46 protein-coding genes and 4 pseudogenes (2 of these 50 running past the window's edge) are annotated in these 57671 nt (G+C 66.3%); 29 read left to right on the top strand and 21 right to left on the bottom strand.

Annotated features, from left to right (window positions below; all coding sequences use genetic code 11):
* From ACH4TL_RS23875 to ACH4TL_RS23840, 8 genes are all read right to left on the bottom strand, one after another.
* Positions 1-742, bottom strand: the 5' portion of a protein-coding gene (locus ACH4TL_RS23875; RefSeq protein ID WP_398317536.1) for a type II secretion system F family protein. Its footprint begins 158 nt before the window's first position; 742 of the gene's 900 nt are visible here — the first part of the coding sequence; its start codon is at positions 740-742; its stop codon lies off the left edge, out of view.
* A complete protein-coding gene (locus ACH4TL_RS23870) occupies positions 739-1644 on the bottom strand; it encodes a type II secretion system F family protein (protein WP_398317533.1) in 906 nt (301 codons plus the stop codon). The genes ACH4TL_RS23875 and ACH4TL_RS23870 overlap by 4 nt, the downstream gene beginning before the upstream one ends.
* Before the next feature lie 5 nt (positions 1645-1649).
* Positions 1650-2996 carry a CpaF family protein gene (locus ACH4TL_RS23865; RefSeq protein ID WP_398317530.1) on the bottom strand — a complete coding sequence of 449 codons (1347 nt, stop codon included), beginning with the start codon at positions 2994-2996 and terminating at the stop codon, positions 1650-1652.
* Positions 2993-3835, bottom strand: coding sequence for a MinD/ParA family protein (locus ACH4TL_RS23860; protein ID WP_398317527.1), 843 nt, complete (start codon positions 3833-3835; stop codon positions 2993-2995). The genes ACH4TL_RS23865 and ACH4TL_RS23860 overlap by 4 nt, the downstream gene beginning before the upstream one ends.
* Positions 3832-4374: an SAF domain-containing protein gene (locus ACH4TL_RS23855; RefSeq protein ID WP_398317524.1), complete on the bottom strand. Its 543-nt coding sequence runs from the start codon at positions 4372-4374 to the stop codon at positions 3832-3834. The genes ACH4TL_RS23860 and ACH4TL_RS23855 overlap by 4 nt, the downstream gene beginning before the upstream one ends.
* Positions 4375-4616: 242 nt before the next feature.
* Positions 4617-5252 carry a hypothetical protein gene (locus ACH4TL_RS23850; protein ID WP_398317521.1) on the bottom strand — a complete coding sequence of 212 codons (636 nt, stop codon included), beginning with the start codon at positions 5250-5252 and terminating at the stop codon, positions 4617-4619.
* Positions 5253-5455: 203 nt separating this feature from the next.
* Positions 5456-6010 carry a hypothetical protein gene (locus ACH4TL_RS23845; protein ID WP_398317518.1) on the bottom strand — a complete coding sequence of 185 codons (555 nt, stop codon included), beginning with the start codon at positions 6008-6010 and terminating at the stop codon, positions 5456-5458.
* A gap of 345 nt (positions 6011-6355) precedes the next feature.
* On the bottom strand, positions 6356-6793 hold the full coding sequence (locus ACH4TL_RS23840) for an ATP-binding protein (protein ID WP_398317515.1): 438 nt from the start codon (positions 6791-6793) through the stop codon (positions 6356-6358).
* Between the two features lie 704 nt (positions 6794-7497).
* Here ACH4TL_RS23840 and ACH4TL_RS23835 point away from each other — a divergent pair.
* The 10 genes from ACH4TL_RS23835 to ACH4TL_RS23790 all read left to right on the top strand — a co-directional run bounded on the left by ACH4TL_RS23835 (position 7498) and on the right by ACH4TL_RS23790 (position 19370).
* The gene (locus tag ACH4TL_RS23835; RefSeq protein WP_398317512.1) at positions 7498-8631 is read left to right on the top strand and encodes a helix-turn-helix domain-containing protein; all 1134 of its coding nucleotides are present in this window, start codon (positions 7498-7500) and stop codon (positions 8629-8631) included.
* 81 nt (positions 8632-8712) lie between these two features.
* Positions 8713-9954: a helix-turn-helix domain-containing protein gene (locus ACH4TL_RS23830; RefSeq protein WP_398317509.1), complete on the top strand. Its 1242-nt coding sequence runs from the start codon at positions 8713-8715 to the stop codon at positions 9952-9954.
* Between the two features lie 946 nt (positions 9955-10900).
* The gene (locus tag ACH4TL_RS23825; protein WP_398317506.1) at positions 10901-11323 is read left to right on the top strand and encodes an ATP-binding protein; all 423 of its coding nucleotides are present in this window, start codon (positions 10901-10903) and stop codon (positions 11321-11323) included.
* Between the two features lie 81 nt (positions 11324-11404).
* Complete coding sequence (locus ACH4TL_RS23820) at positions 11405-12469, top strand: radical SAM protein (RefSeq protein ID WP_398317503.1); 1065 nt, start codon at positions 11405-11407, stop codon at positions 12467-12469.
* Positions 12469-13647: a mandelate racemase/muconate lactonizing enzyme family protein gene (locus tag ACH4TL_RS23815; RefSeq protein WP_398317501.1), complete on the top strand. Its 1179-nt coding sequence runs from the start codon at positions 12469-12471 to the stop codon at positions 13645-13647. The genes ACH4TL_RS23820 and ACH4TL_RS23815 overlap by 1 nt, the downstream gene beginning before the upstream one ends.
* Positions 13644-14366 (top strand): HAD family hydrolase, encoded by a 723-nt coding sequence (locus ACH4TL_RS23810; RefSeq protein WP_398317498.1) that lies wholly within the window; start codon positions 13644-13646, stop codon positions 14364-14366. The genes ACH4TL_RS23815 and ACH4TL_RS23810 overlap by 4 nt, the downstream gene beginning before the upstream one ends.
* Positions 14366-15520: a GGDEF domain-containing protein gene (locus ACH4TL_RS23805; protein WP_398317495.1), complete on the top strand. Its 1155-nt coding sequence runs from the start codon at positions 14366-14368 to the stop codon at positions 15518-15520. The genes ACH4TL_RS23810 and ACH4TL_RS23805 overlap by 1 nt, the downstream gene beginning before the upstream one ends.
* 3 nt (positions 15521-15523) lie before the next feature.
* Entirely contained in the window at positions 15524-17665 is a 2142-nt protein-coding gene (locus ACH4TL_RS23800) for a phosphoketolase (RefSeq protein ID WP_398317492.1), read from the top strand.
* A complete protein-coding gene (locus ACH4TL_RS23795; RefSeq protein ID WP_398317489.1) occupies positions 17662-18531 on the top strand; it encodes a phytanoyl-CoA dioxygenase family protein in 870 nt (289 codons plus the stop codon). The genes ACH4TL_RS23800 and ACH4TL_RS23795 overlap by 4 nt, the downstream gene beginning before the upstream one ends.
* Positions 18532-18569: 38 nt before the next feature.
* Positions 18570-19370 carry a class I SAM-dependent methyltransferase gene (locus ACH4TL_RS23790; protein WP_398317486.1) on the top strand — a complete coding sequence of 267 codons (801 nt, stop codon included), beginning with the start codon at positions 18570-18572 and terminating at the stop codon, positions 19368-19370.
* A 246-nt stretch (positions 19371-19616) separates the two neighbouring features.
* Here ACH4TL_RS23790 and ACH4TL_RS23785 read toward each other — a convergent pair whose 3' ends face one another.
* A complete protein-coding gene (locus ACH4TL_RS23785) occupies positions 19617-20138 on the bottom strand; it encodes a GNAT family N-acetyltransferase (RefSeq protein ID WP_398317768.1) in 522 nt (173 codons plus the stop codon).
* 263 nt (positions 20139-20401) lie between these two features.
* On the opposite strand from ACH4TL_RS23785, the gene ACH4TL_RS23780 reads away from it, so the two are divergent.
* The 6 genes from ACH4TL_RS23780 (at position 20402) to ACH4TL_RS23755 (ending at position 30348) form a co-directional block, all read left to right on the top strand.
* A complete protein-coding gene (locus ACH4TL_RS23780; protein ID WP_398317482.1) occupies positions 20402-21196 on the top strand; it encodes a class I SAM-dependent methyltransferase in 795 nt (264 codons plus the stop codon).
* The gene (locus ACH4TL_RS23775; RefSeq protein ID WP_398317479.1) at positions 21193-23910 is read left to right on the top strand and encodes an SUMF1/EgtB/PvdO family nonheme iron enzyme; all 2718 of its coding nucleotides are present in this window, start codon (positions 21193-21195) and stop codon (positions 23908-23910) included. The genes ACH4TL_RS23780 and ACH4TL_RS23775 overlap by 4 nt, the downstream gene beginning before the upstream one ends.
* A complete protein-coding gene (locus tag ACH4TL_RS23770) occupies positions 23907-24200 on the top strand; it encodes a hypothetical protein (RefSeq protein WP_398317476.1) in 294 nt (97 codons plus the stop codon). Before ACH4TL_RS23775 ends, ACH4TL_RS23770 begins: the two co-directional genes overlap by 4 nt.
* Complete coding sequence (locus ACH4TL_RS23765; RefSeq protein ID WP_398317473.1) at positions 24197-25495, top strand: hypothetical protein; 1299 nt, start codon at positions 24197-24199, stop codon at positions 25493-25495. Before ACH4TL_RS23770 ends, ACH4TL_RS23765 begins: the two co-directional genes overlap by 4 nt.
* A 1285-nt stretch (positions 25496-26780) precedes the next feature.
* Entirely contained in the window at positions 26781-27758 is a 978-nt protein-coding gene (locus tag ACH4TL_RS23760; RefSeq protein WP_398317470.1) for an AAA family ATPase, read from the top strand.
* Positions 27759-27912: 154 nt separating this feature from the next.
* The gene (locus ACH4TL_RS23755) at positions 27913-30348 is read left to right on the top strand and encodes a S8 family peptidase (protein WP_398317467.1); all 2436 of its coding nucleotides are present in this window, start codon (positions 27913-27915) and stop codon (positions 30346-30348) included.
* 11 nt (positions 30349-30359) lie between these two features.
* On the opposite strand, the gene ACH4TL_RS23750 is transcribed toward ACH4TL_RS23755, so the two are convergent.
* From ACH4TL_RS23750 to ACH4TL_RS23735, 4 genes and pseudogenes are all read right to left on the bottom strand, one after another.
* Positions 30360-33377: a type I restriction endonuclease subunit R gene (locus tag ACH4TL_RS23750; RefSeq protein WP_398317464.1), complete on the bottom strand. Its 3018-nt coding sequence runs from the start codon at positions 33375-33377 to the stop codon at positions 30360-30362.
* Positions 33374-34531 carry a restriction endonuclease subunit S gene (locus tag ACH4TL_RS23745; protein ID WP_398317461.1) on the bottom strand — a complete coding sequence of 386 codons (1158 nt, stop codon included), beginning with the start codon at positions 34529-34531 and terminating at the stop codon, positions 33374-33376. The genes ACH4TL_RS23750 and ACH4TL_RS23745 overlap by 4 nt, the downstream gene beginning before the upstream one ends.
* Before the next feature lie 263 nt (positions 34532-34794).
* Positions 34795-37149 carry an N-6 DNA methylase gene (locus ACH4TL_RS23740; protein WP_398317458.1) on the bottom strand — a complete coding sequence of 785 codons (2355 nt, stop codon included), beginning with the start codon at positions 37147-37149 and terminating at the stop codon, positions 34795-34797.
* 747 nt (positions 37150-37896) lie between these two features.
* A pseudogene (locus tag ACH4TL_RS23735) lies at positions 37897-38961 on the bottom strand (integrase core domain-containing protein).
* Positions 38962-39679: 718 nt separating this feature from the next.
* Between ACH4TL_RS23735 and ACH4TL_RS23730 the strand changes: the two are divergent.
* Together ACH4TL_RS23730 and ACH4TL_RS23725 are read left to right on the top strand one after the other, a co-directional pair.
* On the top strand, positions 39680-39916 hold the full coding sequence (locus ACH4TL_RS23730) for a DUF397 domain-containing protein (RefSeq protein ID WP_398317455.1): 237 nt from the start codon (positions 39680-39682) through the stop codon (positions 39914-39916).
* A gap of 90 nt (positions 39917-40006) precedes the next feature.
* The gene (locus ACH4TL_RS23725; protein WP_398317452.1) at positions 40007-40954 is read left to right on the top strand and encodes a helix-turn-helix domain-containing protein; all 948 of its coding nucleotides are present in this window, start codon (positions 40007-40009) and stop codon (positions 40952-40954) included.
* On the opposite strand, the gene ACH4TL_RS23720 is transcribed toward ACH4TL_RS23725, so the two are convergent.
* On the bottom strand, positions 40955-41800 hold the full coding sequence (locus ACH4TL_RS23720; RefSeq protein ID WP_398317449.1) for an SAM-dependent methyltransferase: 846 nt from the start codon (positions 41798-41800) through the stop codon (positions 40955-40957).
* A gap of 867 nt (positions 41801-42667) precedes the next feature.
* Positions 42668-42931 carry a hypothetical protein gene (locus tag ACH4TL_RS23715; protein WP_398317446.1) on the bottom strand — a complete coding sequence of 88 codons (264 nt, stop codon included), beginning with the start codon at positions 42929-42931 and terminating at the stop codon, positions 42668-42670.
* 639 nt (positions 42932-43570) lie between these two features.
* Between ACH4TL_RS23715 and ACH4TL_RS23710 the strand changes: the two are divergent.
* Positions 43571-44653 (top strand): annotated as a pseudogene (locus ACH4TL_RS23710) (integrase core domain-containing protein).
* A 138-nt stretch (positions 44654-44791) separates the two neighbouring features.
* Here the strand turns inward: ACH4TL_RS23710 and ACH4TL_RS23705 are convergent.
* Positions 44792-45241, bottom strand: coding sequence for a hypothetical protein (locus ACH4TL_RS23705; RefSeq protein WP_055553542.1), 450 nt, complete (start codon positions 45239-45241; stop codon positions 44792-44794).
* 955 nt (positions 45242-46196) lie between these two features.
* Between ACH4TL_RS23705 and ACH4TL_RS23700 the strand changes: the two genes are divergently transcribed.
* Together ACH4TL_RS23700 and ACH4TL_RS23695 are read left to right on the top strand one after the other, a co-directional pair.
* Entirely contained in the window at positions 46197-46466 is a 270-nt protein-coding gene (locus ACH4TL_RS23700; protein ID WP_055558216.1) for a hypothetical protein, read from the top strand.
* On the top strand, positions 46463-46819 hold the full coding sequence (locus ACH4TL_RS23695; protein ID WP_148081861.1) for a hypothetical protein: 357 nt from the start codon (positions 46463-46465) through the stop codon (positions 46817-46819). The genes ACH4TL_RS23700 and ACH4TL_RS23695 overlap by 4 nt, the downstream gene beginning before the upstream one ends.
* Positions 46820-46944: 125 nt before the next feature.
* On the opposite strand, the gene ACH4TL_RS23690 is transcribed toward ACH4TL_RS23695, so the two are convergent.
* A complete protein-coding gene (locus tag ACH4TL_RS23690) occupies positions 46945-48777 on the bottom strand; it encodes a hypothetical protein (RefSeq protein WP_398317439.1) in 1833 nt (610 codons plus the stop codon).
* 207 nt (positions 48778-48984) lie between these two features.
* Positions 48985-49869, bottom strand: coding sequence for a LysR family transcriptional regulator (locus ACH4TL_RS23685; RefSeq protein ID WP_398317436.1), 885 nt, complete (start codon positions 49867-49869; stop codon positions 48985-48987).
* 207 nt (positions 49870-50076) lie between these two features.
* On the opposite strand from ACH4TL_RS23685, the gene ACH4TL_RS23680 reads away from it, so the two are divergent.
* The 3 genes from ACH4TL_RS23680 to ACH4TL_RS23670 all read left to right on the top strand — a co-directional run bounded on the left by ACH4TL_RS23680 (position 50077) and on the right by ACH4TL_RS23670 (position 52707).
* Positions 50077-50955: a carbon-nitrogen hydrolase family protein gene (locus tag ACH4TL_RS23680; protein WP_055558220.1), complete on the top strand. Its 879-nt coding sequence runs from the start codon at positions 50077-50079 to the stop codon at positions 50953-50955.
* Positions 50952-52322 (top strand): APC family permease, encoded by a 1371-nt coding sequence (locus ACH4TL_RS23675; protein WP_398317432.1) that lies wholly within the window; start codon positions 50952-50954, stop codon positions 52320-52322. The genes ACH4TL_RS23680 and ACH4TL_RS23675 overlap by 4 nt, the downstream gene beginning before the upstream one ends.
* A 175-nt stretch (positions 52323-52497) precedes the next feature.
* Positions 52498-52707 (top strand): hypothetical protein, encoded by a 210-nt coding sequence (locus ACH4TL_RS23670; RefSeq protein ID WP_246096120.1) that lies wholly within the window; start codon positions 52498-52500, stop codon positions 52705-52707.
* Here ACH4TL_RS23670 and ACH4TL_RS23665 read toward each other — a convergent pair.
* Positions 52704-53726, bottom strand: a complete 1023-nt coding sequence (locus ACH4TL_RS23665; protein WP_398317429.1) for an SDR family oxidoreductase — start codon at positions 53724-53726, stop codon at positions 52704-52706. The two genes, ACH4TL_RS23670 and ACH4TL_RS23665, sit on opposite strands and share 4 nt — an antisense overlap.
* A 79-nt stretch (positions 53727-53805) precedes the next feature.
* Between ACH4TL_RS23665 and ACH4TL_RS23660 the strand changes: the two genes are divergently transcribed.
* A complete protein-coding gene (locus ACH4TL_RS23660; RefSeq protein ID WP_055553556.1) occupies positions 53806-54264 on the top strand; it encodes a helix-turn-helix domain-containing protein in 459 nt (152 codons plus the stop codon).
* Between the two features lie 564 nt (positions 54265-54828).
* Positions 54829-55308, top strand: a complete 480-nt coding sequence (locus tag ACH4TL_RS23655) for a helix-turn-helix domain-containing protein (protein WP_055553554.1) — start codon at positions 54829-54831, stop codon at positions 55306-55308.
* Here the strand turns inward: ACH4TL_RS23655 and ACH4TL_RS23650 are convergent.
* Complete coding sequence (locus ACH4TL_RS23650) at positions 55291-55587, bottom strand: hypothetical protein (RefSeq protein ID WP_398317424.1); 297 nt, start codon at positions 55585-55587, stop codon at positions 55291-55293. The genes ACH4TL_RS23655 and ACH4TL_RS23650 overlap by 18 nt on opposite strands.
* 8 nt (positions 55588-55595) lie before the next feature.
* Positions 55596-55766, bottom strand: a complete 171-nt coding sequence (locus ACH4TL_RS23645; protein WP_234357060.1) for a recombinase family protein — start codon at positions 55764-55766, stop codon at positions 55596-55598.
* Positions 55767-55988: 222 nt separating this feature from the next.
* On the opposite strand from ACH4TL_RS23645, the gene ACH4TL_RS23640 reads away from it, so the two are divergent.
* From ACH4TL_RS23640 to ACH4TL_RS23630, 3 genes and pseudogenes are all read left to right on the top strand, one after another.
* A complete protein-coding gene (locus ACH4TL_RS23640) occupies positions 55989-56633 on the top strand; it encodes a LysE family translocator (protein ID WP_055553552.1) in 645 nt (214 codons plus the stop codon).
* 37 nt (positions 56634-56670) lie between these two features.
* Positions 56671-57515, top strand: a pseudogene (locus tag ACH4TL_RS23635) (IS5 family transposase).
* A 142-nt stretch (positions 57516-57657) separates the two neighbouring features.
* Positions 57658-57671, top strand: a pseudogene (locus tag ACH4TL_RS23630) (transposase) (its annotated part continues 465 nt past the right edge of the window); the annotation flags it as partial.

Below are 57671 nucleotides of genomic sequence, written 5' to 3'. Positions count from 1 at the left end.
CGGCCAGGGAGGCGCGGACCTTGGCGCCCTCGGTGCCGGCCAGGTTGAGGATGGCGGCCAGTTCGGTGAGGTCGCTGACCCCCAGGTGGCCTCCGAGGTCGCCCAAGTGCTGCCAGGGACTGGTCCGGGTGAGCTGAGCCAGGTGCAGGGCGTGGCGCAGTTTGGACGCGGCCCATCCGTGAGGGGCGTGGATGGCGTCGGTGAGGGCCTGCTGGACACCGGCTCCGCCGGCCAGGGAGATCACGGTCAGATCCAGGACGAGAGTGAGGGTATGTCGCATCTGCTGCCGTCGTTCGACGGCCGTCTTGCGCACCGTGATGTCCGGGACGAAGAACAGCAGCGCGGCGAGCACCAGTGAGCCCGTCAGCGGCATCCACCAGCCAACCTCGATACCCACGCCGAAGCGGACCAAGGTGAGCGCGATCCACGGTGCCACGAGACCCGTGAGCGCACACGTGGCCTTGCCCGCCAGGTGCTGGTCCACATCCGTCCCGCACACGGCGAGGTCAGCGCGCAGGGTGGCGGTGGGGAAGCCGAGCGCCCGCACCAGAGGCACGGCTTTGCGGCCCAGACGGCTTGTCCACCCGTATTCCCCTTCGGACATCCTCGGTTCCGTCGTTGGCGCGGGTGTCGCGTCGAGTGCTACGAGCACCTCTGCGAGTGCGGGCCGTGGTGGACGCAGTCCATAGGCGAGGGTGACCAGTCCGGCGCCGAACATGGCGCCCAGCACGATAGTGATCACTGCGCCCTCCCCGAGGTGTTTCCCGCCTCGGCGAGGGAACTACTGGGGCCGAGGAGGCGTGTCGGTTCATCGAGACGGCCGATGGTCGCCAGCCACGAGAATGAGAGGGCGAACAGGGCTCCGACGATGGCCAAGACCAGTTGTCCAGTGAGGGTGTTGAACGGGTCCAGGTAGGGCCGGTTGACCACGGTCAGGCCAACGGCCATGCCCACGGTGACCGTCACCGTGACGCGCAGGCCGGTGCGGATGCTGGCGCGGCCGGCGTCGATGCGCTGGCGCATGGCCACCTGTTCGCGTACCGAGTCGGCCAGTTCCCCCAGCAGCGCGGCGAGCTGGCTCGCCTGCCGCTGTGCGGCCATGCCCAAGGCGGCGACCACGACATCGGCGAGCGGGTCATTCACCTCCTCCGCAAAACCGCGCAGGACGACCGGTAGGGGCTGGCCGGAGCGGAGTGCCGTGGCCAGGATGTCCAGCTCACGGTGCAGGGCGGTGGGGGCGATGTCGGCGGTGGTCAGGACAGCCTGTTCCAGCCCTGCGGCGGCGGAGAGGGTGTCGCGCAGCATCTCCGTCCACAGCGCGAGCGCCTGAAGCCGCTCCGTTCGCACCGCCGCCGCCCGGTCCGGACCAAGGAGGCCCGGCAGGGTCAACAGCGCCGCAGTGGTCAGCACCGCAGCCACCGGCCACCCTGTCAACGCCCCGGACATCACCCCCACCACCACGGCGACGGTGAGACGACGCCGGTTCCACCCCACCGGAAGACGACCGGTCACACGCTGCCACCCTCCGCCTGACCCTTCGGAAGCGGGTCGGTGGAGCGCACCAGAGACAATGAGAAGGAGGCCGGTGCCGAAGGCGGCGCCGAGGAGCACCGCGATGGCGCTCGTGGCCTCGCCCAGCCGCATAGGGGTCATCGGCTGGCTCCCCACCAGGCCGGACCTGCCGCTTCGGTATCCAGCCCGGCATCGGCCAAGTCCTGGAGCATCTCCGCCCGCAACGGCGTGGCCGGCACGGCACGGCCGTCAGGCCCGGGACGATAGATCTCGTTCGAGACCAGTTGCGCCCCGTCGGCATCGACGACCTCGCGCACCGAATCGATCACACGCCTCCCCGCGATGTCCCAGCCCAGATGCACCACAACATGGACGGCAGAAGCCACCAGCAAGTTGGTCGCCTCCAGCGACAAGCGCTCCGGGGACTGGGCGGCGTAGGCGGCGAGCTTGGTGAACACCCCTCGGGAAGTGGAAGCATGGATCGTGGACAGCGAGCCGTCGTTGCCCTGGCTCATCGCGTTGCACATTGGGATGACCTCACTGCCGCGGATCTCGCCGACGATCACACGGTCCGGCGACATCCGCAGCCCCCACCGCACCAGCTCCGCCTGATCGATCGCGCCCTGGCCCTCGATATTCGCCTCCCGCGCCTGCATCGCCACCACATTGGGATGCGCCACCACATCCGCATCCAGGCCGAGCTCGAAAGTGTCCTCGATGGTGATCAGCCGCTCCGTCGCAGGGATCTGCGAAGCGAAGGCCCGCAGCACCGTGGTCTTCCCCACGTTGGTGCCACCGCCGATGATGATGTTTTTCCGCGCCCGCACCATCGCCGACAGGAACGCGGCCATGGCCTCATCGCATACCCCTAGGCGCACCAGGTCGTCCATGGACGCGGCGGGGAACCGGTGGCGGCGCACCGACAGTGAGACGCGGCCGGTCACGGCCATGACCGCGAAGAGCCGGGAGCCGTCGGGGAGCTGGAGGTTCAGGCGGGGGACGCCACGGTCGAAACGGCGCTCCTCACCGTCCACGCTCGCGGCCAGAGTGCGTACCAGCTCGATCAGCTCCGCATCCGAGGCCGCCACCGGGACCCCAGGCTGCCAGGTGCCGTCGGCGCGGCGGATCCAGACCCTGTCGCACCCGTTGACGCAGATGTTCTCGACCGACTCATCTGCCAGCAGCCGCTCCAGCGTGCCGCTGCCGAACAACGCGTCCGTCACCGCCTGCGCCACTCGCTCCTCCACCACCCGGTCGACCGCACCACCGCCCCGGGCCAGAGCGGCGCGGGCGCGCGCCGCAAGCTCCTCCTCCAGCAACCGGCCCACCGTGGCACGCCGCTGAACCTCCGTCTCCGGCGGCAGCCCCGCAGCCTCACGCTCATCCGCGTACTGCGCGAGACGGGCCACCACGCGCTGGCGCACATCCGCAGCCAGCTCCCGCTCGCTCTCCTCGCCGCGGCCTTGCTGGATCAGTGTGTTCATGACGCGGACTCCTTTGCGGCCAGCTCCGCCACGGGCCGCAGACGGCCGCCCGGAGGGGGTACCGCGCCCAGCCCCGCGAGATCGCCGCTCAGACCCTTCACCGCCACCTCACCCGTGCCGCTCAGCTGCCGCGCGGCATCACCCGCCGCCGCCAGCAACCGCAGCGCCCGCCACCCGCTGGTCCGCAGTCCCGAACGAGCGCGGCCGGTCAGAACATCAGCCGCCTTGGGATCCCAGGGCAGGAAGACCACACGGCCCACGCCGAGCGTCGCGGCAATCTCCCCCGCCGCATACGGGCACGGCCCCACCACTGCCAGCACATACCGCTCCGCGCGCACCCCGTCCTCGGAAAGGTGCGCGTACGCATGCGCCAGCGCATCCGCCCCACCCCGCGACACCAGCACCACTGACTCAGCCACCTCCACCAACCCCGCGGCGGCCTCGCCGATCCGGCCCACATCCAGCAGAACCGTTCCCCGATCCTCGTCATCACCGAGCAGTACGTGCCGTCCGGCCCCTGCCACCACACGCACCGCCTCCGCGCATGCCCTGCCACCGGCCGGCGCGGCCACCACACGCACCCCGAACGGCAGAGCCGTCGCTGCCCCCAGCAGCGAACCCGGACGCTCCTGACGGGCCGAGGTCGCCACATCCAACAGCCCCGGCGTATGCGGACACCCGAACCGCACCGCCAGATCACCACCCGAAACATCAGCCTCGACCACCACCGGCCGCACCCCGCCATCCGCCCCATCCGGCCACACAGCCGCCAGCGCCAGAACAGCCGTCGACACCCCAGGCGCACCCTTGACCGACCCCACCGTGATCAACCGCCTCACGGCGCCTCCCGCCCCACGGCAGGAAGCACCACCACACGCGGATGCACCAGCCCAGCAGCCCGCCGCACCGCCCCCGTCTCCACCAGCACCGTCACCACCCGCGCACCACCCGGCGACTCAGCAGCCCTCGCCCCAGTCACCGTCCCCACGACAGGAGCCGCATCCTCCTTCTCCTCACCACCACCGCCGGCCGCCCCGTCCGGGCCCTCCAGCACCGCCACCCGATCACCACGCACCACCTCCGGCGACGCATTACCCGCCTCGATGGCGAACGCGACCTGCGACTGCCCCCGCGGCGGGAAACCCCGAGCACCACCGAACTGCCCAGGCGCCAACAACGACCCCGCCACCAGCGGCACCCTCGCCCGCCGCCCCAGCACCCCCGCCCGATCCGCCGCCAACACCACCCCCGTCCCCGACGCGACCTCCACCTGACGCAGATCACCCGCAGCAAGAACATGACCGGCCGGCACATCCCGCGCCAGCACCAACACCTTCTCCCGCTCCCCAACCGCCGAGGCGACCAGCACGAAACCCACCGCCGAAACAACCACCGTCCCCACACCCGCCCACACCCACCCCGGCCTCCGCCGAACTCCACCCGTAGCCGCTACCGGCCGCTGCCCCGGATCAGCCCGACGCGCACCCGGCAACCCACTACCCGCACCCCGCAGACGCGAAGGTGACATCGAGGCACCCACAATTCACTCCACAAGAAGAAAAGGACTCACTGATGGCCACCGGCCCGCATTCCGTCGGACCTCACCCGGTCGTCGTGCCGTCAGCGCACGACGACAGCCTGTACCTCATCCACCGCAACCGACTTCTCGGCGGCTATCACCAGCCCCGGAACACGGCCCGCCTGTCCACCGCCGTGCCACTCGACATCCCACATCACCCGCACCGACACTCTGAACGCCCCACCCGAATCCGCGGTGGACGACCTCCGGTACGTGTAACCGCAATCAGGCGACGACTGCTCCGGCCGGAACTTCCCTGAGTACTCCGTACCAGGGCCAGCACACGTAACTGTGCCACCCTCACCCATCGACCACACCGCCTCACGCGGCCGAGCCGTCGCCATCACCTTCAATCCCGGAACCTCAGCAGCCTCCGTCACCGGCCCCCACGTGTTGCGCTCCACCCACATCCACGTCGGCACCCCCACCACCTGCACGAAATCCTCATCCGGACTCATCCGAATCACAGGCTCCGGCAACCTCAACTTCTCGATAGCCCGCCGAACCACTACCTCAACTGGCATCTTCTGATGTCGCTTCGACTTAGGCCGCTCCGACTTCTTACCATCAAAACGTGGCAAGATCCCCAAGCCATCCCCGAGCCCGTACTCCCAACCGTCCGATGTGACCGTCGGCTGCTCGTTCGATTGACTAATGCGCCGGGCCTGCTTACTCATGCGACCGGAAGGCTTGCGCCTTGCTGAACCTGTTTGGCCAGTGGTCATACTATGTGCGTCTACGTCACACCGGCCAGAAGCACAGGCTACTCCGCCATAGAAATCTGTTCCCTCATCAGCCCTCGACGGAGGAGCAGACACGACAACCGAAACCCCCGCAGTCATCGTTGCTACTAGCCAATTCGCCCCTCGATACCAGGGCGTCAACATGATCCTGCCTCGTACACATGGAAGCTGGACACCTTCCAGACTCCGCCTTCACGTCGCACGATGGCATCTGCTTTGCGGTGACTACCAGGCACGTCATTCTTCAATTCACCGTTCAGCTCGTACTGGAGCCAATCTGTGCCGTCGACGCAGTCTTCAAGTTGAGCTTCCTGACGGGTTGCCTTAACGACCTTCGGAGCCACGTGCGGCTCCCCCTTTGTGACCACCCTTTCCTTCTTTGCCTTCTTCAAGCCGTATCTCATCAACTCCAAGGCATCACCTCTCGCATGGTCGTCCAGCAGCGGAGAAGTTGCATCAGATGTGGCCGATGCGACAGTCAAGTCTTGCCACATCGCGCGGTATACCGCCCCCGCCTCACCCTCAGCCTCGCTGGCAACTGGCAGAGGAACAGTCGAAGGCACGGCCGATCGCTTGTGATCAGTTGACGGCGCGCCATCGCTGGAAGCTTTCGAACATCCGCCTCCGCACAGGCTGGCCATCACGATCAACATGGTGAAGTAGCGCCTCGTCATACGTTCAAAATTCCACACAATCCCCCACCTTCCACTCATCGACGAAGCAGAGGGTAGCAGGTACATCACTCAAGGCGAGCCAGTTTGCGTGCTTGCGGGATTCAAATCCTCGCGAGGACGAACTCCGCCGTCACCGCGTAACTAAGACAATCGCATGGACGCCTGGGGCGATTTCACTCAACCCGGCCAATACACCTGCCGACGCGATGGCCGCCCTGCCTGTTTCGCATTGGCTCGCATCAGAGAAGTAGGCGCGGCTGCGCACGCCGAACTTGGCCTCTCGGAGTGAGTTCTAGCGTGAATTTCGCAGCCGCGCCCACCGTCGGGGCAGATTGTGCTGACTTCCCTCGCTTCCGAGGCGATTCAATCAGCCGTTGTGGTCGAGAATTCCATCCAGGCGATCTTCGTCTCGCTTCCCGAGGTATGGAACCCCCATCGGCCGCGCGTAAACGCTTCTACGATCCGCAGGCCACGCCCACGTTCGGCCAGCCCCGTAAAGGTGTTGACCTCGCCGCTGCGCGACGATGGCATCGCGGGGAGGCACGGATCGCTATCTTCGACCTCAAAGACGAATGAGCGGCCGTTACACAGCAGGCGCATCTCATACGGACCACGCGCGTGTTCCAGCGCATTGGCCGTGAGTTCCCATGCCGCCATCACTGCGTCACTGATTACCTCATCTTGGATTCCCAGCTCGCGGAGCGTACATCGCAGTGCAACGCGACTGCGAGAACCGGCATCGTGGTCTCCGTCGCTCCAGCGCCAAATCAGCACCTGGTCGCCGTCTCTCAACTGCGCCACGGCCGCACCTCTCGCAGCTCTCGGGGCACCCACATGGACGGGTGGTGATTGGAGATCCCAAGCGGAAGTTGCGTGGCGCTCGTATCGCTCGGCGTAAGTGGTGTGACGGCGAAAAGAACTGCGGTCATGCAGATTCCTTCCATTGGTTAGCGAATGGAACACAACCAACGACACCGCAGGTCCCCCTAGAGCGGGATAGCCCCACGGAGTGAACTCTGCGTGTCCGCCAGACTTGCCCTCCGCGTCATCTTTAAATCTCAAATCAATACTCCACCGCAGACGCCGACGCCTTTTTGCTCACCGATTCCGATGCACCCTTCATCCACATTGGTAGAGGGTGCACACGGTCAAAGCGAATACGCTGCCGAGTTCTGCGAACCAATGGACGACCCAGCCACCTCTACCAACCAGATCCAAGTGGTGGCCTCGCGTGACACTGCAATGAAGGCGAAGTAGGACCATTCCCTAGAACAGCTACCACATGCCCTGAACAAGGTCGCAATTCCATCTGCCCCGAGCTCTCTTCCCTGGCCGAGCGTGTCATCCGCTGGCTCGCGCAGTCCTCGGCGGTGTGAGTAGTGTGTCGCGCGACAGGCATACGTGGCCCGCAAAGGGGAATCCGACCTTCCCTTGAACGAGTTGAGCAGGCCTTTGTCCTGACAAAGTACACAGTCCGGATGAGTGGGTATGCGAGTAAATTGGTGATGCGTGGGCTGGACAACACGGCGGTTGGCACGCCGATTGGAACCCGCCTGGCTTCCTGGCGCCGTCGCCGAGGACTCAGCCCGGATGATCTTGCCTCCCGCGCGGGTCTGGAACTCGATTACGTCACCGGGCTGGAGACGGGCCGGGAGTGGATGGACCGACGGGGTCGGCTGGCGGCGCTGGCCGCTGCCCTGCGACTGGATGTCGCTGACCTAACGGGCCAGCCCTACCCGCCGCATGGGGAGGACCACGCGGCGGTTCGTGCTGTCGCCTTCCACTTGCGGCACCGTCTGGACCACCACCACCCGCGCACGGCCCCCAGTTTGTCGCTGGAAGACCTGGAAGAACGGATCCGGGCCGCCGTACAGGCGGAGGCTGCCGGCGATGAGCGTCAACTCGCGCTCACGCTGCCGGGGCTTATCGAGATGACCGACCGCGCCGTCGCCGCCGCACCGACCCCGGAGAGGGAGGAGACACAGCGGCTGCGCGTGCAGGCGCATGTGCTGGGCGCCGGGCTTTTGCGACGTCTGGGCTACAAGGACCTGGCTTGGGTGCTGCTGCATAAGGCCCGCGCCGGCACCCACGAACGGCTCCCGATGCTGGTCGAAGAGGTGCGGCTGCTGATCGAACTTGGCTTGCCGCAGCATGCGCTGACTCGCGTCCACCCGGAAGGGGCCGCCGGGTGGGAGTTGCCGGCCCTGGGCGCTGTCGCCCAAGCGATGGTCGGACGCCGTCTGGAAGCCGAAAAGTTCCTCGCCACAGCCAGTGCGCGCGCCACCGATGCCCGGGAGTCCGCTCTGGTGGTCGCGGCCCGCGCAGCTGTCGCCGCCGAGTACGGTGACTCCTCCGAGGCCTCCGACCATGCCCGCTCTGCAGATCAGGCCGGGCTCGGCGGCGCCCACCGCTCCGACTTGCTCGTAGTCGCCGCAGGGGCCGAAGCCCGCCAAGGGCGCGCTGAGCGGGCCGTCACCCATCTGGTCGAAGCCGATGCGGAGGCACCGCTGCGGCTGCGGCTGGCTCCCTTCGCCCAGGAGCTGATCACCGCGCTCGCCAACCGCGCCACCAGTAGGGCAGTAGCAACGCAGGAACTGGACGAAGTACGGGTCCTGGCCGAGCGAGCCGGGCTGCGGTGACAGCGTACGAATTGACGGAATGACGCTTGAGGCATCGACGAGCCCTACGCTAGGGCTACGCAAGGAAGTTGAGGCGGGGCTATGGACAAAGAGAAGGCCCGGAGAATCGGTGGCTGTCTGCGCTCGGCCCGCCTCCAGCGCGGATTGAGCCTGCGCACCCTGGCGGGCCTGGCCGGGGTGTCGGTCGGCTACCTGTCGATGGTGGAGAACGGCCGACGGCTGTTGGACCGCTCCAGTCTCATCAACGCCTTCGCCGAGGCGCTGCAGATCTCGCCCTCCGAGCTGACCGGCCAGCCCCTCGCTCCGGTGGACCCGCGCGCCAGTGAGGCCCACGAGGCAATCCCGGACCTGCGTCTGGCGCTTATGGGCCTGACATTGGCCACCCCGCCTGACCGGCGCCCACCGGAGATTCCGGTGGCGGTGCTGGCCGAGCGCGTAGAGCGGGCCAGCCGTCTCTATCACGCTGCCGAATACGGCACCCTTGCCGCCAAGCTGCCGGCGCTGTTGGCCGACCTGCACGCGGCTGCCGAGGCAGCCGAAGGCGTCGCGCGCCACCAGCTGCTGAAGCTGCTGGCGGACGCCTACCACCCGGGCTGCGCTCTGCTCCTGAAGAACCTCGGCTACACCGACTTGGCGTACATCGCCGTCACCCGGGCCGCCGACGCGATCGCGGAATTGGATGACCCGGTCTACTCCGCGCTGTCCGGCTTCTTCCATACCCATGTACTCATGGCGGTCGGCAGCCCCACCCAAGCTCTGGCCCAGGCCACCGCCGCCGCCAATACGCTCGAAACCAACCTGACGAGTCCAGACGCCCACGCACTGCTCGGCGAGCTTCACTTGATCTCTGCCACCTGCCTGACCCAGGACCGGGAACGGCCTGGCAAGACCCGTACGGAAGAGGTCCGCGGCCATCTGGCAGAGGCGGCCGACCTCGCCGACCGCACGGGTGAGACGCGGGCCTGGCACCTGAACTTCGGCCCCACCAATGTCGGCATCCACCAGGTGAGCCTCAATACCGACCTCGGCTTGCACGGCGAGGCCGTGCAAGCGAAGGAAGGGGTCCATCCCGAGACCCTGTCGGAGGCTCCTGGGCGGCAGGCCGCATTCCATGCCGATCTGGGTCGGTCGCTGACCCATCTGCGGGGCAGGGAAGCTGAAGCGGTCGCCGCACTGCTGACCGCCGAACAGATTGCCCCACAGCGCATCCATACCAACGTACCCGTGAGAAACACCGTCGAATTTCTCGCCGACCGGCAGTTGCCCGCTCATGCCGCCCGTGACCTACGGGGCTTGGCCCACCGCATCGGCGTGGCGCTCTGACCAAGGCTTGTCCCGTGGTGATCTTTTAGTCGGAGGGTTGTGAGGCGTTGCCTAAGCGGCTTGGGCTTGATGACCTCGCGCGCCGGGTATCGCAGGCGCATGCGGACATGGGGAGAGGCCGTGTGGACGGGACCCCGGGTGGAGAAATTTCTGCGGGGCGTGGTGCGGCGGGTTCTCGCGGGAGATGAGCCGCAGCCGTGGTGGATGCCGCGACGCGTGCTGACCGTGGTGTCGGCCAATGTCGACGCCACTGCCGGTGTCGGGGCCCTCTGGGGCATGTGGCGTCCGCAGCCACCGCGGATGCGTGAGCACATTGCGCTCCTGGAGTCGTACGGCGAGCAGTGGAGGTATGTGGGGGGGCGGCAGCGGCTCCGGAGACGGCCCTGTCAACGTAGATGTGCTCGACGTCCGCAACGGCGGGGGCGTCCTCAGCCTCACCCGCAGCGTGGACCCTCCCCGCTCCATCACCACAGCCTCATGGATCAGTTGCGCCAAAGTGCGCCTTGGGCGGGACGTGCGTCACGTTCTCATCGGCGCCCGCCGGATCGAAAACCCCGAGCAGTGCAAGCTCATCGCTGTTTGGTCGTCCCCCCACATCAGCTGCGGAGACCGCCCCGTCATCGTGGCCCTGGGGCGCGACGGCGCCGAACTCTCCCGCATTGGCTCCCATGACGGCCTGGACACTCATACCTGGGCGCGGTTGAGAGAGGAGCTATAACCGGCCTGCTTCCTCGGTCTCTGTCGTGCCGGTTGTCCTGGCATTTTTCCTGCCGCTCACCCCATGGGTGAGCGAGCGATCCCGAGCGGACGTTTCACAGCGGTGAGCCCTCCCTGAACCGCTGCTCGGAAATCGTGGGTTCACCGCCGTGAACACCTCAGTGTGTCGGAGTCCTTACCTTCGGTGACGACCCGGATGGCTGCCGCCCGGAGAGAGGGTGAGCCCACGATGTCCAGCACGGTGATGCGCCACGACTTCCAGGTGGTCTCCACGGCCGAGCAGGTACCACTGGCCCGCCGCGAGACTGCCAAGGTCCTCGCTGACTGGGGCTTAAACGAGGAAATCGTGGCCACCGCCTGCCTGATCATCAGCGAACTGGTGACGAATGTGGTGCGGCATGCGGCTGTGCTCTCGCCCACCGCCACGGTCACCTTGGCGGTGGAGCAGGCCGCGCTGGTCCTGACCGTCGCGGACGCCCATCCACTCAAGCCGAAGCCTCTGCCCGTTGCGCATGGCATCGGCGGTCGCGGTCTGTTCATGGTCGACGCCCTGGTGAGGGAAGCCCATGGCCGAACCGAGGTCCTCCGGGAGACCGCCACGGGCGGCAAACGGATCATCATCCGTCTCCCCATGGCTCCCGTTGCCACCTGATCCACGGCGGCACCCGCATCAGAAGACGCCTACAGCGCCGCTGACGACTTGCACCTCCCACCACGCGAAAGAGAAGAGACGATGCTCGAATCCGTCCGCCACCTTGATCAGGTGGCCCGTAAGTGGAAGATCAACCCCGAAGACGTACTGCTGATCGCGCTGAACGCGTCCGGTGCCCGGTCCCCGCTGACCAAGCCTCGCATGCGCTTCCAGCTGCGGCTGGACTCGCGTCCCGACACGCCGCTGTTCCTGATTCTCTCCCTCGGCCGCCAGGACTCACCGTTCGAGCTGGACGAGCACGAACTCCGCTTGAACGGCGAGAAGGTCGGCGAGGTCGACGGCATCGAGGACGACGACGCGGTGCTGGGCTACTGGCGCAACGGCATGAAGATGCTCACCCTCAATTCCAACGCACGCAGCCAGTGCACCGGCTGCGTGTTCTGCCCCAACACCCTCGAAGACGCGTCCGACCCGAAGATCAAGGCCCTGGACCTGTCCGGGTATCTCGGTGCCCTGGCCGCGAACTCCGGTATGGAGGACTTGTCGTCGGTACAGACCGTGACCGTCTGCACCGGCTGCTTCCTCCATGAGTCTCTCGCGCTGGAGCACCTGACCGAAGTCCGTGCGGCGATGGGTGCCAACGGTTGCACCGGTGCCCTGCACTTCCTGTCCTCGGTGCTGACCAGCGAGCGAGGCATGGACGCCGCCGCCGACCTGGGCCCGTTCCACCTCACGCTGACCGCTGAGTGCTTCACCGAACGACGGCAGATCCTCAAGGAGTCCAAGGCCAAGCTCACCCCGGCCGAGATGACCGCCGCCCTTGGCCGGGCCAAGCAGTGGGGTATCACCACCGACTTCACCTACATCATCGGCCTGGACCCGATCGAGGACGCCATCAAGCACCTCAAGGACTTCGTGCCGGTCACCACCACCTTCCCCCGCTTCCAGACCTACCAGGCCCACAACGCGTTCATGGACATCTACCGCGCATCCGGGTCGGAGGCGATCGAGTGGCACTTGACCATGCGCCAATGTCTGGAGGAGCTCTTCGCTCCGACGGGACTGCGCCCGCAGTGGTGGCAGAACTACCGCAGTCCATGGTGTTTCACCTTCGCCGGGGAGGAATTGGCGGGGGCGAAGGTCTGATGACGCGCCCCATCGCTTCCGCCCGGACCGGGACAACCGTGGTGCGCGCGGTTCGCGCCTGGCGGCTGGCCCCGCAGTCAGCCGGGTTCCCCTCCTGTCTGCCGAAGCTGATTGCCGCCGCAGTAGGTGAGCCGCCGGCGGGCCCGGCCTGGGCCGAGCACCGCGTCCGGTTCGCCATCGAGTTGGTCGGCGACGGAGTCTCTGGCTGGCACGCCCCGGTGGGCGAGACCGTGCTGAGGATCGTCGCCGACGACCTGGCTCCCGGGCTGATCGGGCATGATGCCGCCGCGCCGCGCCGCCTCGGCTATCGCAGAAGGACCGGGCGGCACCGCTGCGGGGCACACGCCCGGCAGGCCGTCTCCACGGTCGAACTGGCCTGCTGGGACCTGGTCTCCCGGGCCACCGGGGTGAGCGTGACCGATCTGTTGGGCGGCACGATCCGGGACACCGTGCCCGCCTACGCCTCCGCGCTCGGTCTCGACCCGGCCCACGCCTCCTCGCCGGAGGCCGCGGCATGGATCGCGGAAGCAGGATTCTGGGGCCAGAAGTGGCCGTTGACCAAGCCGCTGATCCTTGCCGGGCCGAGGGAAGTGGCGAAGACGCTCGCCCCGTTACGGGAGGCGGCGGGCAAGAGCCGGTTCATGGTTGACGGTCTGGGCCGCTGTCGCTTGGACGAGGCGATGCGGCTGCTGCCGGTGCTGGCCGATCTTCAGGTCACCTTCGCAGAGGAGCTCCTGCCACCCGGCTCCTGGGGCTGGCACCGGCTGCGGGCGGCCGGAACGGGTGTTCCACTGGCGGCGGGCGAGCACGCCGTCGACGAGGCAGAGCAGATCCGGCTGCTGTCCGGCGGAGAGGTGGACGTCTGGCAAGTCGATCCTGGCTGGTCGGGCGGGCTGGCCCGATCGATGCACACCACCGAGCTCGCCGCGGACCTGGGGATGGCGACCTTCCCGCACGGCGACCGGTTGCCCGCCGTGCTGGCCCTGGCCGGAGCGTGCTGCCGTGACAAGATCCCGGCCGTTGAGTGGCATCTGACGTTGGAGCCGTTGCGGCAGCAGATCTTCTCCGCGCCTGTCGACGCCAAGGACGGGATGCTGCCCGTCCTTAGTGCCCCGGGGCTCGCCGAGCCTCCGAAGCTGCCGGAGAAGACGGCGGTGCTGGAGGTGACGGGCCCGTGATCGCCCATCACCGGTTGCGCCGGACGCTCTGGGAAGGGGTACGGGGCATCTGCTTCGACCTGGGCGGCACGTTGGTGCGTACGGAAGCGGAGCCGACCACCGGGCACGTTGCCGAGGTGCTGGGAATCTCGCTGGAAGAGGCCCGCACGGTGATGGCGCAAAGGGCGAAACGCCGCCGGATCACCCCTGAGGACCTCGCCCGCGATCTGGCCGCCGCCTTCGGTCGGCCTGCCTTGGCCGATCCGCTCAAGCACGTACTGGAACGGGCCCGCCAGCGGGCCGCCGAACCGGAGTTGTTCGCCGATACCGAACCGGCTCTGACCACACTGCGGCAGCGGGGCTTCTCACTGTTCGCGCTGACCAACAGTCTCGGCTCATCCATCCCGGCCGAACCTCCGCAGGCCTTCCGGACACTGCTGGATCGAGTGATCTATTCGGCCGAGACCGGCGCGGTCAAACCCGAGCGCGAAGCCTTCGCCGCCGTCGAAGAGGCCTCCGGCCTGGGCCCGGACCGACTCCTGCACGTCGGGGACTCGCCCCGGGCGGACGTCGCCGGCGCCGCTGCGGCGGGTTGGCACACCGCCTGGCTGGACCGCCGCATGTCCACTGTGCCGCCGCTGGGCACCCGCACCGTCCGCCTCCACACACTCACCACCCTGCCCCTGCTGCTACCCGCCGGGACCGCACCGGCCCGGACAACGACCTCGGAGACCCGCTGATGGACCCGACCCGTACGCCCTGCCCGAAGGCACCAGCCCACGACCCACTGGCCAGTTCGGTGCCGCTGTTCGACCCCGTACAGCTACCGCTGCGCGACTGGTGTGCGGGCAGCCGTGAGGATGCGGTGACCGGTCTGGTCGCCTTTCCTGACTTCCACAGCCACATCCCTCGTGCCCTCGCCGCCGCGTTGACAAGCGGGGCGCTGGTGGGGCTGGCGATCGGGGACGTCGACGGGCTCAAGGACCATGTGGAGCAGGCCAACGCCACCGACCCCGGCTGCTACGGACACCTCGCCGGGAACAAGGTGATGGCCCGCCTTGGGGCCGTCACTCGCGAGTGGTTCCGTACCCAGCCCTGGGAGGCCGGGTGCGTCGCCACCTTCGGCGGCGACGAGGTCATCATCGCCGCCGCCCTGGACAACGCTTCCGCCTTCCATCGAGCCGTCGCCGCCCTCCGGGACCGGCTCGCCGACGAACTGCCGGTCCGCGTCTCCTTCGCGCTGACCTTCGCCTCCGCCGAGCACTTGCCGACCGAATGCGGTTCCGGTGGCTGGAAGCACGTCTTCACCGATCAGCTGCTGGCCGCGGTGGACCGCTGTCTGTTCACCCACAAGGCCACACGCCGGGCCAGCGGCGGCGAAGGCGGCGTCATCGCCGTCACTCAGCCCCCGTCCCACAGCCCCACGACACGGCTCCAGGATCACCGCACCCTGGTGCCTCTGCCCGTCGGCACTGAGACGCTGCACGTTCTCGCCCGGCCAGCCGGTGCCGGGACTCGTGGCATGCTTCTGCTGCCCTGCACCGGACCGGTCGGCTTGCGTGGCAAACGGCTGCGGGTGACCTTCTCCGACGGCACGGCCCGCACAGGCGTCGCCGTCTCCTTGCGCGGCCAGGCCGGCATTCCCCACGACACCGCCGGATTGAAGGGGCCCGGCATCCCACTCGTCCTCCAGCCCATCCGCGAGAAGTCCGTCCGCGGCGTCCCTGATGACCTCGCCACCACCCTGGAGCGGGCCGGACTGGACTGGTCGGTGCTGCCCGCCCACGAGCAGGCCCAGATGCTCCACCTGATCACCGAATCCGCCACCTCCGACATCCGCACTGCCCGTATCACCGCCGTCATCGACGCGGTCGCCACCCGCGCTCGGAGCTGACCCATGGCTGTGACCAACGTGTGCATCGGGGAGCCACACCCGCTCGGTTTCCCCGACTGGAGTCACGCGGCGCGGCGGGCCGTCGAGGCAGTGCCCGATCAAGCCATCGACGCCTTCTGGCGAGCGTTGAACCACTTGTCCGCCGCTCAGCTCTATCTGACCGACAACCCCCGCCTCGCCCGCCCGCTCCGGCCCACGGACGTCAAGGAGAGCCCCCGCGGGCACTGGGGAGTGTGTCCGCCGGTCAACTACGTGCTCGCGCACCTGGGGCCGCTGACGGCCTGTCGCCCCGCCGGGTTCGAGGTGCTGATCCTGCACGGCGCCGGGCACGCCGGACCCTCGGCACTCGCTCACGCCTACCTCAACGATGCCCTGCACCTGACCGGAGACGGGCCCGGCTGGTCGATGCCTGAGCTGCGCGCCCTGATCAGTGGCTTTCCCCACCCGGAGCGGTTCGGCGGGGAGGTCACGCCGCTCATCCCCGGGGTCCGGCACACCGGCGGACAGCTGGGCCCCGCCCTCGCCATCGCGCAAGGCATGGTGCTGGATGCCCCGCACCGCCTAGTCGTTCCACTGATCGGGGACGGCGAGTTGGAGACCGGGACAACGGCGGCGGCCTGGCTCGCCCGTCGGGCTCTGTACGGCAGCGGAGACCACGGGGCGGTGCTGCCGGTGGTGCTGGCCAACGGGATGAAAATGGGCGGCCCTTCCCTGCTGGCCGGTATGAGTGAGGACGAGGTACGCGGCTACTTCACCGGCCTCGGTAATGAGCCCCTGATTCACGACGGCGCCGACCTGCCCGGCTTCCGTCGACTGCTGGCCGCTGCCTTCAACCGGTTGCGGCCAGTCGGCGAGACCGTGCGGCAGCCTGTGCTCGTACTAACCATGCCCAAGGGGCACACCGGACCGGAGCAGGTGGGCGGGCGGCAGATCGTGGGAACTCCGGCCGTCCACAAGACCCCGCTGAAAGACCCCCGCCGTGATGAGGCGGAGTTCGAGGCGCTGGAGGCCTGGCTCGCCTCCTACCGGCCGACCGAGCTGTTCACCAACCAGGGGCGTCCGACGGACCTGGTCCGCCAGGCCCTCCCCGGCCCGACCCACGAGCCGGGGGCGGCCCGGCCGTCGGTCTCGTTCGACTCCCAGGGGTCCCGGACCTGGTCGGGTGTGTCCGCGGTCATCCGCGAACGCGCGACGAACGGGGCGTTCCGCCTGTTCAGTCCGGACGAGCTCGCCTCCAACCGGCTACAGCTGGCCGCGGACAAATCACTGCCTGCCTGGGCCGTCGAGATCCTGAACGAGGAGATCTGCCACGGCTGGCTTCAGGGCTACACCGAGACCGGCCGGGACGCGCTGCTGGCCACCTACGAAGCCTTCGCCCCGGTCAACACCAGCCTGCTCGTCCAGCACCTCAAGCACCGGCGCCTGCGCTATCTCACGGGGCAGGACGGGCTGCCGTCAGTGAACTATCTGATCACTTCGCTTGGGTGGCGCAATACCTACACCCACCAGAATCCCGGCCTCGTCTCGTCGATGCTGGAGTGCGAGGACGGCTTCGTACACGTCTACACCCCAGCCGATGCGACACGGGCCGCCAGCGTGCTCGCACTGATGCTGGCCGGCCGCGACCGCGTCAACTTCCTGATCACCGACAAGCACCCCGGCCCCTCATTCCCGCTGGCCCCGTTCCGTAACGAACTCACAGACGGCGCCGCCGTCTGGCCTCACCTGAGCCACCGCGGCCTTCCCGACCTCGTCCTCGCCTCAGCAGGGGACGTCCCGGCCCGCGAGCTATCCGCCGCTGCGGTGCTGCTGCGCCGGTCGCACGCCGACATCAGAGTCCGTTATCTGCATATCAACGACCTCGCGGTCCTCGGCCCGGCCCCGCACTGGCCCTATGCCCTTACCGACAGGGCCTTCAGCTGCCTGTTCGGCGCCGATACCCCTGTCCTGATGGCGGTTCCCACTCACCCCGGCGCGGTCCGCGCGCTGCTCGCTGCCCGCGGCGAGACCAGCCGGTTCCACGTCGTCGGCTACCAGGAGCCCAGCCGCCCCACCACGCCCGAGGGCCTGCTCGAACACTGCGGCCTCTCCGCCGCCGCCCTTTCCGCCCAGGCCGCCCTCATGATCAAGGAACACAGCGGATGACGACCCTCGATACGGCTTCCCGGCCCGACCTAGATGTCCTGAACGCCTTCGACCGCGAAGGCTTCGTCATCCTTTGCGACGTGATCTCGCGCGAGTGGCGTGAACAGGCGGCGAGCGCGGCGATGCGACTGCTTGCCGACGACCGCACATGTGGGAGGGATCGCAGTGCCGACGGCAAGGACGGCTTCCGTGGCATCGTCGCCATGGACGACACCTTCCTGCCCCTGGTCGCCAACCCCAGGGTGCTGCCCACCCTCGTCGCGCTGCTCAGCCCGAATCTGCACCTGATGTCCAGCAACCTGATCTACATGCCTTCTATCCCGCGCGACGGCACCCGCACCATTCGCGTGCCCGAGCGGCACGGCTGGCACCGCGACATGAGCACCGCCACCCACGACCTCGGCAGCCGCTCCGTTCCCCGCCTGGCGATCAAGGTCGCGTACTTCCTCAGCGACCTCACCCCCGACGCCGGCGTCACCATGATCCTCCCCGGCAGCCACGCAGAAACGGGCCCCGTCACCGTCCCAGCCGGGGCCATCGACCCACTCGGTGCCATCAGCCCCGCCCTCGGCCCCTGCGACGTGCTGTTGTTCGAGAACCGCACATGGCACGCGGGCGGCCTGAACACCTGCGGCCGTCCACGCCTCGCGGTGATGATGCAGTACGGCTACCGCTGGCTCGCACCCGTCGACGACCCCGCGCCCCAGCTCTTGGAGCGCGAGGACCTGACCGACATCGAGCGGCAGTTGCTCGGCCAGCCAGACCGCCACCCCGACGGCTCCATCGCACACGAAGGCGCCGGGGGAACCCCGATGCGCACGTGGTGGCAGCACCTGAACCCGGGGTCGGCTCGTTCTTCGAGTTGACTCCGCCCTCGCCCAACTGGACACGGAAGACTGACGAGATGACCTCCTACACACCTGACGAGCTGTTCCCCTCCACCGCCCCCTACTACGCCCGCTACCGTCCCGGTTACGACCAAGCGTTCTACGACATGCTGGCCGCGCGCTTCGCTCTGGACGGCACTCAGCGCGTCCTGGACCTGGGCACCGGCACCGGAGTTCTGGCCCTCCCTCTCGCCAGGCTCGTGGGCCACGTCACCGCCGTCGACCCCGAGCCCGGCATGCTCGATGAGGGCCGAAAGCTGGCCGCCCAGCGAGACATCACCAACATCGACTGGCGACGCGGCGACTCCACCACGCTGCTCGACATGGGCCTGGAACCGGTCATGCTGACTGTGATGGGCGCGGCTTTCCACTGGATGGACCGCGACCAGACCCTGCGCGACCTGGACCAGCTCATCGAACCGGACGGGGCCGTCGTCCTCGCCTCCGGCGGCGCACCGGGCGACATCGAGCCCGCTCCCTGGCTCCAGGTCATCACCGACGTCCGCACTCGCTACCTCGGCCCAGAGCGCCGGGCCGGGTCGAGTACCTACTCCCACCCCAAGGAACGCCACCAGGACGTGCTGGCCCGCTCCCCATTCTCGACCGTCGAAACCGCCCGCTGGGACCGCACCGTCAGCCGCACCCTGGACGAGCTCGTGGGTCTGCAGTTCTCCTACAGCTACTCCAGCCCCGACCAGCTCGGCGACCGCAAGGACGCCTTCGAACGCGACCTGCGCCAAGCCCTCACCGATTTCAATCCGGAGGGCCGCTTCGACGAGCTCGTACGCACCGAAGCCATCATCGCCAGCCGCCCCTGACGGCCCGCCCCGCTGCTCACCTGGTGCACGACTCCCTCGTCGCTCGGCCAGGCAGCAGCGGGGGTCGGCTCGATGTCTCCCTCCGCTCCAAGAGTGGTGATCAGGGCCGGACGCCTGACTCTCTCCGAGAGGACGGACAGTACTGGTTCACCAGGGACGAATCGAATGTTCACCGGTTACCGCATCACCTGCGTCGAGGTGCCTGGTATTGACCGGAACCTTAAGGGGCAGCTGGGCGCGACCGTCTCAAAGGCCTTTTCGCATAAGAACGCACATGGTCTCGTGGCGGCGGATCAACTCGTCAGGTCTTTCCTCGTCCCAGGCATCCGGTGCGCGGTCGTACGCGGCATAGCCCAGGCGCTCGTACAGGGCGCGAGCTCGAGGATTGTTCTCCTCCACGGCGAGTTCCGCCCTGCGCAAGCCACGCTCCCTGATCCGTTGTTCGGCGGCACGGATCAGCAGCGTTCCCAATCCGCGGGACTGAAGGGCAGGGAGCACGGCGAGCTGCCACAAGGTTCCAGCTTTCGCGGAAGCTTGGTAGTCGACGCCTCCGATCGCCACCGGGAGATCGGCAGGGGTGCACACAGCCAGGTAATCCACCTCGCCCGCCGCAGCGCGGGCCAGCTCGCGTTCTACTTGGCGCAAGTGAGTGGCTGAGCCAGACCAAGTGCACGCGGGCAGATCCTGGGGAAGGAGGTCGCGCACACTGACGGGGACGACGACAGTGGCATCAGTTGAGTCGTCTGCAGCGATCACTCTCGTGAGCATGCCGCCGGAGCTATGGCACGGCAATGCATTTCTTCTGTCGGAGGTGCGAGCGCTGGCGTCGAACGGTTCGCGACGGTGTGCTGTCGCCTCTCGTAAAGATCGATCATGGCGCGGCCTGAGCGCCTCCTTTACACAGCCCTGGATCTTGCTGACCGGCTGCTGGTACGGCATCGTCGCCCGACGCATGCACCGTTGCTGAGAGTGCCCATTTGGGTAGGCTGGCAAGTCGGAGCAGGGAGAACCGGAAGGGTTAGGAGGCGTCGGTGCGGCGTGACATGGGGGAGCACTACCAGAATCTCGCCAGCACGTACGACGACAACTGGGCCTACAGCCCGGCCTTCGTGCAATGGATGTCCGGGCAGATCGCCTCGGCTCTGGAGCTGTCGGCGAACGATCGTATGGCGGATATCGGGTGCGGCACTGGCCTGTTCGCCGACGGGATAGCGGAGGCTCTTCGCCCACACCAGCCTGTGTTGTGCGTGGACCCTTCGGGGGCGATGCTCGATCAGCTTCCCTCGTCTCCGGCTCTGTCACCGCTGAGGGGCTCGGCCGAGGAGATCGCGGATCAGACGGTGCCCCTGCCGTATGAGCGGCTGGACGCGATGTGGCTGAAGGAGTCGGTGCATCACGTCACCGACCCCGCCTCCACCCTCAGGGGATTGGCCCGGCTGCTGGCGCCCGGCGGACGGCTGCTGGTGGCGATGTTGCCGACCACGATCGACTACCCGCTGTTCGCTGAAGCCCTCAAGCGGTACGAAGAGCTCCAGCCCGACCCCGCTGCCATCGCCCAGCACCTGTCCGAAGCGGGGCTACGGGCCGAGCTGACCTTCGTGGAGCATGAGCTGCGCCTGGAGCGGGAGCGGTACTTGTCCATGGTCAGGTCCCGGTATATGTCCGTGCTGTCGACCTTCAGTGATGAGGAGCTCGACGCCGGGATCGAGGAGATCCGGGCCCGTCACCCCGAGCCCGAGCTTGTCTTCCCCGACCGCTTCGCGTTCGTCCTCGGCGTCCGCGACGACTCCACGGGTACCGGCGCGTCCGCAGGAGGTGCGCGGTGACCGCTCCGGTGGACGAGCGTCTGCGCCGGTTACGGCACGAGCTGGACGATCATTCCCGGGTCGCGGAGCATCTGGGGATCGATCTGGAGCGCCCGTTACGGTCGCTGGACGATGGCTACCCAGAGAACGCCATCGCGCTGGTCGGCAAGATCACCGAGAAGCTGCTCAAGCAGCTGTGGCGTCACCATGAGGTTGCCGGCGATCCGTCCGGCCGCATGCTCAGCGAGCTGATCAAAGGCTGCCGCCCGCATATCCGCAGCGCAACGGTCCTCAACGCGCTCACCGACATCCAGCGCCTGCGCAACCGCTCCACCCACGACGGCTACGAGATCGCTGAGGAAGACGGCCTGCTCGCCGTGCGCCGCCTGGTCGACGTACTGGCCTGGTTCACCAGCACCGCCAGCCCCGCCCTGACCGGGGACGATCCGCGAATGCAACCCGAAGTCGCGCGCCGGGTGGAGTTCCTCGCGGGCCTCTACCTGACGCTGGGCTACCGGGTCTCCAAGCGTTTCGTCCTCTCCACCGAGACCGTCTACCAGCTGTTCTGCCGGGAATCCGGCGTACGCCTGGAGTACGTCGAACTGCTGCTGTCCAAGGACGCCACCGAACTGCGCAACGTGCTGGAGACCACCGGCGGCGAACTGCTGAAGACCCGGCTTCCCAAGCTCACCCGGTTCGTCATCCTCGACGACACCGTGGACCAGGTCCACCCGCTGCTGGGGCAGGATTACCGGGTCGTGGGCTACGACGGCTTCATCGACACCATCGTCGACCTTCACACCCACCTGGCCTCCTGCGCCACTGCCGCGCCGGAGATGCCGAGCGAGCGTCTGCCGTTGCCTGGCGCCCTGCTCACCAGCGACCCCCACACGGGCGAAAGCCAAATCAGCGAGGTGGAAGACGCCGAGCCGCTGCTGGCCCGGCTCATGCAGGCATCCGCCAACGTCCTGGTCATCGGCAAGCCCGGAAGCGGCAAAAGCACCCTGCTGCGTGCTCTGATCAACGACACCCCCGCTACGGCCCGACGTTTCCGCTTCTACTTCGACCTCGGCCTGAAACCCAAGGACGAGACCTTCGCCGAATACGTGGCCCGTATCCTGGCGCCCTGCATGCCGGGCGAACGCGCACGCGCCTTCGAGCTGTTCCTGTACCTGATCCGCTCCGGCTCGGCGCTCTGTGTTCTGGATGCCGTCGACGAGGCCGTGGACGAGCCCAGCCCCGAGGGGTTCCTGCGCTTGTTCGCGGACCTGGCCTCGGTACTGTCGGCCGAGTCCTGCGTCGTGCTGAGTTCTCGGGTCTCCTTCCTGGCCGACTCCCCGCAGATCCGGCGCCTGCTCGACTGCTCCAGCGCGATATCCGAGCAACTGGTCGAGCAGATGTACGCCAACGGCGTGGACCCCCGACGCGTTCCCCGCTTCAGCATGCTGCGCCTGACCGACGCACCGACCGACAACGAGCCCGCCCCGGACACCGGCGCCGCCGTTGCCTCCACGCCACTGGCACGACGTCTCCAGACCACACTGGACATCGCGGGCACCCCAACCGTTGCCGAGCTGATCGGCGCCCACATCGACCACGTCCTCACCGACACCGGACTGGCGCCCCTCGCCCCGGCCCTGGCCGATACCTGCGGTCGGGCCTTCCTGGAGGACCGCACGGTCTTCAGCCTGCTCGAACTCCACAACGCGCTCGGCCCGCAAGCCTTCGACGGCGGTCGGATCACCCCGGAAGCCTTCCACCTGAGCCGGCTGTTCCGCCCTGCCGGCCCCCAGGCACTGGCTTTCGTCCACTCCGCCTACCAGGAGCTGCTCGCCGCCCGCTACCTCAGTACCCCGGACGGCCGCGCGCAGGCGGCCGACCTGCCCGACGCTGCCTACCTGACCGAACAGATCCGCGCCTTCCTCGCCGCACACTCCACCCTCCCCGCACACCCCGCTCCGGCCGATGACTGCGTGCTCCACCCGGGGGTTTACCTCGTCGGTCCCGCCGAACGGCTGCTGCTGCGCCGCGTCCGCCACCCGGTCCGGTTCGACCGCCACCCGGTCACCGTCGCCCGCTATCGCCCCTTCCTCCAAGCGCTGCGCCCCGACGGGACCTCGCCGTGGGACCATCCCGACCAACCGCCCGGCACCACCCACGCCGCTTGGACCGAGCGGTTGCGCGTCCCGGACTACTACGACGGCCCCCGCTACGACGACCATCCGGCCATCTGCGTCAGCTGGTGGGCCGCGTACGCCTTCGCCGCCTTCGAAGGCAAGCGCCTGCCCACCTCCCTGGAATGGGAAGCCGCTGCCCGCGGCACCGACGGCCGCCTCTTCCCCTGGGGCGATGCCCCCGACCTCCAAGCGGTGAACTGCGCCGACACTTGGGCCGGTCGCCCCCTGGTCACCTACCAGGCGTGCAAAGAAGAATTTGACCGCGGCGGCCTGGGCCATGCCTGGGTCGCCCCGGTCGACGCCCGCCCCACCAACCGTTCCCCCTATGGGATCGCGGATATGGTGGGCAACGTCTGGGAGTGGACCTCCACCAGCGTCAATGACCCAGAAGAAGCCGTCATCTGTGGTGGTGCGTTCGACAACCCTCTGCGTGCCGCCCAGGCCAGCGCCAAGGGCCTCTACCGCCGCTCCCGGGCCAGCAACGCCGTCGGCTTCCGCTGCGTCACCGAGCTGCCTCCCATCACCGGTGACGCAGCGAAGGAGGAACCGCAGTCATGACGGCAGACCGCCATCAGACGCCCGCCTCAGCCGAGGCTCCACGGTTTGGCCGCGTCGTCGATCGCCGCCCCCACGGCGGCGGCATCCACGGCCGTGCCAGCAGCTACATCGTCCAGGACGACGAAGACGGCCGCCACTACACCTTCGACTACACCCACATCGTCACCGAAGGATTCCGCACCCTGCACACAGGGGAACGTGTCCGCTTCCACATCGCCGCCAACGACACGTGGCGGGCGGAATTCGTCATCCGGCTCAATCAGCCCTCCCCGGAGGCGTTCTACGAGTGAGGCGCACGCGCACCGCCCCCACCGGCGTACGCCAGATCATCGCCGTCGTCCTGCCCGCGCACCTGCCCGCCGACCCACCCTGGCCCGAAGGTCCCCTGCCCTTCGCCCACGGCGCCCGGACCACCACCACCGACACGCGCCGCACCTACTTCACCCCGGCTGCCGCCAGCGTCCTGTACGGCACCCTCGAACGCCCCACACGCTGGCACCGGCAGGTCCGTCACACACACGGCCCCATCACCATCGACGGAATAGAACTCCTGCGAACCCCCACCGACGACGACCCTGACAGTGCTCTTGCCGTCCTCCACCTGACCGTCACCGGCCCGGGACTCCTCGGCACTCTCCGTTCCCTCGCCCGCCGCCCCGGCACTACCCCCTCAATGGTCACCGGTCCTATACTCACCGCGCTTTTGCAGGACCACGCCCACGCCAGGCCGAACACACTCCTTGAAGGCCACGCCACCGTCGAGCCCGACGCCCTTCCGTACACCGTCGCCCTGCTCACCCCCGGCCGACGCGCCCTGCCTCGCCTCAACCGTGGCCGGGACCACCGTCGTTGGCCCGCGACCCAGCAATGGCTCTGGGCGCTGGCCTCCCGCACCAGCACCGACGACTACCCACCCGACCCTGCCACCGTCCCGCAGCTCACCGGCAATGCCCTGCGCATCTCAGCCGACTGGAGCGCCCTCGTCCTCCGTCAGGGCGCGGCTTTCATCGGCCACCGCCGCGACCAGGGGCCAGACGACCGGTTCTACGGCTACGCCGAACTCCACATGCGCAGCATCTATCTCGACGCCCTCCTGTTCGGCATGATCCAGCGCACCCACATCGACCACCTCACCGAAGACCTCGCCCAGGTCTTCGCCGGCCCCGGCGAAGCCAACCGCTTGGCGAGCCTCGAACGCCGGATCGCCCACTTCCGCAGCACCTACTGGCGCCAGCACCTCACCACCCATGGCACCGCGAACGACCTCCTCATCGCCTACCAGCACCAATACCGCCTCTCCGACCGCTTCACCGAAATCCTCGCCGAGGCCGCCGACCACAACCGGCTCATCCAAACCCAGGAAAACCAGCAGATCAGCGGCGCCCTCGGCATCCTCACCATCCTCGGCCTCCCCCTTGGCACCGCCCTGGGCGCACTCCAAGTGCTCGGTGACCAGAACCCCTGGCACCTCCTCGCCGCCACCACCGGCGCCCTCGCCGCCACCGCCGCACTCCTCACGACCCGTTACGGCCGCCTCGTCCTCACCGCTCTCCGCGGCCGCTCGCGGGACGGCCAAGACCGCTAACCGCGATTGGCACAAGCAGGCAGCCACGTTCCAGGGCTGGACCACAAGGGCCTTCACGGCGAGGTGTTCGTGCCAGGCGTGAAGTTGAGGCGTCGCGGCAGCTTCCAAACACCCAAGGGCCATCGACCGCGATCCTGTGCCGTTCGGAAACTCATCGTTGCTGCTCAGGGCGACCTGGCGCGCCATCAAGTTGCTGGAACGCTGTCCGGGTGATCGTTTTGCTCGTATACCAGGTGACTCTGCAGCTGCTCGCGGTCCCGGCGGTGCTGCTGCGCCGGGACACGGCCAAGGACGCGGAATTGCTCGTACTGCGGCACGAGAACGTGAGGCTGATCACCTGGAAGTGAGACTACGGCAATCGGCGGTACAGGCCCGGGAGACCTTCGACGGCGGGTGGCCGTGAAGGCTCTGGTGCTGCGGCTCGCCAGGGAGAATACGCGATGGGGCTGCCGACGAATTCAGGGTGAACCGGCCCGGTTCGGACACCTGATGTGGCTCGGCCACCGCATCGGTGCCTCCACCATCCGCAGAGTCCTCAAACATCCGAACATACCCCCAGCACCCAAACGGCAAACCGACACGACATGGCGACAGTTCCTGCATAGCCAGGCATCGACCATGCTCGCCGTCGGCTTCTTCCACATCGACTGCGCCCTCACCCTGCGACGCATCCCGACGGCCCCTGGCCACTCAGCAGGCACGCAACCTCCTGATGGAACTGGGCAACCGCCGCCCTCGACGACCTGCAGTGGGCGCACCGCAACGCCGACGGCGCTGAGCTCACCCGGGCGGTGAACATCCTCGAGCGGGTGAGTCCCCGACGGCACCGACCACTCCGCTCAACCCGTCCGCAGCGAGGAGCGCCCCGGCCCGTGTCGACTTCGCGCCCCCATACCGTCACCTGCTAGGCGTGGGGGTGGAGGCGCCGCAGCTCAGCAAGGGTGTCGTCGGAGGTCTCCAGCGTGGGAAATATGCTGAGGACGGTGGTCAGAGCAGCGAGGCTACCCCTCTCGAAGAAGCCGTTCTCGTCATCTACCCGAACCAGGGCGCGGTTCGGTTCGAGGCCGAGCGTGGGTCGTCCTGGCGGACGGCGACGCGCGGTGACCCGCGTTCCGCGTAGTTCCGCGGGCTGGAGGAGCAATCTTGCCCAAGGGCGCGTGAATCAGGACCGAGCCGGTGGTCCTGCGGGTTCCCTGCGCTAGCGTCTGTTTCCATGCCACCCTGGGGTTGCCTCCTGGGGTCCCGCGGGGCGGGCCGACGACCTAGGAAGGAGTGCCCGAGACCGATGGCCGCGACAGCTGATCACATCAAGGCTTTGGTGCAGGCGCATGCGGACGGTGACGACCGCAGCTTCTACTCGGTCGCCCTTCAGGTTGCGGCCCGTGAGGCCCGGCAGGGGCACACACGGGCGGCCGCCGGCTTGAGGGATTTCATTGACGCGACGCGGGCCAAGCGTGTGGGCCATCTTATGCCGGTATCAGCTGCCCGGCCGGATGGTGAACTCCCAGGACTGCTGAACCTCAGCCAGCCCGACCGTGGTCTGGACCACATGACGCTCAATCCGCTGCTCCGGGAGCGACTCTTGCGGGTGCTCTCCGAACAGCGGCAACGGGGGAAGCTGACGGAGTTCGGCTTCTCTCCGGTCCACCGCATGCTGCTCACCGGGCCACCTGGGACTGGGAAGAGTATGTCGGCCGCAGCGCTGGCATGCGAGTTGGGTCTTCCGCTCTTCACGATCCGTCTTGATGGCTTGATCAGTCGCTTCATGGGTGAGACCGCAGCAAAGCTGCGGCTGATCTTCGAAGCAGTGGGGCGCACCCGAGGGGTCTACCTCTTCGACGAATTCGATGCTCTGGGGGCGGAGCGGATCGCTGGCAATGACGTCGGTGAGGCCAGAAGGATCTTGAACTCCTTCCTGATCTTCCTGGATGAGCTGGAGCCGCACAGCCTGGTAATCGCCGCTACGAACCATGCGGGGCTTCTGGACCGGGCCCTATTCCGTCGTTTCGACCTTGTCATCGGATATGACAGTCCCGGCACAGCGGAGGCCATGGATGTGCTCCGGCGTCGCCTGTCGCTGATGGACACAACGCGGGTCGAGTGGACTGGGGTAGTTTCGGAGGCAGTAGGGCTCAGTCATGCGGAACTCGTCGCCGCAGCTGAAGCCGCCGCGAAGCAAGCGATTCTCGGAGGAAGCGACGTGATCGATCCCGCAGCTCTGACCGTGGCCCTGGCCGAGCGCCGGACCGCCACCGGTGCCTGAAGACACCAGCGGGCAATTCGCCCGCCATCTCGATCTCCCTCCGGCGACTGACCGCTCCTTCCGGGCGATGCGTGGACGGGACTCCCAGAAGATCAGACCAGTCGCAGACCGGGCCGCCCACGCTGGCAGCCTCCGGCGTTCACTCGCTCTCGCGTTGGAGGCGGGAGACGCGCGGCGAGCGCGCATCCCGTCGGGCGAGGCGGCCGAGGAGACGCTGCTCGCCATTACCTCGGCCCCGGGATATCCGCTGGCCGTCCCGAAACTGGACTCGTCCGGTTGCCGCTTGGTGGCCATGGCTTCACCCTCGGGCGCGGCACAGTCCGAGGTGGCGCTCGTGGTCGTCGGCGAAGCCGGGGCCGAACGGCTGCGAGGGCGTATTGCAGCGTTCACCGATCCAGTGTCACCGCTCGGCGAAAGGCGGTCGCGCTCCGAGCTGCCCGCAGAAGCCGATCTGGTTGCCAATGTCGATGAGATCGAACTGGCCTCGGTCCGCCACCTCTGGAGCGGTCACGAACCGCTACCTGCGGGCGAGCGATGGTGGCAGCTGTGGCTGGAGCGCGCGCTCGACCGCGATGAAGAGCCGCTAGAAGTCCTGCGCAGGCTCGGTCCACTAGCCGGGCTGTCGCTGAGTGACCACACGCTCACGTTCGCTCGACGCACCATCGCGCACGTCCACGGGACTACGGCACAGCTTGCTGAGCTAGTCGGAACAAATGCCCTCCCCGTGGAAGTCCGCCCGGCGCCGATGGTCGAAGTCTTCGCTGAGGCCCCACTATCCATCCGGGACGAACTCGCGGAGGATCTTCAGAGGCGCACTGTGCCCGCGCACCGCGAGGACGCTCCAGTCGTCACGGTGCTCGACAGCGGCGTCCTCGCTCACCACCCACTACTCAAGCACTCGCTGGTCAGGAGCCTGACCCTCCGAATGGACGGCATCGCCGGTGACAAGCAAGGACACGGCACCTCCATGGCCGGCCTGGCTCTGTACGGGGATCTGTCCCAATTACTGGGGCATAACCTGCCTGTGCAACTGCGCCACCGTATCGAGTCGGTACGCATCCTCGACCTCGATGCTGGCAGTCAGCACGCCGACGCCTACGGCGCTGTCATGGCGGAAGCGGTCGCCCGCGCCGAGATCGATGCCCCAGGGATCCCTCGCGCCTATTCGATGTCCGTCACCGCCTACACTGATGCTCCCGCCCCAGGGGCCGGGCAGCCCACAGCGTGGTCAACCACGGTAGACGCCCTCGCCTACGGACACGATGTCGCCGTTACTCCAGGACGTGACATCACGCTCCTAGCCCCCACCCAACCGGGGCCGCGCCGACTGTTCTTCATATCAGCCGGCAACATCCGAGACGGCTACGCCCAGGATTACCTCGACCGCTGTGATCTGATGCCGGTGGAAGACCCGGCGCAGAGCTGGAACGCCATCACCGTCGGCGCGTACACCCAGCTGGCCCACGTACCCGCCCAGGACTCTTCCTTCAGTGGCTGGGACCCGCTGGCGCCGGACGGCGAGCTATCACCCTTCAGCCGTACTGGCGTCCCGCTGGACGGCCGGTGGCCGAACAAGCCCGACTTCGTGATGGAAGGCGGGAACCTCCTCTTCCAGACTGCACCGGACGGAGGGCTGGACACTGCCCAGGCCCCGAGCCATGGTGTGCTGACCATATCGCGCGACTCGTATCAGCTGGTCCGCTCCGTCCACGCCACCAGCCCCGCGACCGCCCAGGCAGCCCGCCTCGCCGCCCTGGTGATGGACCGCTACCCGCACCTGAGCCCCGAGGCAGTGCGTGGACTCCTCGTGCACAGCGCCGAATGGACCCCGGCGATGTGGAGCCGCTTCACGGCAGCCGGAGCCCTGGGCACCAAGGGCAACAAGCAGGCACTCGGCGCACTGCTGCGCCGGTACGGCTGGGGCGTGCCCGCTGAGGGACGACTCCTGAACAGCGCTGCCCACGACCTCACCCTCATCGCTCAGGAAGAGTTCTTGCCGTTCCGGGTCGAGAACCGACAGCCAAAGTTCTCGCTGATGCAGGTCCACGACCTCCCTTGGCCGATCGAAGAGCTCCGGGCTCTCGGCGATGAGCGGGTGCGGATGCGCGTGACCCTGTCGTACTTTGTCGAACCTTGGGTCGGCGGCCAGGGCTGGCGCGACCGCTTCGTCTACCCGTCCCACGAATTGCGCTTTGAGCTGCCCAGGCCTGGCGAGGGTCCGATCGACTTCCAGCGCCGTGTTTCCCACGACGCCGCAGCGGATGAGCTAGGCCGCCCTGCCGGCGCACGTCGAGGCAAACCGCGGTCAGACCGGGGCTGGCTGCTGGGCCAAGGGCAGCGACAGCGCGGCAGCCTGTGTTCCGACCTATGGGAAGGAACCGCTGGCGAACTGGCCGAGCGAGGGCACGTTGCCGTCTACCCGGCAAGCGGTTGGTGGCACCGACAGAAGGCCACCGATCGCGCCGAAGTCCCCGTGGCTTACGCCCTGCTGGTCACCATCCGTACCCGGAGCTCCGAGACGGACCTGCTCACGCCGATCCGCAGCGAGATCGCAGCACGGATTCCCGTCTCGGTGCCCATCGAGATCTAACGCCACCACTGTCAGTCCTCCGAGCCGCGCTCCGGGTCGGAAGACTCCTTGTCCTCCGACGCTGAGGGATCGTATGTCTCTTGGAAGACTGTCTCGGTCAACCACCGTTGGAACGCAGCATTGCCCATGAACTCGCGGTACAGCTCGGTGTCGGACTGAAGGAAGCTTCCGATCGCCCGCCGCACCGCAGCATCGCTCTCAATCCGAGCATTCTGTTCGTCGCTGTACTGTTGTGCGTTGATGTAGTCCTTGTCCTGCCGGACTTTCGCCGGGATCTCTACGGCGATCAGATGCTCTATGCGGTCTTCGTCAGTCCACTTGATGTTGCCGAAGTTCTGGTGGAACGCAGCAAGGATGGCCGAGGTGGGCTTCAGCTCCGGCTCGGCACGCTGACCGCCACCGGCCGGGGCAGCGGCGGTCAGCTCGGCGTCCTCGTCTCCCAGGACGATGCTGATCGCTTTCTGCTGCTCGGCTCGGTAACTGTCCAGGTCGACGGTCTCCAGGATGCCCCGCGATAGGTCCTCCTCGATCGGGGCCGGCAGCTTGGGAATGAGGAACGTCAGCAGGATCGACAGCTTCAACCAATCCGGATTGCGGTACGGAAGGATTCCGGCGAGGTAGTCGTAGGTGCGGACGAACGCCTTGGCCTTACCCTTGAACTCGACCTGCTGGTCTTCGCTATCGAGCTGCCGGTAGGTGACGACGAGTTGGTCAAGCAGGGCTTCCAGACGCGACCGGGGCTCCTTGGCCAGGAACATTTCGACGAACTGGTCAATGTCCCCCTGGTCGTAGACCCCGATGCCGTCCAGGACCGCCCGCAGGTCATGAAGTTTGTTGGGATCAATTGCGTCCGCGAGAACGGTGGTGCGGTACCACTTCTCGAAGGACTTCTTGATGCCGTCGGTCTTGTTGTAGAAATCGATGACCGCGACATCGTGCTTATCCGGATGGGCGCGGTTGAGCCGTGAGAGGGTCTGCACCGCCCGCACACCAGACAGCGGCTTGTCGACGTACATGGTGTGTAGGAGCGGTTCGTCGTAGCCGGTCTGGAACTTGTCCGCGCAGACCAGGATGCGGTACGGGTCCTCGCGAAAGGTTTCTTCGATGTTGCTGCTCGGGAATCCGTTGAGCCCTGCTTCTGTGACCTTCTTCCCGCCGTGCTCGTGCTCTCCAGAGAACGCCACGAGAGCCCGGTAGGGGCTGCTCAGCTTATCCAAATACGCGTTGATGGCAGCGTGGTAGTCCAGGGCTCGCTGGACTCCGTCGGCTACCACCATGGCGCGGGCCTGGCCGCCAACTTTGCGGGGACGGATCACGTGTTCCAACAGATGGTCGACCATGATCGATGCCTTGGTCTGGATCGCGTGGTTGTGTCCCTCGACATAGCGGCGCAGTTTCTTCGCAGCCTTCTTCGCGTCGAACTCCGGGTCGTCCTCGACCATTTTGACGAGCTTGTAGTAGCTTTCGACCGTCCTGAAGTGCTTCAGGACGTCAAGAATGAAGCCCTCTTGGATCGCCTGCTTCATGGTGTAGACGTGGAAGGGGTGGTCCGCCCCGTCCTCGCCGCGCCTTCCGAAGTAGCCAAGCGTCCGGTCCTTCGGAGTGGCTGTGAACGCGTAGTAGCTGGCGTTGGTGAGGAGCTTCTGACTGTCGATGATCTTGTTGATCTTGTCCTCAGTCGTCTCCTCCTCGACATCCTCAGATGCGGAGCCGAGCGCACTGCTCATCGCATGCGTGGTCTTGCCGCCCTGCCCGGAGTGTGCCTCATCGATAATGATGGCGAATTTCCGGTCCTGGTGGGTGTGACTGATGTCCTCCAAGATCACCGGGAACTTCTGGACCGTGGAAATGACGATCCTCGTCCCGTTGGCCAAGGCTTGCCGCAGGTCTTTCGACTTGTTGGCGTGCTTGACAAGTGACCGGACCTGAGTGAATTGCTTGACCGTACGGTTGATCTGCGTATCCAGGTTCACACGGTCGGTCACCACGATCACCGCGTCGAAGGTGGGAGAGTCGTCAGTGCCCAGGCCGACCAATTGGTGCGCCAGCCAGGCGATGGAGTTGGACTTTCCGCTGCCGGCTGAATGCTGGATCAGGTATCGCTGGCCGACGCCGTTCACCTCGCTGTCCACGAGGAGTTGACGCACGACATCGAGCTGGTGGTACCGGGGGAAGATCTGCGACCGTTTCGTCTGCCTGGTCTTGGGGTCCTTCTCTACCAGGCGCGCGGCGTAGTGCTCAATTATGTCCGCGAGGCTGGTCGGCGACAGGATGTCCTGCCAGAGGTAAGCGGTCTTGTAGCCGTCGGGGTTGGGCGGGTTACCCGCGCCACCTTCCCAGCCCTTGTCGAAGGGCAGAAACCAGGACTTCTCACCGAGCAGCCGGGTGCAGAACCGCACCGAGTGCTCGTCGACCGCGAAGTGGGCCAGGCAGCGGCCGTCCTGGAAGAGCCGCTCGCGATGATCTCGAGCGTTCTTGAACTGCTCGACCGCGTCCTCCACAGTCTGCTTAGTCTGATTGTTCTTCAGTTCGAACGTCGCGAGCGGCAGCCCGTTGACGAAGACAGCCAGATCAAGCGCCCGCTGAGCCTCATCGTGGCTGTAGCGCAGTTGACGGGTCACGGTCCAGCGGTTCGCGCGGTGCCGCTGCTCGGCCACAGCGTTGCCTGGGGAGGGAGTCGCCCCGTAAAACACGACCTCGTAGGCGCCAGTGCTGGTGGAGTGGTTCATCCCCTTACGAAGAAGGTCCACGACGCCGTAGTTCGTGATGTACCCCTGGACGCGGTCAAGGAACTTTGTACGCGTCTCGGACTTCGGGTTGCCGAGCTCGAACGCCGCGGCGACCTCGGGCTGGGTCTCCTCCAGAAAGGCCCGCAGTTGCTCGGTGTCGATGGCGTGGCTGCGGTCGTACGCTTTAGCGGATCCCTCGATCCACCCTGCCGACGGCGAGGTCATGTCGGCAACTATGTCGCGTTCTAAGGCCCCCTCACTCATGTTGGTGCCGCCGTACAGGGTTGCCTTGCCGCTCACATCGACTCCTCGGTTGGGTCGTCACCATCCAGGTCAGTGTTCAGCCCGGCCTCGTCGGCGCCGTACGTCGCTGTCAGGTCGGGGTCGTGCGAGTCCATGTCGGGCAGCGCGGCTGCAGCAGCGCGGACATCGAGCTTGCCGGTGACCACGTCGGCGGTCAGGCGGGTCTGATATTCGCGGAGGAGGGAGATTTCACGTTCAGCGCGCCGAATCGCCGCGTCAAATTTCTTACATCTTGACTGAATGAATTCAACGATCTCGTACTGTTCGGACAAGGGAGGGACCACCAGCCGGTAGTTCCTGATTTGCTCTACGTTCACACGCGGCGATGCGGAGCCGACCATGTCTGCCTGGGCTTGGTCGAGCACGTGTTGACAGTTCAGTTGCCACATCATGTATTCACTGGAGTGTGCTTCTTTGATGCGGAGAACAACCATGCGCTGTCCAATACATAGACGGACACCGGGTGGGACCGGAGCCGCAATCCCGAAGCGCCCACCCTCTCGCGAGTAAAGAATGTCACCGTTCCTAGGCTCCAGCCTGGAAGTCCATCTTCTGAATTCTTTGTAGGACACACGATAGGCGCCTTCATGGAGGGTGCGACCGGGTTCGATGTCTGCAGTTCGAATTACCGGGAAACCACCATCATCGACATATTTGGGGGTCGCATGCAGACAGTCGACAATATGCGAAGTCGCACGCTTGAGGTGAACGATTTCCCAGTGAGCTGGAACTCCGGGGAGTCCGAGAATTCCTGACTCCTTGAGAGGGACATCAGGGTCCACTCCTTGAGCCACCAGGTGGTTGATCTGAGTGCGCTTCTGCTCGATGAGAAGAGAGATCAGCCGATCCTTGGCGCGGATTGCAGTTCCGACCTCACGCTCGATCTGCCGCACGTATTTTACGATAGCCTGCTGCTCACCTAGGGGCGGCGTTGGTAGTTTCTGCGGACCAAATTGGTTAAAGCGGAAATCTGTGGATCGTTCACGAATCCCTGTTGCCAATGCGGCCACCCATCCCGAGAGTGCCATATGCCTCACGAGCAAGGCGTAATACTCTGCGCTGACTCCAGTGCGCGGTTGGCAGACGGCGTAGACCGGAGTGGATTTCCCGTCAGAATCGGAAACACCAACCGCACCCGCAAATGCGTCCATGGCGTGGATGACGAGGTCGCCTCTACGGACTCCTTGGTATCCGATCTCTTTGACGGATTCAGTGTATCCGGTTGTACGTCGATTCTTTCGCAGGGTGACAGTTCCATCACGGAAACATGTCACAACATCATCATCGGGACGGATAGGCCGTGACATCAGAGTGAACAGGTTCTTCCCGCGAGACGTCCCCCAGTGCGATGGTGTGCGCCCGACCCAGGACTGAAACGTATCCGAGTAGTGGGAATACGCGGGAAGCTTGGCTTTCATTCGGCCCCTCCATCAAAAAGATCGCCGAGCAGGCCCTCGGTCTCCTTCTCCAACGCCACAATGTCAGTCCGGATCTCCGCCAAGGTGCGCAATACCGGAGGCTTGTAGAAGTGACGAGTGAAGCTGATCTCGTACCCCTTCCTCGTCGCGCTCTCCTTGATCCACGCATCCTCCGCGTACGGCAGCACCTCGCGGCGAAAGAACGCCTCAATCCCGCCGGGCTCCAGCAGCGGTACCAGTTCCGTGTCACGCAGCTCGCTGTCAGGCTCGTATTCGACGATGAGGCTCCGGGACTTCCCTGACTTGCTTTCCTCAATCTCGTACAGCCCGTAGAGACGGCGCTCCTGCGTGTTCTTGTGACGCTTCAGGATCACCGGCTTCGCGGACTCGTCGCGCCAACTAACCCCACGCAGGAGGGCTTTACGGTCGGTCGCGCTGAGCCTCAGGCCGAGTCGCGCCATGGCCTCTCCGACCTTACGATCAAACTCGTTATAGTCGTCGAAGGGCTGGTCACCCATGTCGTCAAGCAGCGCCCTGCCGACCTTGACTAGCTGGCCGTCACGCTCCCATGTGGTCCCGTTCAGTAGCCTCTTACGCGCGGAGTCCTTGAGGGCTGGCACGTCGGGGTCTGCCTCGTCCTCGTCTGATCCGGCAGCAAACGCCCACTGCTCCAGCTGTTCCCGCACCTGCTTGGAGACGCCCGCGAAGTCGGTGAACAGATCGTCACCGAACTTCTCATGAAGGAGCTCGCGTGCCTCGGTCTCGCCTGAGGCAAACTGCAGTGCCTCCACCCGCTCCTTGGTGAACTGACTACTCAGGCGCAGCGGGCGTTCCACTGTGATCTTCCAATAGCCGAACTCCTCGTTCGGAAAGATCTTGGACTGCTCCGTCTCCGCGAAGTTCAGGAATGCCTCTGTCACACGCTCTGTATCTGCGGGTGACAGTTCGCAGTTCTTGCTACCCAGGTTCTTGCGCAGCGGAGTGAACCAGCCAGTGGCATCGATCAGCTGAACCTTGCCCTTGCGGGCTTCAGGCTTCCGATTGGTGATCAGCCAGATATAGGTAGCGATGCCGGTGTTGTAGAACATGTTCAGCGGCAGCGCAACGATCGCTTCGAGCCAGTCGTTCTCGATGATCCAGCGTCGAATATTACTTTCGCCACTTCCAGCGTCGCCAGTGAAGAGTGAGGAGCCGTTGTGAATCTCCGCGATGCGACTGCCTAGTGGAGACTCGGTCTTCATCTTCGAGACCATGTTCGCAAGGAACATCATCTGGCCGTCGCTGGAGCTCGTGACCAGCGAGGACGACTCCGTCTCGCCCTCAAAGGTCACGGTAAACCGAGGATCGGAGATCTTCAGTTTACCCCCCAGTCGCTCCTGGTCGGACTTCCAACTCTTTCCATACGGAGGGTTGGCGAGCATGAAGTCGAATTGTCGACGCGGGAAAGCGTCGTTGGAGAGAGTGGACCACTCCGGGCCGCCCTTGATGTTGTCGGCCGCCTCGCCGTCGCCCTTCAATAGCATGTCGGCCTTGCAGATCGCATAGGTCTCGGCGTTGATCTCCTGGCCGTAGAGATGAGTGACAATGCTCTTGCCGCGCTCGTTCGCGAGGGCTCGGAGGGTCTCTTCGGCGACAGTCAGCATGCCACCCGTTCCGCACGCGCCGTCGTAGAGCAGGTAGGTGCCGTTGATCTTTTCGGCAATGGGCAGGAACATCAGCCGGGTCATGAGCTTGACCACATCACGAGGGGTCCAGTGCTCGCCGGCCTCCTCGTTGTTCTCTTCGTTGAACCGGCGTACCAGGTTCTCGAAGATCGTCCCCATAGCGTGGTTGTCGAGGCCAGGTAGACGGGTTCGTCCGAAGGCGTCCAGCACAGGTTTCGGGGAGAGATTGATCTCCGACGAGAGCAGCTTGCTAATCAGCATGCCCAGAGTGTCATTCTTGGTCAGCTTAGGAATCTGGTTGCGAAACTCGAAGTTGTCGAGGATCTCCTTGACATTGGGTGAGAATCCATCCAGATATGCCTCGAAATCGCTGCGGAGCTGCTGTGCGGTCGTGCGCTTAGAGAGCTTCTGCAGGGTGAAGGGGGAGGTGTTGTAGAAGGCGTCGCCTGCCGCCTCCCGGAGGGGGAACTCCTGCTGCTCAGGGCTGAGGAGCTTCATCTCCTTGAGGTTCTCGTAGGTCCGGAGAACGTCACCCTTCGTACCCTCCAGCACAGCATCGAAGCGCCGGAGTACCAGCATGGGGAGGATCACGTCACGATACTTACCGCGCACGTAGACGTCGCGCAGGACGTCGTCGGCAATCCCCCAGATGAAACTTTCAATGCGGCTCTGTTGCTCGCTGTACACCCTGTAACCGTCTCTCCCGAACCGCGTCGATCCCGTCTGGACCTGTTGCGATACCTGCTCTCGCCTACTCGAGAGAGATTAGTCGACGGGACTGACGCGTGAGCCTGAACGTGGACAACAAGCACTGACGCGCGGGCTAGAAGCACAGTTGTCCTCGTTTTGTCAAGAGGGAGCGCGGCTCGCTCGCCAACGGGTGCCGGGTGGTGCCTTCGAGTGTCGCTGCTGCGCCGAGGTTCCACTGCTCCGAGGTGTGCGGGCCCTCTCCTCTTTGTTCTATCCTGCACAGGTCTTGGCTGACAGGGCGGCGAGCCGCTGCCAGATGGTAGTGAAGGCGTCGGTCCGTTGCGAACGTGCTGGTCGCCGGTCGTCCCGGAAGCAGAAAGAGCACCCTGTTGCACGCGCTCGCGGCGGGCCCAGAGCCGCCGACGTACCCGTGCTCGACGAGGTCACAGGGGCACGCCAGGAGCTGACCGTCATCCTGCCCGCCCGGCTGACGCACATCCCCAACTGGCCCAAGTGCCCCTTCCCCTTCGAGCTCGTTAGCCGCCGCACCGACGCGCCCACGCGGGCCAAATACTTCGCCCCAGCCTCCGCGCACCCTTTGCGGGGCACCCGGACGACCCTGCCGCTGGCACCAGCCCCAGGACGTCAAACACGACGGGCTGCACTTGCTCGGCATCGAACAACTGCGCGCAGCCACCGCCCGCGACCCCGAACACTGCGGGTGCCGATAATCAACCGTGCAGGTCACGCCGCGTGCTGGTATTCGTGGAGGGTTCCGCTAAGTCGGTCTCGTCGGCTGACTTTTAGGTGGGCGAGTTGGGCTTGTTGGGTGATGGGTGTGGGAAGCGGGCGGCATGGGGCGGCTTGCTTCAGGGCCCTGTGCGGGCGGTGTGCGTTGTAGAAGGATTCGTACTCGCGCAGGGCGCGGAGAAGGTGTCGCTGGTTCCAGATCAAGGTCCGGTCCAGCAGCTCCCTGCGGCAGGTCTGTATCCAGCGCTCCATGAGCGAGTTCATCCTCGGCATCCGAATGCCGGTGATGACGACCTTGAGACCGGCATCGGTCATGAGGGCGTCGAAGGCGGCTGTGAACTCGGAACCGCGATCGCGGATGAGGAACTTCGCCTTGCTGCCTGCGTCTTCGAGGTCCATGAGGAGGTTGCGTCCGAGCTGCACGATCCACTCCGCGGTGGGGTGCGCGGTGGCACCGAGGATGTGGATGCGCCTTGTGGTGTGCTCGATGACGGCGAAGACATACAGGCGCACCCCCGTCAGCGTGCGGACTTCCAACAGATCGCAGGCGAGAAGAGCCTTGGCCTGGCTGCGGAGAAAGTCGGCCCACGTGGTGCTCTGCCGTTCGGGTGCGGGTGCGATGCCGTGTTCGCGGAGGATCTCCCAGACGGTGGAGGCGGCGATCTTGATCCCCAGCGCCGCGAGCCTGCCGTGGATCCGGCGATACCCCCACGAGGAATTCTATCTGGCCAGACGCAGGACCAGCGCGCGGATTGACCGGAGGGCGCGTGGGCGCCCACGTCGCTTGGGCACGCAGGTCGCGGCATGACGCCGCCTGAGCAGTTCACGATGCCAGCGCAACACCGTGTCGGGGCGGACCAGCAGCAGAAGGTGCCGCAGTCCGTCTTTGGGGAGGTGGTGGAGCAGCCCGGCGAGGATGGCACGGTCGCTGTCGGTGAGGGTCGGCCTGCCGACCTGACGTTCCAGGACCAGCAGTTGGTGCCGGAGTACGAGGATCTCGATGTCCTTCTCTTTGTCCCTCATCGGCAGGAGGCGTAGGAACGACAGGGCGTTGGTCATGGCGAGGTAGGCCAGGCGCAGCAGATCCGTGAACAGGCTCCCGACCTGCGCGGATGATTTATCGGCACCCGCACCCTCACGGACGCCGGTTGGAAGTCCACCCTCGACGGAAGCTTGATCCGCTGGACGAACCCGTCCGCGGACGCCGGGGTCCAGTTCAACGCCTTCGCCGCACAAAAACCGAACAGTCCCATCCCCACCTGGACCATCTGGGCCGGTCCCAACGTCGATCACCCACCTGGACACTCCACGCCGGGCCCTATACCCCGGTTCCGGTGATCGCCGGACTGGTCGCGGAACTCGCCTGCGGCACCGGTACCCGCCGCCAGCGGTGCCAGCCAGTCCCAGCATCCAGGCCGGCCGACGCCAGTTACCAACACACTTACGTCCCCGACTATAGGCTGGCGAATTCCCCACTGATTGCCACGGAACCGCCGCCCCACGCCACCCGTCGCCACCGATTCATCTCAAGCCATTCTCGGGCCTTACCCAAGGGCACGAGCACCCCACAGATTCATCATATTATCGGCTCTTCATCTCGGTGAAAGCGCCCATTCGAGGGACACCGCAAGGAGATCGACACCGCTAGGCTTCCGCCACGAGTTTCACCACCCCGTGAAAATTTCAGAGGCGGCTGCAAACGGGGCTGCGGGGAAGTGGGAAGTGACTGGTGCCGGTGAGGATCGACGCTGGTCAGACACAAAGGACAGGTGCGGAAATGATCACGGTCAGCAACGGCACACCGGGCAGTAAGATCACCGGTGCACAGTGGACGAAGGCGTCGGCAAGCGACGCGCTTAACGATTGCGTTGAGCTTGCACGCGTGAATGGAAGTGAAGTCGCGGTCCGTAACTCACGTTTCCCCGACGGCCCCGCACTGGTGTTCACCCGCTCCGAGTTCAGCGCTTTCCTCGACGGTGCACGCAAGGGTGAGTTCAACACGCTGGCTGTCTGAAACGATACGGCTGCGGCTTGCCTTTGGGCCGGGCGGCTGGAGATCCTGAGCGGGTACCGCGAGGTGCAATAACCGTCAAGGAGAGGTCCGGTGCAGGGGAGAGTTCTGGCCGTGGTGGGCGGCCATCATGAGCCGCCCACCACTTCGGGTGCCGCTGCGCGCCTGGTCCGCAACTATTTGCGTCACCTGCGAAAGCAGGCCGGGATGAAGCAGAGGGATGTTGCTGGCAGGGTTGCGGGCATCGGCTCGATCGCAGGCATGTCCCGGTATGAGAAGCTCGACAGCACGAGGAAGCTCGACGAAGGCACCGTCGTTGCCCTGTGCCGGTTCTATGGGGCACCGGAGGCCCTGATTGACGAAACGGTGCTGCTCGTACGGCAGTCGCTACAGCAGTCGTGGTGGTCGAGCTATCCGGACGTGGTCGATAACAATCTGTCCCGCGTCTTCGCGAGCGAGGCCATCTCCCAGGGCATCCGCACGTATCAGGAGGTCAACGTCCCCGGCATGCTGCAGACGGCCAACTACACCCGGGCGCTCATGCAGGACTACTACCGGATGTCGGTCGACGAAGCGACACACCGGAAGAACCAGGAACTGATGGAGCGGCGCCTCGAAGTGCGCCGGCAACGCCAGACTCTCCTCGAACAGCCCGACGCCCCCGACTACCAGGCACTGATCGCCGAGAGCGTCATCGCCAAGCACACGGGTGGCAAGAAGGTGATGCGTGAACAACTGCGCCAGCTGCTCCTTGTGGCCGAGAACTGGCCCCGCGTACACATCCGGATCCTGCCGCACGCCGCTCAGGAGCAAGGGAGCGCCCGCCACCACTCTATGACCCTTTTCAAACCGTATGACGGCGATGAGGGCCAGCTGCTCTACCTGGAAAACACCAACCGGGGTGGCGAGTACCTGGTGGAGCCGAGCGAAGTTGAGCCCTACCAGGCATGCATGGATGATCTGTGGGGACGCGTCGGAGGGAAGAACGAGACGCTGGATTTGCTGGAGATGTACATCAACAGGCTGAAAGATCCTCGGTAGTCACGTGATCCGGGCGACCCCGCCGTATTCGATCCACTCGTCTGTCTGCTGCCGGGGAGCGAGATCACTGTCCGGCTTCCATCGGGACACCTCTACCGGTTCGCTCCCCTCAATGAACTCCAGCCCGTCGAAGTACCGGTTGACCTCCTCCTTGGAGCGTACCTTCCCCCACTTTTTGCCGGTGGTGTCGGTCATGAACTTCGTGATTTCGGAGCGGAGTTTGTCATCGTCGGAGGCGAGCTGGGAGATGACCAGGTAGCTGCCCGCGGGTAAGCGCTGTGCGACGTCACGGACCAGACTCCAGGGGTCGTCGCGGTCGGGGATGCAGTGCAGCACCGACACGAACAGGGCTGCAACCGGCTGGTCATCCCGAAGGAGCTTCTTGACTTCGTCGCTCGCGAAAATGGTGTCGACGGCCCTGATGTCCGCGTGAAGAACAGCTGTCGTGACGGGGTCCTCGGCCAGCATCATCCGTCCGTGCGCCACGACGAGGGGGTCGTTGTCTACGTAGACAACCTCACTGGAGGGATCGACTTCCTGAGCTACCTGGTGGACATTCGGGCGAGTCGGAAGCCCTGATCCATGATCGAGAAAGCGGCGCACACCGCGCTCGGCCGCGAGGTAGCGCACAGCTCGCACGAGGAAAGCGCGATTGACGAGCGCCAAGTCCTTCGAACTGGGGGCCATCTGCAGCAACTCGTCACAGGCATTGCGGTCCACTTGATAGTTGTCTGTGCCGCCGAGTAAGAAATCGTACATTCGAGCAACACTGGGCCTGCTGAGATCAATGATGAGCCGCTCCCCACACTCATGCCCGCATGGCCCGACCGGGACATGCGGCCCCATCGGAGGGGGCCCATGTTAGAAGCGATCAACGGGCAAATTCCACCCGCGCCCACGATCGGGGGAACACTTCTCGACGCAGATCTCCCGCCTCATGGTTCCCGCGCGCACCGGCGCACACCAGACGAATCTATCGGCACCAGGCCTCTGGCATATTCGACTTAAGGCTGGGCTGCCACTTTGCGCAAGGCGCGTCGGCTCAGCAAGGCAAACTCCGCGCTGTTCAGTCCCATCACCTCGCCACCTTGCGGTGCACTCAACCCCAGCTTGTGACGTAGCAGCAATGCGTCCGCTTCATGACGCTCAAGGACGCGATACAGCCGTGCAACGGATGGAGTACGGCTCGAACTCGCGCACTCCACGAGGTACTCCCACGTCGCGACAGCCGGAGACGGACTCCTCAACACGGCATCCCATCGCGACATCAGCCCTCTGACAGCCGAGGCGGCCACCGCCGCCCCGGCTGCGGCCGAGCCCGCGCAAGCAGCGCCGTATCGCCAATAGATCGGCCAACAGCCCCGACAGAAGACCTGGTACGTCACCAGAAGGCCAGCCTCCTTGCAAACGCCCACATCACTTCGAGTGCACAGAGCCTCCCAGGCTCCATGAACCTGCGCCAGACTCGCAGGCGTCCCCACTGAATCCCACCTTCCCCCGGCTCGCGGCTCACTCGCCTCGATGGCGAACCTGTCAACTCCTGCGCCGGCCGGTGGCCGCTGGAAAAACCGAGATGCGGCTCGGCAGCGGGCGCCGACGACCGTCAAAGGCGCGCTGAGGCCGTGAGCGGCTTGCTTCCGCCCACAGGAGAGAGCGCCTTCGCGGCCCGCGATGGGTCGCGAAGGCATCGATTACGAGGCGGACCGGAAGCCGTCAGCTCCTGCGGATCCTCATGTACACAAGTGCACTGCGATCTACCAGAACTGTGGCGGCCAAAAGCCCTACCAGTTCAGTCGGCACCTCGATGGGATACCACAGGCGCGTGAGGGCGACACCGGCCACCAGAGGAGAGCTGAGGCGCAGCGTCACGAAGAAGATGCTCGCAACGGCGGTTTGGGCCAGGGCGAACAGCGGAATGCTAGCCTCGGAAGCCGAAGGAAGGAGGCGCGCCAAATTCCTTCGCACGTGCTGAATCATTTCTCGAACTCCTAGATTCGCGGTTGAGTCAGACACGGAATGAGGGGCTTCGAGGCAGACCGCAAATCGCTCGGAGCCCTTCTCCGTACCCACACTCGGACACTAGTGTTCGGAGCCCCCCGGACGCACCAGCCGAAAAAGGTGAAAGCGGAGTCGGGAACTCCGCTCGGGCGGCCAATAGTAGTCAATTCCGGTCAGCATCTTTCACGTTGGATACTGAATCACCGTGAAGGCCCCCGCAGGGGCGACGCAAGATCCGTAGCCACGTGAAAACGCGAAGGTATGCCGGAAGGGGGAGTTCACCCAGTTCATCCTCATGGGTGACGTCACCAATGACGCCCGATCCTCGACGGTGAAAGTTCCAGCACGGCACCAGGCGCCTCGGTCACCAGAAGACTGCGGACGCCGAGCACGCCGGGCAAGGCAGCCTCGAAGTGAAGCGCGCGGCACGCGGGCGAAGTGCTGATTCGACGGCCCCAGGCGTCCCTCCCGGCCCGCACCGGCCAGCTCTGAGTAGACGACTCGCACTGCACTGCTCCAAGAAGAGCGGGGACCAACCACACGCCGCTCGTGTGCCGCTCGAAAAGTCATCGCCGCAGGTGAGCTGGATGCGGTCAGCCCGCTGGGATCATGTCCTCCGTGATCGTGTCCTTGCTGTACAAGGTGCCCCGGAAGCTGCTGACTGTTCCATCGGTGCTCCTCCGTCGCGGGATGGCGAAGGACGCGGGACTTCTGGTGCTGCGGCACGAGAACGCGGTCCTGCGCCGCCAGTTGGCCGGACCGGTCCGCTATGAGCCCGCCGACCCGTTCTGGTTCGCCGCCCTGTCCGGGCTGATACCCCAGCGCCACTGACTCAAGATCTTCCCTGTCACCCCCGGCACCCTGCTTGCCTGGCACCGCAGATTCATCGCCGCAAAGTGGGACTACACCGCGCGCCGGGGCACCGGCCGCCCACCCACCCCGGCAGCGATCAAGAAACTCGTCCTGCGGCTGGCGAGGGAGAATCCCACGTGGGGGCACCGGCGGATCCAAGGAGAGCTGGCCCAACTCGGGTATCGCCTCGCCGCCTCGACGGTCTGGGAGATCCTCAACGCGGCCGGTATCGACCCCGCGCCACGTCGCTCAGGCCCCACCTGGCGCGAGTTCCTGACCGCGCAAGCCGAGGGCATCATCGCGGCAGACTTCTTCCACATAGACACCGCACTCGGCAGGCAGCTGTACGCGCTGGCCTTCCTCGAGCACGGCACCCGGCGGCTGCACATCACCGGGCCCACCACCCGCCCGACCCGGGACCGGGCGGTTCAGCAGGCGCGGAATCTCACCGCCGACCTGGGCATACGCATCGAGACCCTGCACTTCTTGTTACGCGACCGCGATGGCAAGTACGGCGAAGCGTTCGACGCCGTCTTTGCAGCCGAGGAGATGGACATCCTCACAAGCGCGCCGCAGGCTCCCCGCATGAACGCACACTGCGAACGCATCATCGGCAGCATCCGACGCGAAGCCCCCGACCACGCCCTCATCATGAACGAGACCCACGCCCGCCACGCCCTCGCAGCCTACGAACAGCACTACAACGAACACCGACCCCACCAGGCACGCAACCAGCTACCACCCGACGCCCACGAACAACCCGCCGCAGCGCATGGCCTCAGCACCGGCAAAGTCCTACGCACCCGGATCCTCGGCGGCCTCATCAACGAGTACAGATACGCGGCATGACATGCAGCGATGACTTTTCGAGCGGCACAGGTTGCGCCGGGAAGACATGATCACCCCGGCAGATTCCACGTAACTTTTAAAACACTCAAGCGGCCATGTATGGCCGGGCCTCGTTCGAACTCCTCCGGACCCGCATCCTCACCCAGCCGTCGACGCCCCCTCAGCGGGCCGCTGGCGATGAGGGAGGTTTAGCCGTTCATGCAGGAGAGCCGCAGCCTGGAGGTCATTGGTGACCATCATCTGAGCCAACCTGCCCGCGACTGCGATCACGTTACTCCAGGCTGGAGCATCCAGATAGATCTCATCCGGGGCACCGCGACCTACTTCTTCCTGCACGGTCGAGTAGACCTCGCCCAGCTCCTTCATGAGCGCGACTTCCTCCTCGGTCCGCAGGCTCTTGCCCAGCCACGACACGGGATCGTCTGCGTTGCAAAAGTCGTTGAACAGCACGGTGACCACGTAGTCCAGGTCCTCGACCTCCTCTGGCCGCAGCCAGACATCGCGCTGCCACGAGGGACTCGCAAGGGCGAGAACCGCTGGCACAACATGAAGTCGGAAGACCGGGAACTCAATGCCGTGATCCGTCACATCCCGAGCCTACTGACAGGGCGAGGACAGCACCCCTTCCCAGTGAACCTGTTCACGGAAGCGCGGCCAGAGCCGTTTTCAGGAATCGCCATCACCAGTGAGACGGTCACACGGACATGCCGCCAGCCGAGACCAAATCCCTGGCGTCACCTGCAGCGACGACTTTTCGAGCCCCACGACATTATTCTCACTCGCTTGGCACACTTTTTCTTCCGGCCAGGCCTCCGCAAACAGTCTCCCTACGGCGCCACGGAGCCGGATACAGCGCTGACGCCCTGGGAGTGCCCTATCTGCCGGCAGACACCAAGGGGCTTTACCACCCCTTGACGCACGCCCCGACGGTAGCCAAAAACCCCACGTACTGGCTGCCTGCGAAAACCTGCCCACAAGGATCACCGACAGCCCCTCTGTGCCTGTCGCATGGGGAGCACGGGACCGTGCTCCCACCCGGAAAGGGGGTCGGGAGCCGACAAGGGGCCCTTATGCCTCTCGATGCAGAGAGCATCCAGATCGATGGGGTGACCTCAGAAGCCTACGATTGACGACGGCACGCAGGGGCCCGGTACGGCGCTGTAGGTCTACCGGATCGGGTGACGGACGAATCGGACACCATTGACACGTCTGCGAGTTGGGAGCACGAGGGCTCCCACTTGCTCCCAGCCCGGAAATGGTTAAGGCCGTCTCCGCTACCCGCGGAAACGGCCTCCGACCTGCGAAAACGCTGGTCGGGACGACAGGATTTGAACCTGCGACCCCTTGACCCCCAGCCGCGCGACAACTCTCCGCGACGAGTCGTATCACTCTGTAGCAAGAGTGCTCGGGGTCGTACACCGCCGTACGGAGCAAGAGGACACCGCTCCCTGCGCCCCTCCCGAGCAGGCCCATCCTGCTGCCACACTCCGATATTCTGGCTCCTGTCGATTCCGGTGCCCGAAAGCGCTAGGGAGGATGAGCCGTGAGGCCGGCCACCACCGCAAAGCTCCGCGCCAATGCCACGACCATTCGCCAGCTCGGACGTCGGCATGGCCTGCACTCCTTCGCCTTGAGCACCGAGCCCGGGGAACTTGTCGCCACCCTGGACGCCGACCGCTCCTACTTCGACATCACCAGCTTCGAATCAGACCTGTCCAGCATCCTCGGCGCCCTCGTGGAAGTCGTCCCACGCGGCCCCGGAGTGGAAGTCGAAGAAACCGAACCTCTGAACGACCTGCGCGGGGCGGCGTGACCAATACACGCACGGACCGGGAGAACCGGGAGCTGCTACGCCTGACCGACGCAATGGCAGCACTCGACCAAGCGCGCTCAATCCTCCGCGACGGAACACCCAAGCCAGGGAATGAGCGCCTCCTCGCCCTGGCCTACTGCATGCTCACCTTCGGCGAAATGCTCAAACAGGCATCTCACGGCACCGTGACACAGGCATACAGCGGTCCCATCGCACTGCGCGACAAACTCGCTCACGTGCCGCACCGCAAGCTCAACGCCGAAGTACTCTTCGTCTCCGTCGAACAAGCCACAGCCGAGATCCTCCCCCTGATACAAGCCCGCATCCAGGACCTCAGCAACACCAGCGACTGAGAGAACCACGACCTCACGGTTAGCATTCAGCCGCGGGTCCCCCGTGGGCAGCGTGACGCCGCGCCTGCCAAAGCCACATGACCTGCATGGATGAGGTTTTCGGCAAGGACAGCGTTCGATAGGGCCTACCTCGCAGTAACTGCCGCGCCGGGCATGGGCGCTAGCTTGTCGGCTTCGGCGACGGCGGCGTTCCAACTGAACTCGTTGTTGTCGCTGAAGTAGTAGTAGGTGGCGCCGTTCGGCATCATCGCGACGGTGATGCCGCCGTATCCCGACATGAATGGTACGTAGAAGGGGCTGGTGTAGGCGGGGTTGTCGGCGGAGGTGAACTCGGCGCCCCAAAAGCCGTTCTGGTACTTCATGGGCTTGGTGCCGGTGGTGGTCATGCCCCGGGCCTCCGGTGTGCGTTGCATGGTGGCCGCGAGCAGTGTCGGGTCGAGTATCTGCGTGCCGTTGACGGCGCCGTGGTCGTTGTTGAGGAATTTCGCGAACCGGGCGACGGAGTCCTGCGTCCAGAACATGCCGTAGCCGCCGAAGGGTGCCCCGCCGGGGCTGTTGTCGGTGCGGGAGGAGACGAGGGAGTCGGGCCCGACGCCGATGGGTTCGAGCACGTCGTCACGGAGCATGTCGAAGATGCCGGCGTCCGAACCGACCTTGTCCTGCATGTAGTTGTTCATCGCGCGGGTGGCGAGGAAGGTGTCCGAGGTGTGGTAGACCCACTTGCTGCCGGGGCTGGCCTTACGCGGGAAGGACAGGGCGAGTCGCATCTTGTCGGCGTAGGGCTCGGCTGCGAAGAAGTCCGCCATGGTGCTGCCCGATTCGTCGGTCTCGTAGCCGGGCGAGGTGTAGTTCCCGGTGGCCATGTCGAGGGTGTGGTCGAGGGTGACGCCGCTCCAGGCAGTGTTGCCGGCGGTCTCGGGGATTCGGTCGGAGAGCTTCTCCTGGGCCACGGCCGGGCCGTAGCGCTGCGCCAGACGCAGCATGGCTGTTCCCGCGAACGCCGACTTCGCGGTCGAGTACGAAGGCAGCAGCATCTGGCCGCAGAACGGGTACTCCCCTTGCCGGGTCCGGCAGTTGCCCACGTAGTGGACTCCGCCGAAGTAGAAGCCGAAGGTGCTCAGCGCGGACGGCGTGATGCCGGAGCCGAACTTCGCCACGTCCACCCCACTGTCCGGGTAGTCGGTGGCCAGCGCCGAGATGGGCTTGGTCGGGAGCCGGTCCCCGACCTCGGAGGCGTACGCGTCGCGCAGGTTCTCGGCGCCGTCGACGGGGCCGGGCCGGTAGTCGGCCGGTACCTGGCCCCACATGTCGAACTGGAAGTACTCGCAGGTCTCCGTGGTGATCTGGTAGCGGACTTCGGAGATCGATGTGGCGTCGAAGAGGAACGTCAGGGCGCCGTTGTGCACGCAGTTGGCGTTGCGCTCGACGAGCGCGAACGGCAGTGAGGCGCGGGTGCGTTGGCCGTCACCGTCCTCGTTCCACGCGCGGCCGGGTCCCACCGCCAGGTTCCACGCCTGGTTCCCCGTGTACTGCAACCCGCGCTTCGCCGGGACGAGGTGGCTGCCGTTCTGCACGAGCGCGATGTCGACCGGTGGCAGGTGCCGGGTTGCCGCCGTGTCTCCGTATCCGCGCGGGTCCTTCAGTGCGCGGAAACCGCCGGCGGTGGAGAGGCCGTCGAGGGTGAGGGTGCCTTCGAAGCTGTGGGTGGGTGGCGCCGCTTGCGCCGGCAGGGCGAAGGCGCTGTCAGGCACGGTGTCCTCGGCGGTACCCCCGGCGAGTTGGCCGGCGGTGAGTTCGGTCCGGTTCACCTCACCACTTCCGGTGAGCGGATCACCCGGTACGGGTGCGGTTGCGGCGGGCGCCGCCATCGTCGGTGGCGGGACGGCGAACAGCCCCGCGAGCACGGCGGCGACGGCAGCGGCACGGCGTAGCCGTCGGGTATGGAACGGTCTCGGCATGGTCGGAGGTCCTCTCGGGCTGGCAGCTGATGCGGGATATCGCCGCATGGTGAGGTGCGCCGGGGCTTCCGTCCAATGCCTGCCCGATCTGGTCAGGCTGCCCGCCAGGCATACCTCCAGCTCTCGGGGGCCTGCCGGCCGTCGGGCGGCAGAGCGATCACGCTTCGCGTCGTGGGGAGGGCCGTGGTCTGTAGTCGTCGCTGCAGTTCATAGGCGGGCGGCGACCTGTGACCCGTACCGCTCGACACAAAAACGTGACAACCCGGCCGCGAATGCCTCGATGCTGCGCAGCGCATAGTGGCCGGCGTCCCACGCCGCGTGCAGGTGGATCTGCAGCGGTTCGCCCGTGCTGTCGAGGATCAGCAGCGGGTGCAGGTCGAAGCGGGGATCGTCGGAGACCACCGCGACACCATGGCCCGAAGCCGCCATGGCCTGTGCGACGTGCGGGGTGTCGCATTCGAGCACGATGTCGTACGAGACGTCCGCATCCTGCACGGCATGGTCCAGGATGCGGCGGGTGCCGTGCGCCGGGGTGAGGACGATGAGGGGCTCAGCGGCAAGTTCCCTGATGGTGACGCGGTCCCGGTCCGCCCAGGCATGGTCGGCACGGACGTAGGCCCACAGCGGCAGGCGGGCCACCGGGAGCCCGGCGAAACGGCGCCTCGAAGGTGCCGAGGAGATGGCTACATCGGCGCCCCTCGCAAGGGCCTGGTACGCACGTGCCGGACTCTCCGCCTGCACGGTGACGAGCGGATCCTCCGGCCCCCAAGTGGCCAGGAACGGCGCGATCACGTCGGTGATGGTGGTGGGCGGCGCCGCCACGGTGATCCGCATGGCACAACCGGCAGCCAGCGCACCAACTGCGGCCTCGGCGGCATCCGCGCGGGCGACCAGGTCGCGGGCCAGGGGAAGGAAGCGCCGGCCGGCCGCCGTCAGGACCATCTGCTTGCCGCCGCGGTCGAAGAGCGTCATCCCCAAGGCCCCTTCCAGGCCGCGCAGCTGGCGCGACAGCGAGGGCTGGGCGACGCGGACCACCTCGGCAGCCTTGGTGACGGAACCGGTCTCCACGATGGTCAGGAAGTAGCGCAGCACTCGGAGTTCCATGGCGGTGGCCCCTCGGGAGACGGTGGAGGCATGACACCTTCATGCCTCAAAGGCATGATAATCAGCCCTGCCAAGTATTTGAAGCTATGACTGACTGGCTGCATTCTTGTCCCACCGGAATTTTCGGTTATCGGCGCCCGAATTTCCGTCGACTTCTCCTCGTACAAATAATCCTTTCGATTGGCTGGTTCCCGCATGGCCCGCCCCCTGCCCCTGATCCTCGCCCAGGCGCCCGGCCGCCCGGCCGACGACCTCGCAGGCTTTGCCACCGACGTGGAGCGGCGCGTGAAACTGCGCGCACCCGGCGCCCTCGTCGTCTACCCCGAACTGCACCTCGGCGAGAGCGCCCCCGGCGTCCCCGCCGCCCCGGAGAAGGGGGCCGAGCCGCTCGACGACAAACGCGATGCGGCCTTCGCCGAGCTCGCGGGGGATCTGGGCATCTGGCTGGTACCCGGCAGCGTCTACGAGCGAGGCACCGGCGACCGCGTCCACAACACGACACCGGTCTATTCACCACAGGGTGAGCGCCTCGCCGCGTACCGCAAGATCTGCCCGTGGCGCCCGTACGAGACGACCACACCCGGCAACCGGTTCGAGGTCGTCGACCTCGCCGGGGTCGGCCGCATCGGACTGTCCATCTGCTATGACACCTGGTTCCCGGAGATCTCCCGCCATCTGGCCTGGATGGGCGCAGAGCTGATCGTCAACGTGGTCCGCACGTCGACGAGCGACCGCGCGCAGGAAGTCGTCCTCAGCCGCGCCAACGCCATCACCAATCAGGTCTTCGTCGCCAGCGTCAATTCCGCCGCCCCATCCGGGGTCGGCCGCAGCCTCGTCATCGATCCGCAGGGCACGGTGCGCGCCGAAACCGTCGATGCCGGCGACTCCACCCTCACCGACGTGATCGACCTCGACGAGGTCAGCAACGTCCGCCGCTACGGCACCGCCGGTCTCAACCGGATCTGGGACCAGTTCCGCCCCGGCGACCCAGCCCTCGAGCTCCCGCTGTACGGGGGCCGCATCGACCCCGCCACCTGGAACGCCGCCCACACCACCGAGGAGCCACCACGATGAACAGCGAGACAACCGGGAACACCATGAGACTGGAGGGCGACCTGAGCCTCCTCTCCGTCGTCCTGTTCGGCCTGGCCTACATCTCCCCCGGCATCGTCGTCACGATCTTCGGCGTGGTCGCCGCCACCAGCGGCGGCGTGGCCCCGACCGCGTTCGCCGTCGCCACCCTCGCGATGCTGCTCACCGGGCTGAGTTACGCGAGGATGGCGCGCGCCGTGCCCGGCTCGGGGTCGGTCTACACCTACGCCCGCAAGATGCTCGACAGCCGCATCGGTTTCCTGTCCGGCTGGGCGATGCTGCTCGACTACTTCTTCATCCCGATGGTCGGCTGGCTGATCACGGCGATCTACTTCAACGCCCAGTTCCCTGACATACCCAAGTGGGTCTGGCTGATCGTCTCGGTGGGCATCACCACCGGCATCAACGTCTTCGGCATGAAGCTCGCGGACCGCGTCAACAAGGTCCTGATGTTCATCGCTCTGGGGTCGCTGGTCCTCTTCGCCACCCTGTGTGTCGTCTTCCTCGGCAAGCACGGCTCCTCCGCCCCCGCCACGGACGCCCTGTGGAACTCCGGTACTTCGATCGGCGCGGTCACTGCGGCCGCCGCCATCGCCGCGTACTCCTTCCTCGGCTTCGACGCCGTCTCCACGCTCGGTGAGGAGGCCAGGGGCGGGGCAAAGACGATCGGCCGAGGCATCATCGGCTGCGTCATCGCCGCCGGAGCGATCTTCATCGTGCTGTCCTTCGTGATGCAACTGGTCCACCCCGGCGCGAAGTTCGCCGACGTCGACGCGGCCGCCTACCACCTGAAGGTCCAGGTCGGCGGCGAGACGTACGCCGAGATCATCAACTTCGTCACCATCGCCGGATCCATCGCCTCCTGCATCGCCCTGCAAGCCTCCGCCGCTCGCCTCATGTACGTCATGGGACGCGACGGCGCACTGCCCAAGGCCGTCTTCGGCAACCTGTCGAAGAAGACCGGCACGCCCGTCTTGAACCTGCTGCTGACAGCGGCCGCCGGTGTCATCGCCATGAAACTCGACCTGACCACAGCCACCTCGTTCATCAACTTCGGCGCCTTCCTCGGCTTCGTCCTGGTGAACGTCTGCGTGATCGCCCACCTGGTCCGAGAGCGCAGACACGGCCGCACCCCCAACCTCTTCTCGTACCTGGTGATGCCGGCCGTCGGCGCCGGCGTTTCCCTCTACCTGCTCACGAGGCTCGGTGACGTAGCACTCCAGATCGGCGGCGTCTGGCTGGCGATCGGCGTCGTCTACCTGGCTGCCATGACCAAGGGCTTCCGCCGGCCCGCACCGGAGATGACCTTCGACGACGACACCGAGGCCAAGGACAAAGTCACCGCGTAGCTCCCCTCCCTCGCCCGGGCTCGTCGTGCGGTATCGCGACGCCGTCACCGGCCGGGTGAGGCGCGGCCGTACCTGTGCTTGCCGAGAATGTTCGCACCGCCGTCGCTGATCTTCTGCCCGAGCACGCGGCCGCCGACAAGGACGCCCCGGCTCCGGAGCGCCGGTCGTCCGCGACGTGCCGGGCAAGGTCGCCGACTTCCTCCGCGCCACCGAACTGGAGCCCGTCGAGCGCGGCGCGCTCGACCAGGGCGTCACCGTACGGTGCGGCCAGGGCTACACCCTGCGCATCAGCACCACGCCGGAGGTCCACCGCCAACCCCTCGCCCGCTGCCGGCCCCTCGACGGCACCCAGGGCGCCCCGACCGTCCCCGGACAGCACACCTAGGCCGGGCGGGAGAAGCCCTCAGGCGGTGCGCCCTCGACGAACAGCATGGCCACCCGGGCCTTGTCCTTTCGTATCTCCCGGGCCCGCCGGTACTCGGCGGAGTCGTACCACTCCCGGATCCGGTCCATGTCGGGAAACTCGATGACCACGAACCCGGAGGAGTCCCAGGTGCCTTCGACGGGCTCGGGCGTGGGTCCCCCGACCAGGTAATGGCCGCCGTGGTCGAGGATGGACTGCTGGGCCACGGCCGCGTAGGCCAGGCCGGCCTCCTCGTCGAGCACATCGAAGTTGACCATGACGTAAGCGGGCGTGACCTTCTCCGTCCCGAACTGCGGGTGGAGCGCGCCGATGCCTCCGGACAGACTCGCGAGCACGGTCTTGCTCGTCTCGTCGGCGATGATCTCAGGGGCGCCGGAAGCGACACCGTCGAGGGCGATGCGCGCGATGTCGGCAGGGTCGGCCTTCGGCGCGTCGAGGCCGGCGGTCATGTCGGTGTCCATGTACCCGACGTGCAGCGCCGAGACCCGGGTGCCCTGCGGGGCGAGTTCCTGGCGCAGCCCGTTCGTCATCGACCAGGAGGCCGACTTGGCGGCGCAGTAGGCACCGAAGTCGGGGAAGTTGACCCAGGAGGCGACCGACAGGATGTTCAGCACCGCGCTGCTGTCGTGAGAGCCGAGCTGGGGGGCGAATGCCCGGGTGACCGCCAAGGTGCCGAGGTAGTGGGTGTCGATCTCCAGGCGGATGTCCGCCAGGTCGCCCGTCAGCAGCGATGCGTAGGTGGCCGAACCGGCGTTGTTGACCAGGATCGACACGTCGCCGGTCGCCTCTGCCGCGGCGGCGATGGAGGCGGGGTCGGTCACGTCGAGGGCGATCGGCTTCACGCCGTCGAGGTCGACGGCTGCGGGATTGCGGGCGGCCGCGTAGACGGTCGCGCCGCGGTCGCGCAACTGCTTCGCCAGGTGACGTCCCAGGCCGCGGTTCGCCCCGGTGACCAGTGCCGTCTGTCCTTCGATCTGCATTGCGCAACTCCCTGCTGGGTAGGTTTTTCCAATGTAGACCACCTGGGTTGGAAGAAGCAACTCAGGGTAGGCTTGCAGCATGGGCAAGATTCCGAATGACAGTTGCGCTATCGCCCGCAGCCTGGGCGTGCTGGGCGAGCGCTGGACGTTTCTGATCCTGCGCGAGGCCGTGGCGGGGTCGAGCCGGTTCTCGGAGTTCCGCAGCGGGCTCGGTGTGGCGCCGGATGTTCTCACCGCACGCCTGAACACGCTGGTCGAATACGGCGTGATGGAGAAGGTGCCCTATCGGGAGCCCAGGGAGCGGGCTCGCTTCTCGTACGTGCTCACGGATGCGGGCCGGGAGCTCCTCGTCGTCCTGCTCGGCCTGCAGCAATGGGGCGACAAGTACCTGCCGTGGCCGGACGGGCCGAGCATCCTGCGCCTGGTCGAGGGCACCGAACGACCGGTGCACGTCGGGTTCATCGACGACGACGGAAACGAAGTCGACGAAAGCTCCGTGGCACTGATGCCGACCGCCGCCTCCCCCGGCCGGAAGTAGCGCAGGTTCCAGTTCCAAGACGTGACCCTCGCAGGCTCCACGACCGGAGGCGAACGAACGCCGCCAGGCCTTGCGGCCCGCTCCGTGGAATCCGGAGCGGGCCGCAAGGCCTTCGCCGGAGGCGCCGCGCCTGACGGCTGGCTGGCCGCGGTTCCCGCAGCGCCGTCCATGTCCGGCGTCCGCTGCGGACGCCCCCGGCTGCGCCTTACTGACCGGATCACTGGCTCGCCGGTCGTACTGGCCAGCCCGTCTCGCCGTTACATGCGCCAGGTCGGCGGCCGCGGCGTGCAATCGGCCCGGCCTGCGAGGGGGTGCACGGGTGTTTCTGCTTACCTGCCGCGTCCCTTTGCCTGTGTGGGATCTTGCGCGTGATGCACGCCGTCCACCCCGTGGCAGGACCTGCCCGAGTCGCCTGCTCCCGCCCGGCAGGCGTACGTGCCATCTGGTTAGTGATAGTAAACTCAGGTCGTGCGGGCTGCGGGGCGTATGTGGCCACCGGAACGAGTACCCGGCGTCGATGTGGAGGTGAGTTCTGTGCCGTCAGGAAGGCACGTGTCCGGCCCTATGGATGACGAGCCGGCCTGTTCCATGGAGCGGAGCCTGCAGATACTCGGCGAGCGGTGGACTCTGCTGGTGCTGCGTGAGGTCCTCTACGGCAGGCACCGGTTCGCTGAAATCCGGTCAGCTCTCGGCATCGCGTCGAACCTGCTCAGTGACCGACTCAAGGTTCTCGTCGACGCCGGAGTGCTGCGGACGCTGGCATACCAGGAGGCCGGTAGCAGGCACCGGCAGAGCTACCATCTGACGCCGGCCGGGCTCGAACTGCAGCCCGTCCTGGGTGCGCTGCAGCAGTGGGGGGACCGTCACCGTCCGCGGCCCGCAGGTCCCTCCGCTTCCCAGCGGACCCGCTCCACGGGTCGGGCCGTCCACGTGGGGTTTCTCGATGACGATGGTCGCGAGGTTCCCATGGAGGATGTGTCGCTGATGGCAGCACCTGACCCTCAGAACTCGTCCGGCCTCGGGGAACTACGGAACAGCCGTTAGCGCTAAGCGCTCCCGTGCCCCTGGAGGCGTGTCACCGTACGGGCTGTGACTTGGCCCGTGGCTCCGGACTTCCCCGGCCTGGAGGGCGGAGAAGTCGGCGTGTGCCTGGGCGACGGCTTCGGGGTATGCATCGCGCTTGGCGTGCTCGGCGAGTGCCCGGTAGATGCTGGCCACCGAGGGGTTCTGGTCCTTGCGCTTGCCGGTGGGGATGATCAGGTCGGGCTGAATCTGCTCGACGGGCTCGCCGGCCGCGCGGCGGCGGAGCACGGTGTGGAGCATGTCGTAGGTTATGACGGGCGGCCGCCGTGCTTGCCCTTGCGGGCCGCGGTGTCGAGCCCTTCGGACGTGGACTCGCGGATGTCCTCCCGCTCGGTCTGCGCCATCGCCGCGAAGAATGCGAACAGCAGCTTTCCCGGGCCTGTGGGGTCGTAGATGCCGGGCAGGGGGCCGGCGAGCATCTCCAAGACTAGCCTCGCGCTTTCACGAGGTGACCTGTCCGAAGCTTGTTCGGATGAGTGAGGTGTGCCGCTGACCTGGGACGATGGGACTTGTCTAGGGTCCTGTTCGTCGTCGGGAAGGCTGCACTCCTCAGGTGTCTCGGCAGGTGGATGAGCCTGGAGTGGACGGTCCGCCATCTGTTTGTATGACCTCTGGACGGCAATCCAGGAGGTGGCGGACTTATGGTGTCCACGGAGAGTATTCTCGCGTTCGCGGCGATGTCGCTGCTGGTGATCGTGATTCCGGGGCCGAGCGTGCTGTTTGTGATCGGCAGAGCCCTCGCGCACGGCCGCCGCACGGCGCTCGCGACGGTCCTGGGCAACCTGGTCGGTTCGTACCTCCTGGTGATCGCTGTGGCGTGGGGCCTCGGCGCGCTGGTGGAGAGTTCGGCGACGGTGTTCATGGGTGTGAAGCTGGCCGGAGCGGCGTATCTCGTCTACCTCGGCGTGCAGGCGTTCCGGCACCGCAAGGAGATGCGCGCGGCGGACATGGAGGCCCCGGCGGATGAGCGGCGCGGTGATCTGCGCACGATCCTGGACGGTATTTTCGTGGGCGTCACCAACCCGAAGGGCGTCGTCTTCTTCGCGGCGGTGCTGCCGCAGTTCGTGGATCACTCGGCGGGCCAAGTCCCCCTCCAGATGATGGTGTTGGGGCTGGTCCCGGTCGCCATCGGCATGATTACGGACACCCTGTGGGGCCTGGGCGCCTCGGCGGCCCGTTCCTGGTTCGCCCGCTCGGATCGCCGCCTTTCGATGGTCGGCGGGGCGGGCGGCTTCGCAATGATCGGCCTGGGCGTGACCGTGGCAGCGACAGGCCGCGCCGACTAGGCCATTTCGTTTGGATCAACCGGTCGTTGATCCGGATGTGCCGTTGACTGATGCGCAGTGGGCGCGGATCGAGCCGTTGCTCCCGGACCGGACGCCGAAGCGGGGTGGCCGCTGGCGGGACCATCGTGAGGTGATCGACGCGATCGCCTTCAAGTTCCAGACCGGTACCCAGTGGGTTCATCTGCCGGAGAAGTACGGCAACTGGCGGGGCGTCTACAACCGGCTGCGGATGTGGGCCGTCGACGGCACTTGGGAGAGAGTGTTCACCGCCCTGGTGGCCCAGGCCGACGCGGACGAAGACGTCAGCTGGGCCGTCTCGGTGGACTCCACCATCGTGCGGGCTCACCAGCATGCGGCCGGGGCCCGCAAAAAGGGGCCCCGGCCAGCGAGCCGGACGATCACGCCATCGGCCGGTCCCGCGGCGGACTGACCACAAAGATCCACCTTGCGGCTGACGGCCGATGCCGGCCACTCGCGTTCGTCCTCACCGCCGGCCAGGCCGGTGACGCACCCGCCTTCACGGATGTCATGGCCCGCTTGTGTGTTCCCCGCCCCTATGGACGTCCCCGCACCAGGCCGGACCTGGTCCTGGCCGACAAGGCGTACTCCTCCCGCGCGATCCGCGACCATCTGCGCAGACGCGGCATCCGCGCGGTGATTCCGGAACGGGCCGACCAGCAGACCAACCGGCGGCAGCGCGGACAGGCGGGCGGCAGACCGCCGGCCTTCGACCGCGAGGCATACAAGCAGCGCAACACCGTCGAGCGGTGCATCAACCGCCTGAAGCAGTGGCGCGGCATCGCTACCCGCTACGAGAAGACCGCGACCATCTACCTTGCCGGACTACACATCGCGGGCATCTTCCTCTGGTCCGCCCGCTGATCCGAACGAAACCGCCTAGCCTCGGGCCCTCGCAGGGGCGAGCTGTCCGCACCCTGATCGAAAACGTAAGAAATGCTCCTGAGCTGCAACGATGAGACTTACTGAGGGTCTTGTCCGTTGCTGGCTTAGGAGTATTTCTCGGGTGAAGAAGCGTAC

The organism is Streptomyces sp. NPDC021115, assembly GCF_044333065.1.
GTDB lineage: Bacteria > Actinomycetota > Actinomycetes > Streptomycetales > Streptomycetaceae > Streptomyces.
The sequence above is the reverse complement of the archived record's forward strand: the minus strand, read 5'-3'. Positions and strand labels throughout refer to the sequence as shown.

Coding starts and splice junctions, on each gene's coding strand:
- ACH4TL_RS23795 (WP_398317489.1), top strand. CDS start 17,662: ATGACGACCCTCGATACGGCTTCCCGGCCCGACCTAGATGTCCTGAAC.
- ACH4TL_RS23800 (WP_398317492.1), top strand. CDS start 15,524: ATGGCTGTGACCAACGTGTGCATCGGGGAGCCACACCCGCTCGGTTTC.
- ACH4TL_RS23805 (WP_398317495.1), top strand. CDS start 14,366: ATGGACCCGACCCGTACGCCCTGCCCGAAGGCACCAGCCCACGACCCA.
- ACH4TL_RS23770 (WP_398317476.1), top strand. CDS start 23,907: ATGACGGCAGACCGCCATCAGACGCCCGCCTCAGCCGAGGCTCCACGG.
- ACH4TL_RS23650 (WP_398317424.1), bottom strand. CDS start 55,587: ATGCTCCACACCGTGCTCCGCCGCCGCGCGGCCGGCGAGCCCGTCGAG.
- ACH4TL_RS23745 (WP_398317461.1), bottom strand. CDS start 34,531: ATGGACGCATTTGCGGGTGCGGTTGGTGTTTCCGATTCTGACGGGAAA.
- ACH4TL_RS23760 (WP_398317470.1), top strand. CDS start 26,781: ATGGCCGCGACAGCTGATCACATCAAGGCTTTGGTGCAGGCGCATGCG.
- ACH4TL_RS23645 (WP_234357060.1), bottom strand. CDS start 55,766: ATGCTCGCCGGCCCCCTGCCCGGCATCTACGACCCCACAGGCCCGGGA.
- ACH4TL_RS23640 (WP_055553552.1), top strand. CDS start 55,989: ATGGTGTCCACGGAGAGTATTCTCGCGTTCGCGGCGATGTCGCTGCTG.
- ACH4TL_RS23870 (WP_398317533.1), bottom strand. CDS start 1,644: ATGCGGCTGGGCGAGGCCACGAGCGCCATCGCGGTGCTCCTCGGCGCC.
- ACH4TL_RS23720 (WP_398317449.1), bottom strand. CDS start 41,800: ATGGGGCCGCATGTCCCGGTCGGGCCATGCGGGCATGAGTGTGGGGAG.
- ACH4TL_RS23660 (WP_055553556.1), top strand. CDS start 53,806: ATGGGCAAGATTCCGAATGACAGTTGCGCTATCGCCCGCAGCCTGGGC.
- ACH4TL_RS23675 (WP_398317432.1), top strand. CDS start 50,952: ATGAACAGCGAGACAACCGGGAACACCATGAGACTGGAGGGCGACCTG.
- ACH4TL_RS23830 (WP_398317509.1), top strand. CDS start 8,713: ATGGACAAAGAGAAGGCCCGGAGAATCGGTGGCTGTCTGCGCTCGGCC.
- ACH4TL_RS23815 (WP_398317501.1), top strand. CDS start 12,469: ATGACGCGCCCCATCGCTTCCGCCCGGACCGGGACAACCGTGGTGCGC.
- ACH4TL_RS23850 (WP_398317521.1), bottom strand. CDS start 5,252: ATGAGTAAGCAGGCCCGGCGCATTAGTCAATCGAACGAGCAGCCGACG.
- ACH4TL_RS23730 (WP_398317455.1), top strand. CDS start 39,680: ATGATCACGGTCAGCAACGGCACACCGGGCAGTAAGATCACCGGTGCA.
- ACH4TL_RS23790 (WP_398317486.1), top strand. CDS start 18,570: ATGACCTCCTACACACCTGACGAGCTGTTCCCCTCCACCGCCCCCTAC.
- ACH4TL_RS23665 (WP_398317429.1), bottom strand. CDS start 53,726: ATGCAGATCGAAGGACAGACGGCACTGGTCACCGGGGCGAACCGCGGC.
- ACH4TL_RS23690 (WP_398317439.1), bottom strand. CDS start 48,777: ATGCCGAGACCGTTCCATACCCGACGGCTACGCCGTGCCGCTGCCGTC.
- ACH4TL_RS23785 (WP_398317768.1), bottom strand. CDS start 20,138: ATGCTCACGAGAGTGATCGCTGCAGACGACTCAACTGATGCCACTGTC.
- ACH4TL_RS23820 (WP_398317503.1), top strand. CDS start 11,405: ATGCTCGAATCCGTCCGCCACCTTGATCAGGTGGCCCGTAAGTGGAAG.
- ACH4TL_RS23655 (WP_055553554.1), top strand. CDS start 54,829: ATGGATGACGAGCCGGCCTGTTCCATGGAGCGGAGCCTGCAGATACTC.
- ACH4TL_RS23825 (WP_398317506.1), top strand. CDS start 10,901: ATGTCCAGCACGGTGATGCGCCACGACTTCCAGGTGGTCTCCACGGCC.
- ACH4TL_RS23680 (WP_055558220.1), top strand. CDS start 50,077: ATGGCCCGCCCCCTGCCCCTGATCCTCGCCCAGGCGCCCGGCCGCCCG.
- ACH4TL_RS23865 (WP_398317530.1), bottom strand. CDS start 2,996: ATGAACACACTGATCCAGCAAGGCCGCGGCGAGGAGAGCGAGCGGGAG.
- ACH4TL_RS23835 (WP_398317512.1), top strand. CDS start 7,498: ATGCGTGGGCTGGACAACACGGCGGTTGGCACGCCGATTGGAACCCGC.
- ACH4TL_RS23715 (WP_398317446.1), bottom strand. CDS start 42,931: ATGATTCAGCACGTGCGAAGGAATTTGGCGCGCCTCCTTCCTTCGGCT.